The sequence below is a fragment of the Acinetobacter sp. NEB149 genome, assembly GCF_012516415.1.
Classification (GTDB): Bacteria; Pseudomonadota; Gammaproteobacteria; order Pseudomonadales; family Moraxellaceae; genus Acinetobacter; species Acinetobacter lwoffii_V.
The window spans coordinates 1-57,671 of sequence record NZ_CP051210.1; the positions used below are offsets into that span (position 1 = coordinate 1).

The 57,671-nt window shown below is 36.8% G+C and carries 54 protein-coding genes and 4 pseudogenes (1 of these 58 running past the window's edge); 38 read left to right on the forward strand and 20 right to left on the reverse strand.

All coding sequences use genetic code 11. The annotated features are described in order from the left end of the window. Positions 1 to 93: 93 nt before the first annotated feature. A complete protein-coding gene (locus tag HGD77_RS16365) occupies positions 94 to 588 on the reverse strand; it encodes a hypothetical protein (protein WP_168731022.1) in 495 nt (164 codons plus the stop codon). Positions 589 to 913: 325 nt separating this feature from the next. Here HGD77_RS16365 and HGD77_RS16370 point away from each other — a divergent pair, with 325 nt between their 5' ends. From HGD77_RS16370 to HGD77_RS16470, 21 genes and pseudogenes are all read left to right on the forward strand, one after another. Then, the gene (locus HGD77_RS16370; protein WP_168731023.1) at positions 914 to 1,180 is read left to right on the forward strand and encodes a hypothetical protein; all 267 of its coding nucleotides are present in this window, start codon (positions 914 to 916) and stop codon (positions 1,178 to 1,180) included. Between the two features lie 2 nt (positions 1,181 to 1,182). After that, positions 1,183 to 2,133: a P-type conjugative transfer ATPase TrbB gene (trbB, locus tag HGD77_RS16375; RefSeq protein WP_168731024.1), complete on the forward strand. Its 951-nt coding sequence runs from the start codon at positions 1,183 to 1,185 to the stop codon at positions 2,131 to 2,133. A 115-nt stretch (positions 2,134 to 2,248) separates the two neighbouring features. Further along, on the forward strand, positions 2,249 to 2,524 hold the full coding sequence (locus HGD77_RS16380; protein ID WP_228761485.1) for a TrbC/VirB2 family protein: 276 nt from the start codon (positions 2,249 to 2,251) through the stop codon (positions 2,522 to 2,524). A gap of 52 nt (positions 2,525 to 2,576) precedes the next feature. After that, positions 2,577 to 2,864 carry a conjugal transfer protein TrbD gene (trbD, locus tag HGD77_RS16385; RefSeq protein ID WP_168731025.1) on the forward strand — a complete coding sequence of 96 codons (288 nt, stop codon included), beginning with the start codon at positions 2,577 to 2,579 and terminating at the stop codon, positions 2,862 to 2,864. A gap of 14 nt (positions 2,865 to 2,878) precedes the next feature. Further along, entirely contained in the window at positions 2,879 to 5,368 is a 2,490-nt protein-coding gene (locus tag HGD77_RS16390) for a hypothetical protein (protein WP_168731026.1), read from the forward strand. Further along, positions 5,340 to 5,738 (forward strand): hypothetical protein, encoded by a 399-nt coding sequence (locus tag HGD77_RS16395; protein WP_168731027.1) that lies wholly within the window; start codon positions 5,340 to 5,342, stop codon positions 5,736 to 5,738. The genes HGD77_RS16390 and HGD77_RS16395 overlap by 29 nt, the downstream gene beginning before the upstream one ends. A 39-nt stretch (positions 5,739 to 5,777) precedes the next feature. Next, the gene (locus HGD77_RS16400; protein WP_168731028.1) at positions 5,778 to 6,557 is read left to right on the forward strand and encodes a type IV secretion system protein; all 780 of its coding nucleotides are present in this window, start codon (positions 5,778 to 5,780) and stop codon (positions 6,555 to 6,557) included. Continuing rightward, positions 6,557 to 6,721, forward strand: a complete 165-nt coding sequence (locus HGD77_RS16405) for a hypothetical protein (protein WP_168731021.1) — start codon at positions 6,557 to 6,559, stop codon at positions 6,719 to 6,721. The genes HGD77_RS16400 and HGD77_RS16405 overlap by 1 nt, the downstream gene beginning before the upstream one ends. 1 nt (position 6,722) lies before the next feature. Next, a complete protein-coding gene (gene trbL, locus HGD77_RS16410; RefSeq protein WP_228761486.1) occupies positions 6,723 to 8,000 on the forward strand; it encodes a P-type conjugative transfer protein TrbL in 1,278 nt (425 codons plus the stop codon). Positions 8,001 to 8,055: 55 nt separating this feature from the next. Continuing rightward, positions 8,056 to 8,760 (forward strand): VirB8/TrbF family protein, encoded by a 705-nt coding sequence (locus tag HGD77_RS16415; protein WP_168731030.1) that lies wholly within the window; start codon positions 8,056 to 8,058, stop codon positions 8,758 to 8,760. A 28-nt stretch (positions 8,761 to 8,788) separates the two neighbouring features. Next, positions 8,789 to 9,814: a P-type conjugative transfer protein TrbG gene (gene trbG / locus HGD77_RS16420; protein WP_168731031.1), complete on the forward strand. Its 1,026-nt coding sequence runs from the start codon at positions 8,789 to 8,791 to the stop codon at positions 9,812 to 9,814. A 9-nt stretch (positions 9,815 to 9,823) separates the two neighbouring features. Further along, positions 9,824 to 10,111: a hypothetical protein gene (locus HGD77_RS16425; RefSeq protein ID WP_168731032.1), complete on the forward strand. Its 288-nt coding sequence runs from the start codon at positions 9,824 to 9,826 to the stop codon at positions 10,109 to 10,111. After that, positions 10,108 to 10,272 carry a hypothetical protein gene (locus HGD77_RS16430; RefSeq protein ID WP_168731033.1) on the forward strand — a complete coding sequence of 55 codons (165 nt, stop codon included), beginning with the start codon at positions 10,108 to 10,110 and terminating at the stop codon, positions 10,270 to 10,272. Before HGD77_RS16425 ends, HGD77_RS16430 begins: the two co-directional genes overlap by 4 nt. Before the next feature lie 2 nt (positions 10,273 to 10,274). Beyond that, complete coding sequence (locus HGD77_RS16435; RefSeq protein ID WP_168731034.1) at positions 10,275 to 11,741, forward strand: TrbI/VirB10 family protein; 1,467 nt, start codon at positions 10,275 to 10,277, stop codon at positions 11,739 to 11,741. Positions 11,742 to 12,018: 277 nt separating this feature from the next. Beyond that, positions 12,019 to 13,980, forward strand: coding sequence for a DNA topoisomerase (locus tag HGD77_RS16440; protein ID WP_228761487.1), 1,962 nt, complete (start codon positions 12,019 to 12,021; stop codon positions 13,978 to 13,980). Positions 13,981 to 14,361: 381 nt separating this feature from the next. Further along, positions 14,362 to 14,523, forward strand: a pseudogene (locus HGD77_RS17110) (hypothetical protein); the annotation flags it as partial. A gap of 315 nt (positions 14,524 to 14,838) precedes the next feature. Next, on the forward strand, positions 14,839 to 15,027 hold the full coding sequence (locus tag HGD77_RS16450; protein ID WP_168731035.1) for a hypothetical protein: 189 nt from the start codon (positions 14,839 to 14,841) through the stop codon (positions 15,025 to 15,027). A gap of 469 nt (positions 15,028 to 15,496) precedes the next feature. After that, on the forward strand, positions 15,497 to 15,781 hold the full coding sequence (locus HGD77_RS16455; RefSeq protein ID WP_168731036.1) for a type II toxin-antitoxin system Phd/YefM family antitoxin: 285 nt from the start codon (positions 15,497 to 15,499) through the stop codon (positions 15,779 to 15,781). Next, a complete protein-coding gene (locus HGD77_RS16460; protein ID WP_086384323.1) occupies positions 15,735 to 16,001 on the forward strand; it encodes a type II toxin-antitoxin system RelE family toxin in 267 nt (88 codons plus the stop codon). The genes HGD77_RS16455 and HGD77_RS16460 overlap by 47 nt, the downstream gene beginning before the upstream one ends. Before the next feature lie 174 nt (positions 16,002 to 16,175). Further along, positions 16,176 to 16,535, forward strand: coding sequence for a DUF2513 domain-containing protein (locus HGD77_RS16465; protein ID WP_168731037.1), 360 nt, complete (start codon positions 16,176 to 16,178; stop codon positions 16,533 to 16,535). Between the two features lie 3 nt (positions 16,536 to 16,538). After that, on the forward strand, positions 16,539 to 17,522 hold the full coding sequence (locus HGD77_RS16470; protein WP_168731038.1) for a hypothetical protein: 984 nt from the start codon (positions 16,539 to 16,541) through the stop codon (positions 17,520 to 17,522). A gap of 61 nt (positions 17,523 to 17,583) precedes the next feature. Here the strand turns inward: HGD77_RS16470 and HGD77_RS16475 are convergent. Both HGD77_RS16475 and HGD77_RS16480 read right to left on the reverse strand, forming a co-directional pair. Next, positions 17,584 to 17,760 (reverse strand): annotated as a pseudogene (locus HGD77_RS16475) (IS256 family transposase); the annotation flags it as partial. A 107-nt stretch (positions 17,761 to 17,867) separates the two neighbouring features. Next, positions 17,868 to 18,677, reverse strand: a complete 810-nt coding sequence (locus HGD77_RS16480) for a hypothetical protein (RefSeq protein ID WP_168731039.1) — start codon at positions 18,675 to 18,677, stop codon at positions 17,868 to 17,870. Positions 18,678 to 20,199: 1,522 nt separating this feature from the next. Between HGD77_RS16480 and HGD77_RS16485 the strand changes: the two genes are divergently transcribed. Genes HGD77_RS16485 through HGD77_RS16495 form a run of 3 tightly spaced genes read left to right on the forward strand, consistent with a single transcriptional unit; the run spans position 20,200 to position 25,785 of the window. Continuing rightward, positions 20,200 to 23,475 (forward strand): helicase-related protein, encoded by a 3,276-nt coding sequence (locus tag HGD77_RS16485; protein ID WP_168731040.1) that lies wholly within the window; start codon positions 20,200 to 20,202, stop codon positions 23,473 to 23,475. A 2-nt stretch (positions 23,476 to 23,477) separates the two neighbouring features. Next, positions 23,478 to 24,155 (forward strand): DUF4391 domain-containing protein, encoded by a 678-nt coding sequence (locus HGD77_RS16490; RefSeq protein WP_168731041.1) that lies wholly within the window; start codon positions 23,478 to 23,480, stop codon positions 24,153 to 24,155. A 16-nt stretch (positions 24,156 to 24,171) separates the two neighbouring features. Then, on the forward strand, positions 24,172 to 25,785 hold the full coding sequence (locus HGD77_RS16495; RefSeq protein WP_168731042.1) for a site-specific DNA-methyltransferase: 1,614 nt from the start codon (positions 24,172 to 24,174) through the stop codon (positions 25,783 to 25,785). Between the two features lie 2 nt (positions 25,786 to 25,787). Here HGD77_RS16495 and HGD77_RS16500 read toward each other — a convergent pair whose 3' ends face one another. Beyond that, a complete protein-coding gene (locus tag HGD77_RS16500) occupies positions 25,788 to 26,489 on the reverse strand; it encodes an IS1-like element ISPa14 family transposase (RefSeq protein ID WP_001223318.1) in 702 nt (233 codons plus the stop codon). A 59-nt stretch (positions 26,490 to 26,548) separates the two neighbouring features. Here HGD77_RS16500 and HGD77_RS16505 point away from each other — a divergent pair. Next, positions 26,549 to 26,986: pseudogene (locus HGD77_RS16505) on the forward strand (site-specific DNA-methyltransferase); the annotation flags it as partial. A 12-nt stretch (positions 26,987 to 26,998) separates the two neighbouring features. Beyond that, positions 26,999 to 30,169, forward strand: coding sequence for a type III restriction-modification system endonuclease (locus tag HGD77_RS16510; protein ID WP_168731043.1), 3,171 nt, complete (start codon positions 26,999 to 27,001; stop codon positions 30,167 to 30,169). A gap of 99 nt (positions 30,170 to 30,268) precedes the next feature. Here HGD77_RS16510 and HGD77_RS16515 read toward each other — a convergent pair whose 3' ends face one another. Both HGD77_RS16515 and HGD77_RS16520 read right to left on the reverse strand, forming a co-directional pair. After that, on the reverse strand, positions 30,269 to 31,615 hold the full coding sequence (locus HGD77_RS16515; protein WP_168731044.1) for a DNA-primase RepB domain-containing protein: 1,347 nt from the start codon (positions 31,613 to 31,615) through the stop codon (positions 30,269 to 30,271). A 281-nt stretch (positions 31,616 to 31,896) separates the two neighbouring features. Further along, the gene (locus HGD77_RS16520; RefSeq protein ID WP_168731045.1) at positions 31,897 to 32,415 is read right to left on the reverse strand and encodes a hypothetical protein; all 519 of its coding nucleotides are present in this window, start codon (positions 32,413 to 32,415) and stop codon (positions 31,897 to 31,899) included. Between the two features lie 325 nt (positions 32,416 to 32,740). Here HGD77_RS16520 and HGD77_RS16525 point away from each other — a divergent pair, with 325 nt between their 5' ends. From HGD77_RS16525 to HGD77_RS16565, 9 genes and pseudogenes are all read left to right on the forward strand, one after another. Further along, a complete protein-coding gene (locus tag HGD77_RS16525) occupies positions 32,741 to 33,190 on the forward strand; it encodes a hypothetical protein (protein ID WP_000224643.1) in 450 nt (149 codons plus the stop codon). A 45-nt stretch (positions 33,191 to 33,235) separates the two neighbouring features. Then, positions 33,236 to 34,434, forward strand: a pseudogene (locus HGD77_RS16530) (TolC family protein). A gap of 11 nt (positions 34,435 to 34,445) precedes the next feature. Next, positions 34,446 to 35,924, forward strand: coding sequence for an efflux RND transporter periplasmic adaptor subunit (locus tag HGD77_RS16535; RefSeq protein ID WP_168731046.1), 1,479 nt, complete (start codon positions 34,446 to 34,448; stop codon positions 35,922 to 35,924). Between the two features lie 12 nt (positions 35,925 to 35,936). Further along, on the forward strand, positions 35,937 to 39,068 hold the full coding sequence (locus HGD77_RS16540) for an efflux RND transporter permease subunit (RefSeq protein WP_000460235.1): 3,132 nt from the start codon (positions 35,937 to 35,939) through the stop codon (positions 39,066 to 39,068). 11 nt (positions 39,069 to 39,079) lie between these two features. Further along, positions 39,080 to 39,442 (forward strand): hypothetical protein, encoded by a 363-nt coding sequence (locus tag HGD77_RS16545; protein WP_000971913.1) that lies wholly within the window; start codon positions 39,080 to 39,082, stop codon positions 39,440 to 39,442. 18 nt (positions 39,443 to 39,460) lie between these two features. Beyond that, positions 39,461 to 40,174, forward strand: coding sequence for a HupE/UreJ family protein (locus HGD77_RS16550; protein WP_001159646.1), 714 nt, complete (start codon positions 39,461 to 39,463; stop codon positions 40,172 to 40,174). A 12-nt stretch (positions 40,175 to 40,186) separates the two neighbouring features. Then, a complete protein-coding gene (locus tag HGD77_RS16555; protein ID WP_000282885.1) occupies positions 40,187 to 40,834 on the forward strand; it encodes a hypothetical protein in 648 nt (215 codons plus the stop codon). A gap of 80 nt (positions 40,835 to 40,914) precedes the next feature. Beyond that, positions 40,915 to 42,222, forward strand: a complete 1,308-nt coding sequence (locus HGD77_RS16560; protein ID WP_168731047.1) for an MFS transporter — start codon at positions 40,915 to 40,917, stop codon at positions 42,220 to 42,222. Beyond that, positions 42,223 to 42,630 (forward strand): YqaA family protein, encoded by a 408-nt coding sequence (locus HGD77_RS16565; protein ID WP_168731071.1) that lies wholly within the window; start codon positions 42,223 to 42,225, stop codon positions 42,628 to 42,630. It abuts the gene before it with no gap. An 86-nt stretch (positions 42,631 to 42,716) separates the two neighbouring features. Here HGD77_RS16565 and HGD77_RS16570 read toward each other — a convergent pair whose 3' ends face one another. Further along, positions 42,717 to 43,196 (reverse strand): hypothetical protein, encoded by a 480-nt coding sequence (locus tag HGD77_RS16570; RefSeq protein ID WP_168731048.1) that lies wholly within the window; start codon positions 43,194 to 43,196, stop codon positions 42,717 to 42,719. Between the two features lie 252 nt (positions 43,197 to 43,448). Between HGD77_RS16570 and HGD77_RS16575 the strand changes: the two genes are divergently transcribed. Then, complete coding sequence (locus tag HGD77_RS16575) at positions 43,449 to 43,895, forward strand: recombinase family protein (RefSeq protein ID WP_168731049.1); 447 nt, start codon at positions 43,449 to 43,451, stop codon at positions 43,893 to 43,895. Positions 43,896 to 43,935: 40 nt separating this feature from the next. Beyond that, positions 43,936 to 44,073, forward strand: a complete 138-nt coding sequence (locus HGD77_RS16580; protein WP_168731050.1) for a hypothetical protein — start codon at positions 43,936 to 43,938, stop codon at positions 44,071 to 44,073. A 128-nt stretch (positions 44,074 to 44,201) separates the two neighbouring features. Here the strand turns inward: HGD77_RS16580 and HGD77_RS16585 are convergent, their stop codons facing one another. The 13 genes from HGD77_RS16585 to HGD77_RS16645 form a co-directional block, all read right to left on the reverse strand. After that, positions 44,202 to 45,125 carry a TIR domain-containing protein gene (locus tag HGD77_RS16585; RefSeq protein ID WP_168731051.1) on the reverse strand — a complete coding sequence of 308 codons (924 nt, stop codon included), beginning with the start codon at positions 45,123 to 45,125 and terminating at the stop codon, positions 44,202 to 44,204. A 17-nt stretch (positions 45,126 to 45,142) separates the two neighbouring features. Further along, complete coding sequence (locus tag HGD77_RS16590) at positions 45,143 to 45,541, reverse strand: E2 domain-associated cysteine-rich protein (RefSeq protein ID WP_168731052.1); 399 nt, start codon at positions 45,539 to 45,541, stop codon at positions 45,143 to 45,145. Continuing rightward, on the reverse strand, positions 45,505 to 45,900 hold the full coding sequence (locus HGD77_RS16595) for an E2 domain-containing protein (protein ID WP_168731053.1): 396 nt from the start codon (positions 45,898 to 45,900) through the stop codon (positions 45,505 to 45,507). The genes HGD77_RS16590 and HGD77_RS16595 overlap by 37 nt, the downstream gene beginning before the upstream one ends. Further along, positions 45,884 to 47,413, reverse strand: coding sequence for an adenylate/guanylate cyclase domain-containing protein (locus tag HGD77_RS16600; RefSeq protein WP_168731054.1), 1,530 nt, complete (start codon positions 47,411 to 47,413; stop codon positions 45,884 to 45,886). The genes HGD77_RS16595 and HGD77_RS16600 overlap by 17 nt, the downstream gene beginning before the upstream one ends. 174 nt (positions 47,414 to 47,587) lie before the next feature. Next, positions 47,588 to 49,816, reverse strand: a complete 2,229-nt coding sequence (locus tag HGD77_RS16605; protein WP_168731055.1) for a DUF5710 domain-containing protein — start codon at positions 49,814 to 49,816, stop codon at positions 47,588 to 47,590. 149 nt (positions 49,817 to 49,965) lie between these two features. Then, positions 49,966 to 51,363, reverse strand: a complete 1,398-nt coding sequence (locus tag HGD77_RS17310) for a zincin-like metallopeptidase domain-containing protein (RefSeq protein ID WP_168731056.1) — start codon at positions 51,361 to 51,363, stop codon at positions 49,966 to 49,968. Positions 51,364 to 51,365: 2 nt separating this feature from the next. Continuing rightward, positions 51,366 to 51,560 (reverse strand): hypothetical protein, encoded by a 195-nt coding sequence (locus HGD77_RS16615; protein WP_168731057.1) that lies wholly within the window; start codon positions 51,558 to 51,560, stop codon positions 51,366 to 51,368. Positions 51,561 to 51,575: 15 nt separating this feature from the next. Continuing rightward, on the reverse strand, positions 51,576 to 52,241 hold the full coding sequence (locus HGD77_RS16620) for a lytic transglycosylase domain-containing protein (protein ID WP_168731058.1): 666 nt from the start codon (positions 52,239 to 52,241) through the stop codon (positions 51,576 to 51,578). A 7-nt stretch (positions 52,242 to 52,248) separates the two neighbouring features. After that, positions 52,249 to 52,836 carry a signal peptidase I gene (lepB, locus tag HGD77_RS16625; protein WP_168731059.1) on the reverse strand — a complete coding sequence of 196 codons (588 nt, stop codon included), beginning with the start codon at positions 52,834 to 52,836 and terminating at the stop codon, positions 52,249 to 52,251. Continuing rightward, positions 52,836 to 53,066, reverse strand: a complete 231-nt coding sequence (locus tag HGD77_RS16630) for a hypothetical protein (RefSeq protein ID WP_168731060.1) — start codon at positions 53,064 to 53,066, stop codon at positions 52,836 to 52,838. Before HGD77_RS16630 ends, lepB begins: the two co-directional genes overlap by 1 nt. Beyond that, complete coding sequence (locus HGD77_RS16635; protein WP_168731061.1) at positions 53,051 to 54,835, reverse strand: type IV secretory system conjugative DNA transfer family protein; 1,785 nt, start codon at positions 54,833 to 54,835, stop codon at positions 53,051 to 53,053. The genes HGD77_RS16630 and HGD77_RS16635 overlap by 16 nt, the downstream gene beginning before the upstream one ends. Positions 54,836 to 54,841: 6 nt before the next feature. After that, positions 54,842 to 56,749 (reverse strand): TraI/MobA(P) family conjugative relaxase, encoded by a 1,908-nt coding sequence (gene traI / locus HGD77_RS16640; RefSeq protein WP_168731062.1) that lies wholly within the window; start codon positions 56,747 to 56,749, stop codon positions 54,842 to 54,844. Between the two features lie 9 nt (positions 56,750 to 56,758). Beyond that, positions 56,759 to 57,142 carry a plasmid mobilization protein gene (locus tag HGD77_RS16645; RefSeq protein ID WP_228761484.1) on the reverse strand — a complete coding sequence of 128 codons (384 nt, stop codon included), beginning with the start codon at positions 57,140 to 57,142 and terminating at the stop codon, positions 56,759 to 56,761. Between the two features lie 338 nt (positions 57,143 to 57,480). Here HGD77_RS16645 and HGD77_RS16650 point away from each other — a divergent pair, with 338 nt between their 5' ends. After that, a protein-coding gene (locus HGD77_RS16650; RefSeq protein ID WP_168731063.1) for a hypothetical protein crosses the window boundary here: on the forward strand, positions 57,481 to 57,671 show its 5' portion. 172 nt of this gene lie beyond the right edge of the window; 191 of the gene's 363 nt are visible here — the first part of the coding sequence; it begins with the start codon at positions 57,481 to 57,483; its stop codon lies beyond the right edge, outside the window.

Consider the following 57,671-nt stretch of genomic DNA (forward strand, 5'->3'; position numbering starts at 1 on the left):
AGCATCAAAGTATTACAATAGAGTGTTACATTGTGTTTTTGTAAAATTATGTAGGCTATTTTTTCATAGCCTACATTTTGTGGATTTTTTTCGTTAACGAAAATTTTTAAAAATTTTCTGTGCATCTTTGTAAGCCTGCTTTGGCATATTTCTCTTATGCCCTATCCATGATAAGACACTGTTTTTATTTATTTTCATAACCTTGGCAATTTCAGCAGAGGATAAATTAGCTTCTTCCTTAAAAGCAGAAAAATGGTTGGCAATAAAGATATATTCAGCTTCTTCGTTATACCCTTCAATTACGTGATAGAGATCAGCAGCAGTAAACTGGCCAGATAAGTACATCTCTTTGCATTTTTTGAGATCTGCTTGCCAAAATTTGTTTTTAGACACAACAGTCTTGATTCTACGCAATCTTCGCTCATCACTGGGAAGCACAATATTGCTAGTCAGGATCAGTTCAAAAGCATGTTGATAGACACTCCAAAAAAGAGAAACATCTAGAATTTCTTTTTTGGCGTTATTCAACCAAACAGCATCATCTAGGATGGCTAATATTCTTCCAATCTCTTTTAATGTGGTAATCATAACAACTGTTCCCAAAAATTTTACACAGCATATCACCATCAAAAAATTTATGTAAAATATCAACTTAAGTTAAATAATTATTGGTAAATCGGATATTAAAAACAGTAATTTGCTGTTTGTAATAAAGTGTAAACATATCTTTTAATCGAACAATTAAATGTTTATATTTCAACCAAACAAAATATTCTTTTTGTTCAAATATATTCTCAAAAACATTTCGCTATTAATTTAATTTCATCATGAGATTACTTTTAATACGAACAAAGGAAATGATATTTCTAACTTTTAAGTTAGTAAATTTTTATAAATATCAAAGGTTTATTTGATGCTTTTATTAACTGACACAACGATAAATGAGTCTATGCTTGTCGAAAGTCTTGAAAACAATGCTATTACTCATATCAGGATTGTACCCATAGGGAAAAAGTTCTCCGTTTACATTTCATTAACTTGGAAAGATGGAGAATCCTTGTTAGTAACTGCAAAAAAACAACCTCGATTTTGGAGTAGTTTGGATCGACTTTTCAGGTTCATTACAGAAAATTCAACAAACTCACAAGAGCTTGAAATTAGCATTACATCAAAAGGGTAAAAATGACTATAACCGATGCTAATACTCAACGAGTATTAGATAAACTTAAACGTGAAATGGGTTCATCCATACTCGACCTTTTAAATCAAGATGATGTGGTAGAGATAATGCTTAACCCTGATGGTCGTTTATGGTGCGAAAGAATTGGTAAAGAAATGGAAGTTATTGGAGAAATGTCATCGCCTAACGCCATTTCAATGATGAATACGATTGCTAAATTACTAGACACAACCATTACAACAGAAAATCCAGTTTTAGAATGCGAGTTACCAATTGATGGAAGCCGTTTTGAGGGAGTTATCCCTCCAATAGTTGCAAAGCCAACTTTTGCACTTCGTAAAAAGGCAAAGAAAATCTTCACCTTGGAAGATTATGTTCATGATGGAATTATGGACAATGCTCAAAAAGAATTGATCATTCAAGCTGTAGACTCAAGACAGAATATTTTAGTTGTTGGTGGTACGGGAACAGGTAAAACCACTTTAACTAATGCAATTATTGATGCTGTTGCCAATAGGCATCCAGGACATCGACTCGTCATTATTGAGGATACCAACGAAATTCAATGTAAGAGCGAAAACTCTGTGGTTATGCGTTCAAACATTAACGTCAGTATGCTCACCCTATTAAAAGTTACGATGCGTATGCGCCCTGATCGCATATTAGTTGGTGAAGTCCGTGGAGGAGGAGAGACATTAGCATTATTAAAAGCTTGGAATACAGGCCACCCTGGGGGAATCGCTACGGTTCATGCCAATGACTCACGGGCTGGTTTGATCCGTATGGAACAATTAATCGCTGAGGTTTCAGCAAATCCAATGCAGCAACTTATTGCTGAAGCCGTTAACGTAGTGGTCTGTATTGAGAAAACTCCAACGGGTCGAAAAATCAAAGAAATTATCACTGTTGATGGTTTCAAAAATGGCGAATACACATTTTCAATTTATCAATGAATGAGAGATACAAAATGATCGAAAACCCTCAAATAACATTTTTCCAAACACAAAAAAATCTAAAAAAAGTTCTCGGTATGACACTGATGCTGTTTGCCGTAGTAACTATGCTTTTTTGCCTGATTTAGCTCATGCGGCTAGTGCTGGTGGTGGTGGTATGCCGTGGGAATCACCACTTCAAAAGTTAGTTGATTCACTTACAGGGCCAGTAGCAATTGGCATTTCCATTCTCTGTATTTTGGGAGCTGGTCTAGCTCTGGCTTTTGGTGGTGAAATTACTGGTTTTGTACGTACCATGATTGTAATTGTACTTGTTGTTGCTGTGATCGTCTTTGCAGCTGGCTTCTTAACACAATTAACTGGTAAATCTGCTCTATTACCAGGACTTTAACAACGTGTGGCTAGTTGAGCTTTCTCAACTAGCCAAATTTAGGGTGGTAAACATGAGTGAACTACGAAAGACAACCATTAATCGAAGTTTACACAGACCAAATCTTATGGCTGGTGGTGAACGTATCCCAGTTCTATTAGTTGGGCTTATTACATTCGCTTTAATTGCAGCTATTAAAACCTTACCGAGTATTCTTATTGGTATCGCATTGTGGTTTGTCGCTATGTATTTTTTAAGAAGAATGGCCAAGTTTGATCCCTATGCTTCTGAGATCTATAGACGACAACTCAAACAACAAAAAATTTATCAACCTAAGTCACGCCCTTTCCGTACTGAATAACAATAGGATTGACTATGTTTAAACTGAATACATATCGAGATAAAGCTAAGGGATTACCAGATTTACTTAACTTTGCTTCAGTGATTAACCCTGGTGTAGTCATCGGCAAAGATGGCTCTTTAATTGCTGGCTATTATTATCGTGCGGATGACATCAGCTCATCATCTTACGCTGAACGGAACTATATTACCGCTCGTATCAATGCTGCTTTATCACGCTTAGGTGATGGCTGGGTAACTTGGCATGATGCGGCCCGATTAACTGACAATTACTATCCAACGGATGCAGAAAATCATTTCCCTGAACCATTAAGCCGTTTGATTGATCAGCAAAGACGCTTAAAGTTTCAAAAAGAAGGGCAACACTTCGTCACAGAATACGTTTTAATTATTTCTTATCTTCCTCCTAACAGAACATCAAACAAGTTATCAAACTTAGTATGGGAAGATAGCCAAGAATCTGAAAAGAAAAACTCTGAAGAATTACTCCTCGATTACTTTGAAAAACAGTTATTAATTTTTGAAGATCTAATAGCTAATGCCATTCAACTTCAGCGTATGACTTCATACACCTATACAGATAATTTAGGTAGGAATCACACTAGGGATCAATTAGTAAATTATTTGGAGTTCTGTATCACAGGTGATTTTTTAGAGAAAAATATACCTCCTCATGGTGCTTACTTAGATACTTTTATTGGAAATCATCTTTTGGTAACAGGCGATACTCCAAAAATAGATGATCGTTATATGTGCTTGGTAACTATTGAGGGTTATCCACCTGAATCTTATCCAAATATCTTGGCTGTCTTAGAAACTTTACCAATGGTTTACCGATGGTCTAACCGAATGATTTACTTAGACAACCAAACTGCTATTAAAGAGCTTCGTAGCGTTGAAAAAAAGTGGCGACAAAAAGTACGTGGTTTTGTTTCTCAGACTTTGAAAACTGAGGGAAAAATTAACCAAGATGCCTTAGATATGGCCGAGGGTGCGAATGCAGCAGTACGTGATGCTGAAAGTGGATTAGTTTCTTATGGCTATTTCACAAGTACGGTTGTGATTTTTGGTAAAGTTTTAAAAGATCTTCATGAGGATGCTCGTACTGTAGTACGGGAGATCCAACGTTTAGGCTTTACTTGTCGAATTGAAAATATCAACTCACTTGAAAGCTGGATTGGAACAATTCCAGGCCATGCTGATGCAAATATTAGACGACCTCTCATTCATACTTTAAACCAATCAGACTTGATTCCTTTAAGTTCTGTTTGGGCTGGTCGCCCTGAAAATCCTTGTCCGTACTTCGCACCTCATTCCCCACCTTTACTTTTTGGAGCTACAAGTGGAGCAACGCCTTTTAGATTGAATCTTCATGTTGATGATGTAGGCCACACTCTAATTATTGGCCCAACAGGTTCCGGTAAATCAGTTTTACTCAACACTATCGCTGTACAGTTTCTTCGGTATCAAAATGCACGTATCTTTGCTTTTGATAAGGGCAATTCCATGTGGGCTGTATCTCAAGCTTGTGGTGGTGTTCATTACGATATTGGTGGTGATACTGGCACTGCCACAGATCTTCGCTTTGCACCACTTCAGTATATTGATACTGACTCAGATTTTTCCTGGGCTTTAGATTGGCTTTCAACCTGCTTTGAATTACAAGCAAAAAAACCGCTGACTCCGACACAACGCCAGGCACTTACAAAAGCCCTGGCTTCTTTCCGTGATTCAACCTCAATTGGTGAACGTGGTTTAGTCGAATTTATCTCTGAGATACAAGATATTGAGATCCGAAACGCTATTGATCCATATTCCACGACAGCAGCAGGGGGGATTCTTTCGGGGATTGAAGATAATCTCAATGTAAATGCTGGTTGGTGGACTGTTTTTGAAATTGAAAATCTTATGGAAATGGGTGAGGTGAATTTACTTCCAGTTCTATTGTATCTTTTCAGACGTATTGAAAAATCACTCGATGGTCGTCCAACAATTTTATCACTTGATGAAGCTTGGCTAATGCTTAGTCATCCAACATTTCGCGAAAAAATTCGTGAATGGTTAAAAGTATTACGTAAAGCTAATTGCTCTGTTGTGATGGCAACTCAATCTTTAACTGATGCTTTAAATTCTGGAATTTTCGATGTTCTAGTTGAAAACTGTTTAACGAAAATTCTTCTTCCGAATGCTGAGGCAGATAAAGAGGGTACTGATAAAGTTCCTGGCCCTCTTGATCTTTATAAAGCAATCGGCCTAAATGACGTTGAAATTGAAATCATTAAAAATGCCACACGAAAGCGAGATTACTACTATCTAAGCTCTGAGGGTAAACGCCTTTTCACTTTAAGCCTAGATGATATTGCTCTAGCTTTTGTTGCTGCCAACTATAAAGACAATCACAAAGAAATTAGAGGGTTAATAGAGATTTACGGTAACAAATGGCCATTTGAATGGCTAAAACAAAAAGGAATCACACATGACTTTATTCAAGAAGCTGTTGCTTAGTTCTGTGCTAATTGGTGGAGCCTCGCTTTCATCTATTGCTATGGCAGATGATTTTGGATGTAAAGCAGTTTTATGCTTCGCTGGTGGGCAAGGATTAGCTGAATGTGCATCAACAATTGCTGAAGTAAAAAAACGCCTAGCAAAAGGTAAAGGCTTTCCACATTGCTCTTTTATTGGGCCAAATGGCAATCAAAATCAGATTACCCAACAATCTCAGCCATTTTTTAAACGAGTTAACAGTCCAGTTTGCCCCGATGGCCAAACACATTCCAAAGCTATTTTTAATAGCCGCTATTGCAACGGCATCAAAGTGACTTTCAAGGGGATTAACCCAGATGGAGGTGACTTAACTAAAGAGATCAATTGGTAAATCAGGTAAAAATTTTCGTTAACGAAAAAGAGGTAAGAAATGAAACAGCATTTCAAAAATAAAACCTTAGCTTTGGTGGTAAGCTTAACGACTACTTTTGGCGTTCTTGCACCAACTCTAGTAATTTCAACAACTGCTAATTCCGCTGGTATTCCTGTCTTTGATGGTAGTAATTTTGCCAACATGATTATCAGTGCATCTAATCAAGCTACACAAATTAGCCAACAAGTTAATCAAATTAACCAGGCTATTCGTGGAAACGGATTATCTGAGCAAATGCTACGCCAACTCGGTGTAAGTAATTATTCAGGCATTCTCTCCCAAATGAGCCAACAGGCGTCCGACTTGAATAAAGTTATTCAAGCATCTAACAGCCTAAAACAGTCTGTAGGCCAAGTTCAGGCTGAATTTAAGGCTTTATATCCTAATGCTCAAAGTTATAAAAATAAGACTCCTGAACAAATGTTGCGAGATTTCAGTAAGTGGTCTGATCAGCTCCAAAATGCGAATGCGACAGCCATGCAAGCCCAGGCGAGCGTTAACTCAATTGCTGATCGAAACATCAAAATCGGTAATTTATTAAGTGAGTCGGCTGGATCTGCTGGTGCTTCTACAGTGTCACAAATTCAAGGCACTAATCAGCTATTAGGTGTGCTAGGTCAACAAATGAATGATCTCCATTCAGTTTTGGCTACAAGCCAACGTGCAACAATGGAAGCTCAAGCTCAAGCTCAGGCAATTAAAGATAGTCAACGCCAAGCATGGCGTGAATCAACTACCTTTAAGAATGATTACAGTTTGAAAGGGAAGTCTTGGTAATGAAAAAATATTTAGTGATTGTAACTTTTACGTTCTTAACTTTAGTCGGTTGCAGTAAGTCTGAAAATAAAGACATTGGCGATAAGCCGTATGATCAAAAAGCAACAGCTACTGAGAACTCTGAAAGTAACAAAAACTACAACTACAAGGGTAAGGAGTTCTAAAATGCTAACGCTAGTAGCCAGAAAACAGGCAGGTTATTTGATTATGCTAATGTTGTGCATATTTGCGTTTGTTTATACTCAATCAGCACACGCACTTTCGCCAACAGTAGTAGACGATATGATTGGAAAATTTCAATCTAGTTCAACTGCTTGGCGTGGGCCACTTCTAAGCATTGCAACAAGTTTATTTTGGCTACTAGCAACTATTCAGTTTGCCTGGTCTATGATTGGTTTAGCATTTAGAACAACTGACTTTAATACATGGATCTCCACGATTGTCACCCAAATTATGTTTATTGGGTTCATGTATTGGTTATTACTCAATGCAGCTACCTTTGCTGAAGCAATTGTAAATAGTTTTAGACAGGCAGCTGGGCAGGCTAGCGGCTATAGCTTTTTCACACCATCCGACTTCTTCATTCAAGCATGGGCTTTGGTTAAAAACATTTATGACCAAACAAGTTTATTGGAGCCTGCAAACTCACTCGGTTTGATCATTGCTGGCATCATCATTATGATTTGTTTTGCTCTAATCTGCGCCTTTTTAGTCCTGGCACTCGTTGAAATGTATATCGTAATCTCAGCTAGTGTTCTTTTAATGGGTTTTGGCGGTACTCAATGGACAAAAGACTATGCAATTAGAGCATTGCAATATGCCGTTTCGGTGGGAGCAAAGTTATTTATACTTCAATTAATTGCTGGGCTTGGCTTAGAGTTAATGAACAGCTGGATGAGCAATACCGATCCAAAAAGTTTTGAAGACATTTTGGGTATTATTGGTTGCTCAGTCATTCTTTTGGCGTTAACCAAAGTAATTCCTGAAATTGTTCAGGGCATCATTAATGGAACATCAATTGCAAGCGGTGGTGCTTTAACAAGTGCGGTAGCGGCTGTAAGTGGTGCTGCGGCTGGTGCAGCTGTAGCAACAGCGGGGCAAAATTCAGCTGTATCATCATCATTCAAATTAGCAAGTGAACAACTTAAATCATCTAATGCAGATGGTGGATCTCCTACTGTTGGCGGTCAGAGGGGATCAATGCTCGGCTTAATCAGCCAAGCTGGTAAAAACTATGCAGGAGGGCTGGCTAATGATCTTGGAGGGCGTTTAACTGGTCAGACATCAAGTAAACAAACAAGTGGAACATCTTTAGGTGGCCGAATGGCATCAACAATGAATACCCAACGGGATAACCTGAAAGCTCGTAGAGAGTCATCACAACCTAAAGAAAATCCAACGTCAAAAAATAATGACGGCAACAACGACAACACTATTTCTTAATTCACTTTGAATTGATGGCTAGTTCATAGCCATCACCTAAATATTAGGTAAAACCATGTTTATAAAATCTAAAAAAGGCACTGAAGAGCCTAAAAAAACTTCTAACTCTGCACAAGCAAGTAACCCTTATTTGAATGGCCGTAGGGAATGGATGGAGCGTTATGGGTCTTATATTAAAGAGCGTAATCGCTGGCGTGTTATTGCAGTCATTAATAGCTGTATCGCTTTAATCTCTGTACTTGGTGTGATTTACATTGGTTCTCAAAGCAAGTTTATCCCTTATGTCGTCCAGGTAGATCGTTTGGGGGCCAATGTTGCAGTTCAACGTGCAGACATTGCGATGAAGCCCGATAGCCGTATTGTGAAGGCACAAATTGCATCTTTCATCCAAGGTAGTCGAAGTGTCTATACTGATTTTGAAGCTCAAAAGGGCATGGTTAACAATGTCTACGCAATGCTGAAAAATGGAAGCCCAGCACATACGAAAATGACAGCTTTCTATAAAGCTAATGTACCTTTTAAACGCGCTGAGTCAGAAACAGTCAACGTTCAAATTCATAATGTATTGCCAATTTCAGAAAACTCTTGGCGTGTTGAATGGCTAGAACAAAAACATAGCCGTGATGGTGTTCCGCTGTCTTCAGTAGAAATGTCGGCAATTATTACTGTGCAATTAGCTCCGCCAAACGATGAAGCAAATATCTTACGTAATCCTATGGGTGTATTCGTCCAAGACTTCAACTGGTCAACAAAATTCTAAGAAATCTCTGATATAGGTATATTTACAAATGAAAAAGACTCTTTCTATTGCTATTGCATTAATCGCTACAAACTCAGCATTCGCCAATACCATTGGCCCAGCTCAAGCTTCCGAGATCTTAGCCCAGCAAGCCGAACAACTAAACAATGGTGTGAATGCTCAGACAATCAATCAACTATTGCAAACAGCTAATCAAGCTCAACAACAATTAAGTCAAAACCCTATTGGTAATGGGGTAGCCAGTGGAACAAACAATACTATCCCAGTGAATTACTTTAACGGTATTCAACCTAAACTATCGCCAAAAGAAATTAAAGGCGTGGCTACTGCAAACTCATGGATCAAGCGTAACGACATGCCTACTCATGGAAATGATGGAGCTGTGGTTTTTGCTTATGGTGCGAGTTTACCGACTATTGTTTGTGCACCTTTATATGCTTGTACTTTAAAACTTCAGCCTGGTGAAGTAATACAACAAATTGATATTGCGGATAATGTTCGATGGAATGTTGCACCATCAGTTATAGGATCAGGTGAAACTCAAACTTCAGTCATCATCATTAAGCCTAAAGACAGCAACCTAGAAACGAATATGACTATCTCAACTGATCGCAGATTGTATGTTGTAAAACTTTTAAGCCGACTAAAAGACTGGATGCCACTTGCAGCATTTAGCTACCCTGAAGATACTCAAGCGGCTTGGGAAAAATACCAACAGCAAGTTAAAGCCTATAATGCTAATAACATTATGTCGAATGGCCAAAATATTTCTAACCTGGACTTTAATTTTAAGATTAGTGGAAGTAATACACCGTGGAAGCCTTTGCGTGTTTATACGGATGGATCTAAAACGTATATCCAATTCAGTGAAAATGTGACCCGGAAGAATGAAAATCTACCAGTGTTACTTGCAGTAGGATCTGACAAAAAAGAACAACTTATTAATTACCGTTTAGTAGGTGATCGCTTTGTGGTGGATAACGTAATTAATCACGCCATGCTGATTAGTGGAGTAGGCCGCCAACAAGCCCGTGTTGATATTAAGCGCAAGTAAGGAGGTATTATGATGAAAAAGCTCTCAAAAGCCGTAACACTTTCACTTGTATCACTCTTCAGTTTGAATTTAGTAGGCTGTGCCACAACTCCAAAAGGCTCTATCGTTTATGGCGTAGACCAATCTAATTCTGTTGCAGTAGCAGAAGTAGTTTCAAATTACGTTGTGTTGCATAGTCCTGCGGCCAATACAAATCTTCTAATTGTACCTGATCAAAAAAATCTTCTGTTTATGAAACAGTTAAAACGAATTTACAGAAAAAGGGGTATGCAATTGCTGAAGCTCCTGTACCCGTGAATACTACAGTTACCGTTTTAAAGTATCGTGTTTCACCTATTGCAGAAAATTCGGTATCGGTAGTGATCAACTTAGCTGGTATAGAAGCTGTCGGCATGGCCTTAAAACCTAAAAATCAGCCGTGGCAGCCATTCTTTGGCTATACAGTCAAGGAGAACTAAATATGTCTGATTTAGATAAAAAAGATCAACAATTAAATAATGAAAACCTCCGCGATGATCACTCCCCAGATATTCAACAAGGTGAATCACAAGCTTTAAGTGGTGGTCGTAGACTTACAAAGTTTCCAATTATTGTTATTGCGTGTGTAGTTGGCTTAGTCTTGTTTCTTACCGCTTTAGCTATGCTGAAAGCTGGTAATACAGAAGATGTTCAAAAAGAAGATGAACAGGCTCAAAACACAACTGAAACAGCCAATCCTGAAGATCTCTTTACCAATACAGGTTCGGGATCAATTCCTGAAAATACACTGCCTACACCTGGTTGTTTAGAGCCAGTTTTAGATCTTCAAGGACAACCCATAATGAATCCTGATGGCACACCACAGCAGCAACCTTGTGGTGGAGCTACAGCTCAAAATCAACAGCCCGTTGCTGTTGGCGTGGTTGAGGGTTCTCCTGAAGATATAGCCAACAAAAGACGCTTAATGCTTCTTGAAGCAGAAAGACGTAACCTTGATATAAAATTGCAAGCTAAACAGGCTGAACAACAAGCAGTTTTCCAAGCAAAAATGAATCGCCTACAAAGCATAGAACAGCAAAGAGCAAATGCTCAAAATGATTTAGGTACAGTCTTAGGCGCACCTACATCAACGGGTAATAACACTGCTGGGTTACGTCAAATCGGTGGATCACAGCAACCTAGTACTTTAAGCGGATTACTCGGTGGAGGAAATTCTGGAAAAGATGGATTTATGCCAAATAGTCGTCAAGGTCAAAGTGAAAATGATATGTATGCGATTAACCGCCAAGGTGAAAAAGAACAATGGACTCAACGCCAATCAAATGACAACTTCTATTTAGCCAAAGCATTAATTGATCCAATGAGTGATTATGAAGTCAAATCAGGTACGGTGATCCCTGCAACCTTGGTTACTGGAATGAACAGTGACTTACCAGGCCAAATTATTGGCCAAGTACGTCAAAATGTATATGACTCTACAACTGGACGATTCTTACTTATTCCTCAAGGTTCAAAGCTGATTGGTACTTATGACAATGGCATCACAATGGGGCAAAAACGAGGCCTAGTTGCTTGGCAACGTATTATCTTCCCGAACGGGTCTTCTATGTCATTAGGCAATATGCAAGGTACAGATAAAGCTGGGTATGCTGGATTTAAAGATAAAATTGACAATCATTATGGGCGTATTTTTGGCCAAGCGACTCTTATTTCCATGTTCTCTGCATTAGGTCAAATTGCTGTCGGTGACGATGATAGTAATAACCAATCTACCTCGCAAAATAATCGTGAAACACTGGCTGAAGAGTTAGGCCGCCAGTGGTCTCAAACAGGACAAGAGTTAATCAGACGAAATTTGAATATTGCACCCACTATTCGTATTCGTCCTGGTTATCAGTTTAACGTAATGGTAAATAAAGATATGATTCTCAAACCCTACGGAAAATAACGCTAAAGCCTATAGGGGGATATTCTTCCCTATAGGCTTATTTGTTAATAAATCTAATAAATAAGGTAAGTCTATGAGCAGATTATTTATTGCAGAAAAACCTGAATTAGCAAAAGCTATTGCAGCACAAGTTTCATCAAGTTTTACTAGAAATGATGGTTTTTTGAATGTAGTAATGGAGATAAAGTGACTTGGTGCTTTGGCCACATGCTAAAACTTTCAGATCCTGAAGATTATGATCAAAATATGCAAAGTGGAGTATGGCTGATCTTCCTTTTTGTCATGTTCCCTGGACAAAAAAGTTAGTGAAGATAAAAAAAAGCAAGTAAACATTATTAAGAATCTTATAAAGAATGCTCAAGCAGTCGTTAATGCTGGTGATCCTGACGATGAGGGCCAGCTATTAGTTGATGAACTTCTTGAATACTTTGGAAACAATAAGCCTGTTTATCGTGTTTTAGTCAATGACTATACCCCAGCCATTGTAAAACGTGCTTTAGATGCTATTGAAAGCAACAAAAAATATGAGCATTTAGGCTTACAGGCTGAAGCTAGAAGTGTTGCCGATCAATTGTTTGGCTATAACTTAACTCGCGGTTACACATTACAAGCTGGCTCAGATGGGGTGTTATCAGTTGGTCGAGTACAAACACCAATTTTAGGCTTAGTTGTAAGAAGATATAGGGAGTTCAATGCTCATAAAAAAAGCTTTTATTACACAATCAAGGGGAATTTTGATTTTGGCGTTAACTATATTGGCAACTATATTCCAAAAGAGAATGATCCAGTTGATGACAAAAAACGAATTCTTGATAGAGATTTTGCAGAATCAGTAAAGAATAACATTCATGGAAAACCATCTATTATTCTTCGTGCTACAACTGAAAGTAAGAAAACTCCACCACCACTCCCTTATAACCTTTTAACTTTACAATCTGATGCTTCACGAAAGTTTGGATACAAGCCTGACCAGGTAAAGTCGATTACTCAAGAATTACGGGAAAAATACCAGTTAATTACTTACAACAGATCCGATTGTGAATACCTAAATGAAGAGATGCACGATGATGCACCAGCAGTTTTAAGCGCAATTAGTCAAAACTCGAATCTATTTAAGAATGTTGTGCTAAATGCAAATCCAAGTATAAAAAGCCGTGCGTTCAATAGTGATAAAGTTTCGGCTCACCATGCGATTATTCCAACGCAATCAACGTATGATGTAAACATGCTAAAAGAAGAGCTGAAGAATGTTTATTTTCTAATTGCTCGTGCATATATCGCACAGTTTTATCCTAAGTATGAATATGAAGAAACAACGATCATTACTGAATGTTCAGGGCATCAATTCAAAACTATTTCAAACGTTCCTAAAACATGGGGATGGAAAACACTATATAAAAATGATGTTGGCAATGACGAAATTGCCGATAATCCTGAAGCTCAAAACTTAGATTTAAGATCACTTCAGAATAATAACCAGGGGGTTTGTGTTGAAGGTATTTGTGAGCAAAAGGAAACAAAGCCTGCACCACTTTATACTATTGCAACCTTGTTAAAAGATCTGACTCGTGCGGCAAAATATATTAAAGATCCAAAGCTCAAACAAATTTTAGTAGAAAAGGATAAAGATAAAGCATCAGATCATGGATCTATTGGTACTCCAGCCACAAGAGATAGTATTATTGCCACCTTATTCAATCGTGGATTTCTAGTTGAAAAAGGCAAAAATATCATTCCTACAGCAACGGGGGAAAAGCTCTATGATGCTCTGCCGGATACCATTAAATATCCTGATATGACAGCTATTTGGCATGAACAAATTAAAGAAATACGCCAAAAAGATGAAGTGCAAAAATTCATATCACAGCTAATGGTTTTCATTAGTGATGAAATTGATCAGGTAAAACAAAAAAAACTAAATGTAGTAGATAAAACTCATAAATGCCCTAAATGTAGTGGTTATCTAAAAAAAATCACTCGTGGTAAAAAACCGTTTTGGGGATGCTCAAACTATCCGACTTGTGACCATACTCAACCCGATTCAAAAGGAAAGCCAGGTGTAATAGCCGCTAAGCCAAAACTTTCAGAATTTGAATGTAAAGTGTGTAATGCAAAACTTATCCTTAGACAAGGTAAGAGCGCAAAAACCAAAAAAGATTACAAATTTTGGTCATGTTCCGCATATCCAACCTGTACTACAACTTATTTAGATAGTAAGGGTTCTCCCAAATATGAATAATGCAGAATTTTTCTTATTAACTAAATCACTCTGCATCTCTTCAATTGAAGAGATGCATAATTAGGCGTTATAACTACTTTACCACCCATATATTGTGAATACACATAGGGTTATCCACAATATATTGTGTTTTAATTTATTGACAACTACTAAATAGCGCATTTATGATGCAAATATAAATAAGTTATATAAAAGGAGTATGTTTAAAACATTTTTTCACTATGACGTTATAAGGAGTTTCAAATGGAGTCAGATATACCTAAAAAAATGCCAGGTTTATTCAAAGCCTTTAAGTCTTACGCGGCAAAGACAAAGCGACCAAAAAATCAATTAAGCGATCATAATGATTGTGAAGCTTCTACTACTAGAAGTCTTCAAGTTATCAAGCGTACTGGTGATATTGAAGCTTTCGATGCAAAAAAAATTAGTATTGCGATTGGAAGAGCATTCTTAGCTATAGAAGGTCAAAACAATATGGATTCGAGTCGTATCCATGACCGTATTGCACAGCTAACTGAAATGGTCTTGAATACCTTTAACCGTTCTCATAATTATAACTTATATTCCTATGAATTTAATGCAATAAAACAGGTTGAACCGATTTCTTCTAATCTAGTAGATTCTTTAGAATCTAACATAGAACCGTCCATTTCTTCCTTATTTAAAAAATTTAAAAAGATTACTTCAACCATCCTATTTATAACTACTCGTAACTTCTCAATTCAAAAGAACCTTTCTATCTCTGCTTAAAAGGCAACTCTTAATGACCCAACTTGCTAACTTTGCACGTTTGGGAATCATTACTGTTATCTCTCATTCGTGCAGCCACGCATTAACTCTTATTATTGGAGTATTCTCATGGCGCATCGAAAAAAGAAGCGAAAGCCAAAAAACAGTAATGTAAAGAATTTGAAAAAACCTACAATAATTACTCCTAATTCAGTTGAACGAGACATTGAAAAATTTAAATTTTATTCAGTTGTTGTTCAGACTTTAGGAACTTTGATTATTAACTTCAAAGATCAAATTCTGAAGTGGTTCAGTTAAGTTACGATAACATTCTGTTTTAAATCCATTAAAAGGGATAGTCGGAGCATAGTGAAATTGCTCCATCTGTCCCTTGAACTGTACTTACAAATCATAAGTTGCTTCTGCTTTTCCAGGCAATAGGATCTCTCATTCGTAGGGCATTGCTCTAACTGTGCCATATCGCATCAGTATGTTCTTGATTGTGATACCCAACTTATAGAAAAGCTCTTCATTAGCCCAACATCTGATCAGGTAAAAGATTAGTTGAACGCCATTAAGTACGGCTTGACCTAAGAAGGACTGTCGTTTGCATCCTTTAATTTTCATTTTGTTATGATCCTTATAACGACCTGTTAATAGGTCTTGCATCAGGTTTCTAATTTGGTTATATTGTATTTGGTTTTGTAGCATCTCTTTAATTACCGAGGAGCAGTTCTAGTCAATTAGCTACAAATTGATGTAGGACACATCTACCGAGAAAACTGACATGAATAACATTATCCACAGTCGATTTGTGGCTAGTGTTTCTGAACTTAAAAAGAATCCTATGGAAGTCGTAAATAATGGATTCGGTGAAGCTGTAGCTATTCTGAATAGGAATAACCCTGCGTTTTACTGTGTTCCTGCTGATATGTACGAAAGACTGATGGATTTAGTTGAAGATCGGGAACTTCTAAAACTAGCTGAACAAGTCGATACTGAAGAAACAGTAAAGGTATCTATTAATGACCTACGAGCTAGAGTTCGCAAAGGCAGCTCTGAAGAAGTTTGATAAATTAAATCCTCAAATAGCTGAACAATTTATTCGTAAATTGGAAGCAATCTTAGAGAATCCAAAGATACCTAAAAACAAGCTGAGAGGATCTACTGATCTTTATAAGGTCAAACTTAGATCAGCAGGATATAGATTGGTATACCAGGTTATTGACGATAGGATTGTTGTATTAGTACTAGACGTTGATAGGCGCGATACCATCTATAAAAATATGTAAGCTAAATTAGCCCTCAATCTTTGATTGTTGGGCTTGTTTAAATTTTGACTAACGCAAGAGATCTAATTTAAAGTTGGTAGTACTACATTTGATGTAACACTTACTTGCTTGTCAAAAGGGTTGATTGAAGCAAATTTAGCAGAAAAAATTAAAGATAATTTAAAGTAGATACATATGAAAAGAGACTGGGAAATTATTAGACAGGTTCTTATCTCTGTTGAAGAAGATAAATTTGATGAATTTGTAAAAGAGACAGCTCAAGTAGATGTTGTAATTCAAAACTCTGTATTACTTCTTGAGGCTGGATTTTTAAAAGGGTCATATGAATATCTATTTGCTGATGATAGAGATAAGACTTTGGATATTGATGGACTAACTTGGAAAGGTCATGAGCTTTTAGACACAATAAGAAGTAAACCTGTGTGGGATAAGATTAAGAGTACAGCTTTAGATAAAGGATTAGAGCTAACTTTTGATGCAGTTAAATTATTAGGTGCAAAGGCTTTAGCATTAGTCGTAGGAAATTTGGGGTGATTTATGACATTAGTTGTAGCAGGTTATGAAGGTGACGAGATCTTTTTTATAGGTGATTCTGCAATTACTTCAGATAATGTGACATTACTTTCTGGTTTTAAAAAAATATACGCTGTTCCTATCGTAGTACATGCACCATATTTCTTAAGAACATTTAAAAATTATGTGCCTTTTAGAGGTTATGAAGGTGAATGTGTAATAGCTTTAGCTGGGAGCACATTGATAGCACAGCATGTGATAAATAGTGTTGTTGGGCATTTAGATAAGATAAGGGTAAAACATGATTACGATGAAAATGGTATTAAATATTCATTAATCCGACATTGTAATACACGAGATAACCAATTATATGGACCTGCATATACAGAATATGATGATGATGTATATTTAGATAGGGATATTTTTAATTCTATAACTATTGATAATATTAAGCAGATTATTGAATATTCAATAAAAGAAGCTCTTAGTTCAGCATCTAAACATGTTTTAGGTCATGACAGTTGGAAAAGAGTAATTAATAATGAGTATCTATTTGCTTTATCTTGCCCGCATACAAGAGAAAATTTTCTTTATCAGGTTAAATTAACTGAAGAGCAGACGGATACGGGTATCAAGGCAGTACCTATAATTACTCAGATTCCTAAGGGGAGCATTGGAGTAATTGGTATGAAAGCTTATACGAATGAGTTAAATGCGGAGTATCAAAAACTTCTTGGTACACCATCTAAAATTTCATTAGGGATGTTAAATTGTATAGAAGCTATTATTGAAAAGTGTAATTCTGAGGGTGATAAAGGTGTAGCAAAACCAATTATTTATAAAAGATTTAATGGTAAGCTGGTTAAGGGCTTAACTGTTAGTGAAAATGGTAGTTGGTGGAAACTTGATGTTGATGAAACACCTATAAGGGTTTTAGATAAAGAGAAAGAGCAATCTTTACACGATTTCCCTAAGTTTAAATTTGGAGAAATAGATTTTAAGTTCTAGTATCTTCAACTAGCTTTCTTTGAGAGCCTGTAAATAATTTTGTGTAATTGCTTTTCATAAATTAAAGGTGATTGCTTAAGCGGTCACCGAATTCAATAATAAAGCGACTCATGGCTAAACGCCAGTCGCGAATCGACATATTCCACTTTTTAGATGCTGCATCAATTGCCAGGTAAATCACTTTACGTACAGAATCATCCGTTTGAAAGACTTTACGTTTTTTTATAGCTTGGCGTACGAATCAACCAAAAACAACTTTATAGAATTTTGAGAAAACTACTGGATGTGTCATTTCCTGTTTGATTCATTTTATTGAAATTACATAGATTTTTGAACACTACCTTTTTAAACTTTTTTATTTAGGCTATTTAAGTAAGTTTCGTCTTTATATATTGAGCTAACTATCGAATCAATCCAAATAAATAGGATTAGACATCTTTCTACAGTGAAATTGTCAATATTTGAACCGTGTAATATCTCATTCCTTTCATTATGAAATTTAATATTTGAATTATTATCAAATTCGAACATTTCTAAGCGTGAAAAACTTTCGTTTATATCTTTTGCTAATTCAAGTTTTCTTTTTAGACCTGTTGTAGTTTCTTCTTTAGGTTTATCAGAAATAACTATAAAAACAGTTTTTCCACTTTTAATGTCTTTACGAAGAATTTTTTTAAAGATTAAATAATCAGTAATAATTCCTTCTACTTGTGAATGTAGAAGGCATAAACATCCTGAATAAAATTTTAATTCATAGAGTTTAAATGCTTCTTCAATAGTATTTTTTCTTCTTTTAAAGTGATTACCTATTTCAATTTCATCGAAGCATTTTAGAAGAGGATCACGGAAATAACTCTGATTTATCAAATCGAAAAGACTAGTATTTTCAATATCTTCACTATCACTTAATAATTTAAAAATTTGTTTATAAGTAAATGTATTCTCTGCCTCTGATAAATTAGAATTAATTTCCATTTCTGTCAGGATTTTCTCCATAGAAGGAGAAATTCTGTCATGGTTGCTAACCCAGTATCCTATATTTTGCAACAATCTAATTGTTTCAGGATCTTTTTGTAGTTTGTTTAGCGTATTAGCAATAGGCTGAATAAATTCACCTATGGCTAATAATATATTTTGAAGATTATTTGTACTCATTAAAGCTTTCTTTATCATTTTATATTGATAAATTATAACTTAAATGATTTCTTCTTATTTAAATTTTCTTGTCGTAAGTCTTTCCAAATTGACTATTTTTCATCATTTTGGTCAATTTCATCAATTTTAAGAAGTACGGCAAGTAATTCAATTAGATCTAGGTTAGAAATTTAAAATAGTCCTGTAGGCCGACAATAAATTGTCATCCTAGAACGTTGTAATTAAATTTAGGGTGACAATTTATTTTCTCATTTTCAAAAATCTGCATGATTCTATAGTTTGACGTATTAACTCTGGTTCTATTCAAATAGAGTAAAGCCGTAGATCTCAAGAGACCTATGCCCCACATGATCTTCAGCTATACCAGGTGCAGCAAGCCGCTGGCTAACGCCACTATACAAGGCATCACACCTATACACTTTTTTTTAAATGGGCTGTTTGACTACGAATCTGAAGCTTGTACGTGCATGATTCTATAGTTTGGCGTATTAACTCTGGTTCTATTCAAATAGAGTAAAGCCGTAGATCTCAAGAGACCTATGCCCCACATGATCTTCAGCTATACCAGGTGCAGCAAGCCGCTGGCTAACGCCACTATACAAGGCATCACACCTATACACTTTTTTTTAAATGGGCTGTTTGACTACGAATCTGAAGCTTGTACGTGCATGATTCTATAGTTTGGCGTATTAACTCTGGTTCTATTCAAATAGAGTAAAGCCGTAGATCTCAAGAGACCTATGCCCCACATGATCTTCAGCTATACCAGGTGCAGCAAGCCGCTGGCTAACGCCACTATACAAGGCATCACACCTATACACTTTTTTTTAAATGGGCTGTTTGACTACGAATCTGAAGCTTGTACGTGCATGATTCTATAGTTTGGCGTATTAACTCTGGTTCTATTCAAATAGAGTAAAGCCGTAGATCTCAAGAGACCTATGCCCCACATGATCTTCAGCTATACCAGGTGCAGCAAGCCGCTGGCTAACGCCACTATACAAGGCATCACACCTATACACTTTTTTTTAAATGGGCTGTTTGACTACGAATCTGAAGCTTGTACGTGCATGATTCTATAGTTTGGCGTATTAACTCTGGTTCTATTCAAATAGAGTAAAGCCGTAGATCTCAAGAGACCTATGCCCCACATGATCTTCAGCTATACCAGGTGCAGCAAGCCGCTGGCTAACGCCACTATACAAGGCATCACACCTATACACTTTTTTTTAAATGGGCTGTTTGACTACGAATCTGAAGCTTGTACGTGCATGATTCTATAGTTTGGCGTATTAACTCTGGTTCTATTCAAATAGAGTAAAGCCGTAGATCTAAAGAGACCTATGCCCCATGATCTTCAGCTATACCAGGTGCAGCAAGCCGCTGGCTAACGCCACTATACAAGGCATCACACCTATACACTTTTTTTTAAATGGGCTGTTTGACTACGAATCTGAAGCATGTATAGGGTTGTCATCCTGTTATAATTTCTCATCTTTTTCTCTTTTACCCCTAATCTCTTATGAAACTCATTGATAACATCAACAGCACATTAGGTTCAGATATTGGAGAAAATCTCAGTAGTAAGTCCAGATTGAAGATCGCTGCTTCCTATTTCTCCATCTATGCTTACGCTGCTTTAAAAAAAGAATTAGAAAAGATCGAAGAACTGCAATTTGTTTTTACTTCCCCAACCTTTGTTGCGGATAACGTGACAGATAAGCTAAAAAAGGAAAAACGTGAATTTGTCATTCCTAAACAAGACCGTGAAAGCAGTCTTTATGGCACAGAGTTTGAAATTCATCTGAAAAACCAGCTATCGCAAAAGGCAATTGCTAAAGAATGTGCAGATTGGATACGACGAAAAGCAACATTTAAATCGAATAACAGCAATGCACCGATGCAGGAATTCATCAGTATTCAAAAATCTGAGCAGTCCTTAACCTATATGCCTATTCAGGGGTTTACCCCGATGGGACTGGGCTTTGAAAAAGGTAATGCTATTTCCAATATGGTGAACTGCTTTGATGAGCAGCCGATGGTGCAAACCTATATTCAGCTATTCAATCAAATTTGGAATGATCCCTCAAAAGTTGAAGATGTCACCAGTGAAATTATTCGACACATTGAGTCTGTATATCAGGAAAATCCACCTGAACGTATTTACTTCTTAATGCTTTACAACATCTTCAAAGACTTCTTGGAAGATATCAATGCAGATGTAATGCCGAATGATCTCACAGGATATCAGGATACCTTGGTATGGAATAAGCTGTTCAATTTCCAAAAAGATGCAGCCGTAGGCATTATCAATAAACTTGAAACCTACAATGGCTGTATCTTGGCGGATAGTGTTGGTTTGGGTAAGACATTTACTGCCTTGGCCGTAATCAAATACTACGAATTACGAAACAAAAGTGTTCTAGTTTTATGCCCTAAAAAATTGGGAGCGAACTGGACGAATTATAACGCCAATCTAGTCACGAACATTTTTGCCAAAGACCGTTTTAGCTACGATGTGCTGTATCACACCGACCTTTCTCGTAAAGGTGGTGAAACCCTGGGTATAGATTTGGCGAAAATCAATTGGGGCAACTATGACTTAGTTGTGATTGATGAGTCGCATAATTTCCGTAACCGTGGCACGTTTAAGGATCGTGAAACACGTTATGACCGCTTAATGAATCAAGTGATTCGTCAGGGCGTGAAAACCAAAGTGTTAATGTTATCTGCTACGCCAGTAAATAATCACTTTACTGACCTTAAGAATCAACTCGCCCTTGCTTATGAAGGCAATGCAGCTTTATTGGAAAATAAGCTCGATACTGAACGTGATATAGAAACCATATTCCGTAGAGCACAGGCCAGCTTTAATGCCTGGGCAAAACTAGATCCTGCCCAACGGACAACTCAAGCAATTCTTAACCTTCTAGATTTCGATTTCTTTAAGCTTTTGGATAGCGTGACAATTGCTCGTTCAAGAAAACACATACAAACTTTCTATGACACCAAAGATATTGGACAGTTCCCTCAACGACTCAAGCCGATTTCATTCCGTTGTGCATTATCAACCGATCAGGATAGTGTTTCTCTGAATCAAATTTATGCGGATCTGTCTTTAATCAAGATGTCAGTCTATGCACCAGTCAGCTATATCTTTCCAAGTGCCTTAAGAAAATATGAAGAGATTTTTGATACTCGTGTAGAAGGCAAAGGTAAATTAAGACAGGTAGACCGTGAAAAAAGTTTACAGGCTTTGATGACAGTCAACTTGCTGAAACGCCTAGAAAGTTCTGTCCATGCGTTTAGGTTAACGCTAAATGTCATCAAGAAAAATATTGAAAACATACTCGCTAAAATTGCTGACTTTGAAGCTCGTCAGGCGGATGATGAGGTCAGTATTTCACCCGACTTTGGCTACGATGAAGATGAGAATGGCGAATTGCTCAATACTGAAGACCTTATTGGCAATAAGCTAAAAATTCATTTGGCTGATATGGATCTGTTGAGCTGGAAAACGGATCTAGACGGTGATTACCACATTATTCTCGGTTTACTGCGAATGATTCAGCCGATTAACGCTGAAAAGGATGCCAAACTACAACATCTTAAAGCGCATGTTGTCGAGAAAATTCAGAACCCAATTAATGCTAATAACCGTAAAGTCATCATATTTACTGCCTTTGCGGATACAGCGAATTATATCTATGAGCATATTGCTCCTATCCTGCTGGAAACCTATGGTCTGCACAGTGCGAAAGTGATCGGCAGTGATAATACTTCAACGATCAAGACCAGAGTGGGAAGCCGTCAAAGTTATGATATGCAGGGCTTACTCACTCTATTCTCTCCACAATCAAAGCAAAAAGCAGACATATTCCCTGAAGAGTCCAGAGAAATTGATGTGCTCATTGCAACGGACTGTATTTCTGAAGGACAAAACTTACAGGACTGTGATTATTTGATTAATTTCGATATTCACTGGAATCCTGTACGCATCATTCAACGCTTTGGGCGTGTGGATCGTATTGGCTCATCAAATAGCGTCATTCAGCTCGTTAATTACTGGCCTGATATCAGTCTGGATGAATATATTAACTTGCGAGAACGGGTCGAGAATCGCATGGTGATCGTTGATATGACCAGTACGGGAGATGATAACGTCCTCAGTGCCCAAGCTAATGATATTGCCTATCGTCGTGAACAATTACAGAAGCTACAAACTGAAGTACTAGATTTGGAAGATGCCAATACAGGGGTTTCGATTACTGATTTAGGTCTAAATGACTTCCGTATGGATTTGCTTGGTTATATGGAAGAACATCCTGAATTGGAGCGATTACCGAATGGGCTGCATACTGTTGTGCCTGCACAGCCAGAACTCGGTTTGAATGCAGGGGTGATTTTTACCCTAAGAGCACGACATCCTGAGTCGCCTAACAGCCAAAGCAACCGCCTATATCCATATTACTTAGTCTATATTAATCAATGTGGTGATGTCATTTATGACTATACCCAAGCCAAATATCTATTGGATGTAGCACGTAAAGCATGTAGAGGAAAGGATCAACCAGTTCCTGAAGCATATGAAAAGTTTAATGAGAAAACCAATGATGGACAAGATATGAGCCAGTATTCAGAATTGTTGGATATTGTGATTCATACCATTCAGGACGTAAAAGCTGAGAAGGATATTGATAGCCTGTTTTCAGGCTTGACTACATCAGCGTTGGTAGATGAGGTTTCTGGATTAAATGACTTTGAGCTCATTAGTTTTATTGTGATTGAAGAATCTTGATCATGAAGTCATATAAATTTCCACCCCAGGCTAAAGTGGATCGGTTAATTCCGAAAAATAAGTTTTATGAGCAAGGAAAAGCCAATAGCAAGATCGAACAACTATTTGTTGATCAAGTGGAAAATATACGGTGGGCTTATAAGTTGTCTTCATCTACAATCCACCTCCAAGATCAGGAAGACTTGAAGGAAATTCAAATCTTTCGAGTGAAAAGTCGGGTTGAAGATTTAGATGTGTCAATTCTATCTTTCATTGATAAGCTCATTCTCACTCCAATTATTTTTGAAGTTGTTTATCAAGATAAAGTGAAAGTTGTTGCAACCTATAAACGTTTGAATCAAGCAGACAAAACTAAAGCGGTGCTAGGTCAATATTATGCTTCTGAGTGGCTAGAAGATCATGATCGTATTGAATTGCCCCTTTACTTAAAACTGGCTGATCTATATGAACATTTTATCGCCCAAATATTGCCGATTGCATCAAGTAAAGATCAAGAAAACGATGATGAATCCGTTTCTATTGAACTTCAATTGCAAAAAGCTCAACAGCTTGAAACCTTGCAAAAGCAGCTTGATAAGCTGAAATCCAAGTTGAGAACTGAAAAACAGTTTAATCGTAAGGTTGAACTCAATAAGCATATTCATGCACTTGAATCTGATTTAAACAAATTAGTGAATTAAATATAAAGGTATATTGATGGACAAGTTAAAAATGCACTCACCCAATCTTGTGGATGCAAACATTGAAAAGATTTCAGTACTATTCCCAAACTGCATTACCGAAACCAAAGATGAAAATGGTGAACTGAAAAAAGCCGTTGATTTTGACTTGCTTAAACAAGAACTTTCACAAGTTTTGGTTGAAGGTGAACAGGAACGCTATCGTCTTGATTGGGTGGGGAAAAAAGAAGCCATTTTAACGGCTAATGCACCAATTGCGAAAACCTTGCGCCCATGTCGTGAAGAAAGCGTTAATTTTGATAAGACAGAAAACTTGTTTATCGAAGGTGATAACCTCGAAGCACTAAAACTTCTGCAAGAGAATTATTTGGGTAAGGTCAAAATGATCTACATTGACCCACCATACAACACGGGTAATGACTTTATTTATGAAGATGATTTTGCTGAAAGTACAAATGTTTTTTTTGAGCGTTCTAATCAAATTGATGAAGAAGGAAATAAATTAGTTGCTTGGAAAGAAACCGAAGGTCGATTTCATTCAGCTTGGTTAAGTATGATGTATAGCCGTTTGAAATTGGCTAAAAATTTATTAACAGAAGATGGTGTAATTTTAGTTTCAATTGGAAATGAAGAATTAAAAAATTTAATAGCACTGCTAGGAGATGTATTTGGAGAATCAAATAAGGTAGCTGTACTTACTTGGGAAAAAGGTAGGAAAAATGATTCTACATTCTTTTCAGATAGTGCTGAGTATATGATTCTATTTGCTAAAAATAAGAACTTATTAGCTGAACAAGGTAAATGGAGAGAGCGTAAAGAAGGCCTTGATATAATTTTAGAAAAATACAATGAGTTAGTTGCTGATAACAATAATCAACATGATCAAATTGAACATGCGATGCGTAAGTTCTATGCGGAGTTAGATGAGAATGATCCGATAAAAAAACTTGCTCATTTTTATCGATCAGATGATCGTGGATTATTTTTTGGTGCGGATATCTCCTCTGCTAGTACGAGTATTCCAGATTATGAAATTTATCATCCTTTAACAGGTAAACCAGTAAAAAAACCATCAAGAGGATGGGGGGCTACTGAACCTGTTATGTTGGAAAGAATAAAAAATAATGAAGTTTTATTTGGAGTGGATGAATCAACCATACCTTTGAAAAAAAGTTATTTAATAGAGGTAGATTCTATTGTTAAGACACCTGTAATTTATAAGGATGGGCGTGCAGCCTCAAGCTTATTAAAAACATTATTTGGTGAAGTTGTCTTTAATAATCCTAAAGATCATGAAGTTCTTGCAGATATTATATCCTACTGTTTGCAACGTGATAAGGACGCTTTAATACTTGATTTTTTTGCAGGGTCTAGTTCAACAGCCCATGCAATTATGGAGTTAAATTCTAAAGATAATGGTAAACGTAAGTTTATTGTTGTGCAAATTCCTGAAATTCTGGATCTTTCAGTAGCTACACCTACAACAAGAGTAACAATACAAAAAGCTATAAAATTGTTGAATCAAATTAATAAACCATTAACTATTGCAGAGATCTCAAAAGAACGTATCCGTCGCGCAGGTAGAAAAATAGTTGCTGAAAATTCGGTGGTGTTTCAAAAAGTATGCTGACATTAAATGAAGCCATTATTGATGTAAAAAAAGGTTAAGTCGAAAGCTTTAAAATGGTTTTCAATCTTTTTTGAAAAATTACAACTCCTTCTAAAACCGCGCCTAATTCGATGCCTTATTTTGCAATTATTACCTTCAATACCTACAGTAAAAAATTTACCAATACTTTGCTTGCAGTTTTTAAAAGCAGTTATGAAACTGTCCCAATGATCACTTGCAATTCGGGTGTAGTGAATACCTAATTGTTTAAGCTTTGTCTTCAATCGTTGAACTGTAGCTAAGTCTCTTTTACCCCAAACATAAGCAACAATCTCACCTGTTTCTCGATGGTAGGCGTAAATAAGCCATTGTTTATTATTTTTATTTCCCACAAAAGTCCAAAACTCATCAACTTCAAGAGACTCATAATGACTTTGTTTAGGCTGAATTTGGTAGGTCGATTCGGTTAAAGTACGTAAAACTTTACCGATACTGATTCGCTCAACTTCAGCGATATCTCGTATACCACTACCTCTGACCATCAACTGTAATATTTTTCGAGTAATGCCTGAATTACATCCTAGATAGCTCAGAGCATGGTCACCAATAAACTGACGTTTGCAGTCTTTGCACTGATAGTTTTGTTTCCCATCTACTTTGATGCCATTTTTCTTTATACTGTCACTGAGGCAGGTTGGACATTTGATTTCTAGAGTTATTCGCATTTCTCTATTTTATCAAAATTCAACCTGCTTTGTTTCAGCATACTTTTTGAAACACCACCGAAAATTCAGATAAAGAAGGTATCGAACATTTAGATATTGGTTTCCGATCCCTAAAAATAGACTCAACCAATATGAAGGATGTGTATTACACACCAGATGCTGTAAAACAAGTTGATATGCTGGATTTAGCTTCAAATATTAAAGAAGACCGTACATCTGAAGATCTCCTATTCCAAGTGATGTTGGATTGGGGGCTTGAACTTTCATTGCCAATTAAATGTAAAACCGTTGCTGGAAAAGAAGTGTTTTATGTTGCAGGTAATAGCCTTGTTGCCTGCTTTGATGAGTTAACTTTTGATGTGGTCGATGAGGTTGCCAAAGATCATCCTTTACGCTTTGTATCAGCAGAAAAAGCCATTCATCTTGACCATGATAAAACCAATATCAAAGAACGCTTTAAACAGCTCTCTCCTGATACCGAAGTGAAGTTTCTTTAAGAGGGTTAGATAATGGAAATCCGTTTTAAAACCCTTGGTTATCAGAAAGATTCTGTACAAGCGATTGTGGATTGCTTTAAAGGACAACCACGTTCTGAAGGTCATCGTTATATGATTGACCAAGGTGCAGCCAAAGCAAAAAAAGCAACGGCACAGGTTGATATGCTTGAAGAAACCTTGGACTTACAAGGTGGCAAGGCTAAAAAAGTTATTGCAGATGTTGGTTTTGAGAATGCCCATATTTTTGATCTTCAATCTGTCCTGAAAAATATTCAGGATGTACAAGCAGCAAGTGGATTACAAAGATCATCTCAACTCATTACGGATGATAATGGCAAAGGCAAGAACCTGACCAAAAGCCAATTAAACCTTGATATTGAAATGGAAACAGGTACAGGTAAGACCTATTGTTATATCCGTACCATGTTTGAACTGCATAAGCAGTATGGCTGGTCGAAATTTATTGTGGTCGTACCAAGCATTGCCATTCGTGAGGGCGTTTACAAAAGCCTGAATATGATGGCTGATCACTTTCAAGAGCAATACGGCAAAAAGGCCCGTTTCTTTATCTATGATTCCAAAGCATTACACCATTTGGAAAGCTTTAGCTCGAATGGTGGGATCAACGTCATGGTGATTAACGTTCAAGCGTTTAATGCGACAGGTAAAGATAACCGTCGTATCTATGATGAACTGGATGAATTCCAATCGCGTCGTCCAATTGATGTGATTAGTCGTAACCGTCCAATTTTGATCCTGGATGAACCGCAAAAGATGGGTGCAGATAAAACTCTAGAGTCTTTATCTAACTTTAATCCATTGTTTATTTTACGGTATTCAGCAACACATAAGCGCAACTATAACCTTGTGTATAGATTGGATGCTTTGGATGCCTATAACCAAAAACTGGTGAAAAAAATCACTGTAAAAGGTGTGGAAGTACAAGGCTTAACAGGTACACATGGGTATTTATACTTACAAGACATCATTGTATCTAAATCTGCTCCAGTTGCCCGTTTGGAAATTGAGATTGAAACCAAGAATGGTTTTAAACGTGAGGTAAGAAAGGTGAGTAAAGGAGATAACCTTTACGATATTTCCAATAAAGCAGAACAATACAATGACCGTTACGTAGTTTCAGACATTGATGCACGAGATAACTCGGTTACTTTCTTAAATGGCACCAAAATTCATGTTGGTGAAGCATTGGGGCATGTTGATGAAAAGATCATGCGAACCATTCAGATCCGTGAAACGATTCGTGCACATATTCAAAAAGAACGTCAGTTATACAATCAGGGTATTAAAGTCCTGAGTCTTTTCTTCATTGATGAAGTGGCAAAATATCGTCAATATGATGAGGATAATAATCCTGTAGATGGTGAATACGTTCAAATTTTCAAGGAACAGTATCAGCAGGTACTCAATGAAATTGAGGATCTAAACTTAGAAAATGACCCATATTTTGACTATCTGAAAGCAATTGAGGTAGACCGTACTCACAACGGTTATTTCTCAATTGATAAGAAATCAAAACGTCTTGCCAATCCAGCAATTGATAAGAAAGCTGAAGAAGCTCAGGTATCCAATGATACAGACGCTTATGACCTGATTTTAAAAGATAAAGAACGCCTACTTTCCTTTGAAGAGCCAACTCGTTTTATTTTCTCTCACTCAGCGTTACGGGAAGGTTGGGATAACCCGAACGTGTTTGTGATCTGTACTTTAAAGCATTCAGATAATGTAATTTCTCGTCGCCAAGAAGTTGGCCGTGGTATGCGCCTTGCAGTGAATAAATTTGGCGAACGTATGGATGCCAACCATTTCCAAGGGGCCTTAGGAGAAATTCATAAACTGAATAATCTCACAGTTGTGACCAATGAAAGTTACAAAGAGTTTGTGTCGAATCTACAATCAGAAATTCTGAATACGATTCAGAATCGCCCGACACAAGCTACCCCTGATTACTTTAAAGGGAAAATCTTTAAGTTATCTGATGGCTCTACGCTTGAAGTCACTGAATTGATGGCCAAGCAGATTAATAAACATCTGTCTAAGCACGATTATATTGATGATAATGATCAGTTAACGCCAAAGTATCACGAAGCGAAAGAGCAAGGTTCGCTTGCTGAATTGCCTGAAAGTTTAGTGGCTTATACTGAGCAAATTCACAAGCTGATTGATGGGCTGTTTGATCCAAAAGCTTTGGAAGGTATGACAGATGATGGCAATAAGAAGCTGACCAATACGATCAACCAAACCAATTTAGAACGAAAAGAATTCCAGGCTTTATGGTCTCGTATTAACCGTAAAGCAGTTTATCAAATTCATCTAGATTCTGAAAAACTCATTGAGCAAAGCATTAGTGCTGTTGAACGTACTGCTGTTGAGCGAAACAACAAGTTTGTGGAAACGCTGAGTTATAAACTTGCTGAAGCGACGATGAATGATGAATCCACCTATGAGCAACTCAAAGCCAAAGAAATGTTTGGGAAGGTGACTTCAAAAACTGAAGTGGCGAATATTTCTATTCAGTCTCAAGTGACCTATGACCTGATTGGTAATATTGCTGATGATACGAATCTCACTCGTAAAACGGTTGCTCGTATCTTACAGGGAATTAACGCTGCGGTATTTGCGCAGTTTAAGTCGAATCCAGAAGCTTTCATTCGTGAAATGAGTCGCATCATCAACGAACAGCAAGCCAAAATGGTCATTCAAGGACTGAAATATAATCCTTTAGATAGCACTTATCCTGACAATGAAATCTTTGTGAGTAATGAGAATATTCCACTACAGTCGTACAAGGCAGAACGTCATATCTGGGATTATGTAGTCACTGATTCTGATAATGAGCGTAAATTTGTTGAGGAATTGGATGGTGCAGATGAGGTGGTCGTCTACGCTAAACTCCCTGATCGTTTCCAGATCCCTACGCCTTTTGGTAGCTATAACCCTGACTGGGCAATTGCTTTCAATAAGGATAAAGTACGCCAAATCTATTTCGTTGCAGAAACTAAAGGCTCAATGCTAGACAGTGACCTAAGGGAAAAAGAGAACCGTAAAATTGACAGTGCTAAAAAGTTCTTCGCTACTTTAAATCAAGAAAATCAATCATTGGAGGATGTAGTTCATTATTCGGTGATTGATAGTTTTGGTAGTCTGATGGAATTAGTTAAGTAAATATTAACTGTAAACAGATGGTGAAACTTATATGAGTTTCACCATCTTATGAAGACCTGTACCAAGCAGAACAAAAGGCTGCCCCCACTATACAAGACATCATACCAATACACCTTTCCTGAAATACCCTTTAATAGTATCAATGGATAGATTTAGTTCTAATGCAATTTCCTTATATTTTAAACCTTGGGCTTTTAATTCAATCGCTTTAGATTTATTGGTCTGAAGACTTTCACGATAGATGGCCCGTTCAGCTATCCCTTTTTCTCGTCTTGATTCCAAGGTTCTTTCCAACTTCCTTTCTCTTGCCAATTCATTTGGAATAATAGCCCTTAAGCGTGGTAATACTTCTTCAGGAATAAGATCCTCTAACTCACGATAAATCGTTTCTCGTCTGTAGCGATAACGGTGTTCTTTACCTTCAATTTGGGTCTTTTTAGCTCGGTTGATTACACTTGAACAATAAGAAAGAGCTTCTTGATGTGACAAGCTTGGAGTAAATTTCCTCGCACATTCAGCAACCTCATTCTCTAAAGCATCAGAAATGGTGAACCAGCTGAGAGCATTCGCTAAATGATAAAGCAATAGATCACGCATTCCGCTTGGTAAACCTGGGCCTTTTTTATTGAGATTTATTTGATATTCAATAATGATTAAAAGATCTTGATATACAAGATACCAACGAGCATAAATACTACCTGTGTTTTTAGAATTTCTAACAGGTTTTAGCCCTTTGTTAGCTCTCAACACATTAATATCACGTATTTTTTCTTTATGTTCTTGCCTTGTCAGCGGCATGACTTGATCGTGTAACCAATCAAAATCAAATATCTTTTTATGACGTTCTTCTGCTTTAACCGTGAAATTATTAACTTTACTATTGGTACTTCCAACTAAACGTAAAACACGGGTTGCATCTGCACTTTGTTTATCAGCCCCACATACATCTACTAAACGTCTTTGACATGCTTGCCAGCGAGGAAGTGCATTTGGGTGTGTCGGACTAATTAACCAATAAAGATGAACGCCACGGCCCGAATAAACAATGCAATTCGGCTCAGGAATCTGCGCCCGTACTAAGCGATCTAAACGATCTTCTACCAAAGCAGGGATCTGCAACAGACTTTCTTCTAATGAAAAATCTAAATGATGTAGATCTATATCAACAAATAAAGCTTGTAGAGTGTGAAGGTTTTTAATTGTTCTCCAACCATAAAAAGCATTTGGAGTCACATATACATCGGCTTGTTTTACAAAAGTTGGGATAAATTTTGGTGCATCATCATAAGTAAATGTTTGCCATTTTTTACTTTGATTTTTTGGAGTCCAGGCAATAATTGTTCCTGGTTTTTTTTCTGCTAATTTTTTATTATGCAAAAAATTTATGTGATCTTCAGGTGCATCAAATAACCCATATTGATCAAATTTTACGGCTACGTTTCCCATTTTTCTCTCTCGTTATACACGAGAAACTTCAGAGTTCTTTGCAAATCAATCGTATAAAATTTTTTCGTTTTTTCTATACAAAATATGATTCTCTATTGCAATTGCCGCCATAAGCTGTAATATTGTCTACAGATTACAACGGCCAGCCCTCCAAGCTCCCATGTGATCCAGTTATTACAAAGCCCTGTCGAATTTACCGCCAAGTAAGAGTTCGATGGGGCTTTTCATTTTCTGAAATATTTATACTACAAGTTGCAGAACAAAAACAGAGCAACTACAAATTAAATGTCATTTAATTCAAACTTCTTTAAACAATCTCCGCAAATTAGATTTAACTTTGGCTTACCCCAGACATTGTTATCGCATCCAGGACAAGTATATTTTTTCTTGTTTTTATCACCATTATTTCCAGCTGGTTTCATCTGGATAATTTCAATTTTTGACAGCGCATTAATAATTAACTCTTTTTCCTTTAACTTGCTTTCATTACCTCCATCTATTTGTATTTGCTTAATTTCTTCTTCCAATTTAGCTTTTATCGGCTCAGCTAAATTGGAAGATAAAATAATTCGATCATACCAAGTGACAATACAATTTTCGGCAACCAGTTGATTATACGATTGTTCAAAAAAACTGCCTGATATAACGTAATCAGACATATTTTGTCCCGTTTTTTTCCCTCCTGGTTTTCCATTATGAGATGGCATCAAGCCAATAGACTGCATTTTTTTAGACCATTCTTCATTATGGTAGCCTGCCCTACTAGGTGTACCAAACTCAAATTGCCATTGATGTGCCATTTCACTTATAAGTTATAAAAAATGGACATAGATATATGAATGACTTGCAGGCGTGATTCATTATCTGTAGTCCATCGGTTTTTATAAAAAAATGGACAGTAAATTTTTAGCATGAAAAATATTTTGTTACAACTAAGTCCATTGAAGTGAAATTTACTCAATCGATCATCTTATTTAATAGTTCATGTTATGTGTATTTTCATTAAAAAAGTAAAAACATTAGACTTACAGTTTCTATTGGATAATTTTTTCTTTTTGCTTAATTAGTTTACATTTGAAACCTGATTCATTATCCTTTAACCACTCACTGAGTGATTCTATTTTTATGGCAACCAATAAGTTCACACAACTTATGCTCGTATTTGTCCTGTTTTTGTTTGCTATAACAACTACGGGGATTTATACGTGGGCGCCTGTAATAGCAAAAAATCTAGATCATTATCATGAATTAAGTATTTCTGTAGAAACAGAAGATTCTAGCCAATGGTCATTAGTTCATCATGATGAAGTTCTGAATACAGCAGATCAAGATAAAAAAAATCATAACTGGACAAGTTATGATGAACCCGCATTTCATCATTCAGTAAAACCAATTCAAGCTGATGATCATTTCTCAATTGATCCAGTCTTTTTCCTTAGTTTTGCTTTACCTTTAATCCTCTTATTTTTAGGTTTATTTGAACGCCCAATTCGTTCTTTTAAGCTTAGGAAAAGGATTCCCTTTCTTTGTAATACCTACGCATTTACCAAAACTCTCATTGTTCTAAGGAATTGATTTAACTATACAAAAATATTTTTCATTTTTTGTATAGGTATAGTCATGTCTAAAAAAAGTCAGGTAATTTTCGCCTGTGGCTTAGTCATCATTGCTCCTCAGTTATTAGCAGGAACAAATTATGCACAGTTACAGCAGCAAGCTATTGCAAATGATTCAGTTCTAAAAAGTTTGCAGCAATCTCAGCAAGCTTATGATGTAAATCAAAAATATGCTGGTCGGATGAACAATCCAACTTTCAATGTCGAATTGGATAATTTGGGTAATTCTAAGCTGAAAGATTTGGATGGCCCAACTGCATTCATGGGTTTGTCCCAAGAAATTCCGTTGAATAATAAACTCGCTTTGCGTAAGCAATTGGCAGGTTTGCAAGGAAATAATAACCAATTTGAGATTACTCAACGACAAGCAGAGTTAAAAGCTGATTTTCGAATCTGTATGTCTAATTGGTATGCAGCTTCTCAGCGAGCAGAAATTTATGCTGCAGAGAGCAAGCTGAGTGCAAGACAAGCAACAGTTCTAAATGAAAAGCTAAAGTATGGACGTGTGATTCCATCTGATGTTCAGCTTAATTCAGCTTTATCTGCTGAGTCCAAGTTACGTTATCAAAATGAGCTGAAAAAGGTTCAGTTTCAGAAAAATCTCTGTTCAAAATTTGCTTTTGATTTGCCAGCCAATGCTATAGATGTTCCTTTAACGATTAACTTCACTGACAAGGTTAGCTTATCTGAAAAGCAGGCTTTACTAAAAAGCAGCAGGCAAAAACTCAATTTGAATTAGCAAGAAAAGAAGCGGTTCCTGATATCACGCTTGGCGTTGGTGTACGTAATTATCAAGAAACAGATGACAAAGTTTTTTTGGTTTCCACTTCTATTCCGCTTTCGATATTCAATCGCAACAGTGGAAATATTGCACTCGCTCAAGCACAGCAAACCAATGCTGAAACTCGTTCAGAATTAATCAATCGAAATTCAAAGATTGAATTGGATAACAAATCTATTGAGGTATCCAGTTTGATTGATGCAATCAAGCAATATGACCAATCTGTTTTACCTGCAACAAAAGAAAGTTTACGCATTGCAGAAATGGGTTATCAGGCAGGAAAAATTTCATTATTGGAATTTAATAGCATTAAACAAGTTTGGTTAGACAAACATCTCGCTCGATTTGATCTGTGGTTGGCTTTGCAAAATCAGATTGCAGAAGTTGAACGAAATTATGTAACGAATTTAGATCAAGAATAAGGGCAGAGAATATGAATAAACCAAAGAATACAGTAATTGCTACAGGCGTTATAGCTTTACTTGTCATGTTGTGTGCTCTGGCTTGGTACAAAACAGGAAACAAATCACAGACGTCTTCAGCACATGGTGAAGCTGTCGAAGAAAAAGCTGCTGTCGCAGGCGATGAAAAAGGTCCACATGGTGGACGCTTATATCGTGATGGAGACTTTTCGGCAGAGGTAAAAATTTTTGAAGAAGGTGTAGAGCCTCATTTAAGGGTCTACGGATACTACAAGGATCAGCCTTTAAAGCCGAGCGAGATTAACGCTAATATTTTTATTAAGCGATTAGATGCTGAGCAAACCATTCGATTCAAGCCTGAAAGTGATTACTTGATTGGCGATGAAATTGTGTATGAACCTCATTCGTTCTTGATGGTGATTAATGTTGATTATCAAGGCAAGAAACACAGCTGGAAATGGGATACCAAAGAAGGCCGTGTAACCATGTTGGATAGCAGTATCAAAAGCAGTGGTTTAGAACTTCTTAAAGTTGAACCTATGACGTTTGAGAATGCGCTTGAGCTTAAAGGCGAGCTTAAATTCCCAGACAATTTTGAAAGTTTCATTACACCTAAAGCAAGCGGAACACTCATCAAAACCTATCGCACTATTGGTGATAAAGTTAGTCAAGGTGATCTGTTAGCGACTGTTCAAAGCCAAGATCTGATTCGTTTAAATGCTGAGCGATCTATTGCTTTAAATAATTTGCAGTTTTCACGTAAAAAAATGGACCAGGAACGCGCATTATTTCAAAAACGTGTATCGCCTGAAATTGATTATATCAATGCAAAGCGTGAATATGATGATGCACAGACTCGTGCTAATGAGCTGAATAGCTTAATCAGCTCTTACGGTGGTTCAGGTAATGGAACGATTGAGGTAAGAGCAGCAATGTCGGGCACAGTTTTACAAGTGCTTGCTGCGGTGGGCTCAAATGTAACACCAGCTTCACCACTCTTTAAAATTGCCAATACCTCTCAATTATTGGCAGTGGTGAATGTTCCAGCGGATAAGCTGAATGCAATTAATCCAAATGCAAAAGTAACAGTTAAACCTCAAGTACAGGAAAGTACTGAGGAAGCACTAGGTAAGATTAAATACATTAGTGATGTGATTGATCCTAAAACACGTACTGCTCAAGTCTTTATTGAGATTGCGAACCAATTCAAATGGCGTTCTGGTCAGCTTGTTACCGCACAAATATTTGAAAATCAAAGCACGAAAGCCATGGTTGTTCGTGAAGATGCATTGCAAAACTTCCGTGATTGGGATGTGGTATTTATCCGTGTAGGGAATGACTTTGAAGCACGTCCTTTAGAACTAGGCGATAAATATAACGGTTTTGTTGAGGTGAAATCTGGTCTTAAAGCAGGTCAGGTGTATGCAGCAGGCAATTCCTACTTATTAAAAGCAGAGCTGGGTAAATCTGGCGCTACTCATGATCACTAAGGGGTAGCGACTATGTTTGATCAAATTGTTAAGCTCTCGATCAAGAATCGATGGCTTGTACTGATTGTCTTTCTGTTTATTGGCGCATTTGGTGTTTATAACTATTTTAAACTGCCGATTGATGCTGTACCTGACATTACCAATGTACAAGTCCAAATCAATAGTGAAGCGCAAGGCTTATCTCCAACGGAGATGGAGTCACAAGTGACCTATCCAATTGAAACGGCTTTGGCTGGTATTCCTAATCTTGAATATACACGTTCTGTGTCGAGATATGGGCTATCGCAGGTTACGGCCATTTTCAAGGAAGGCACGGACATCTATTTTGCTCGTCAACTTGTGAATGAAAAGTTGCAAGGGGTCACACCAACACTTCCGAGTGGTATATCGACTTCAATGGGGCCTGTTTCAACAGGGCTTGGCGAAATCTTTATGTACACCGTTGAGAACGCAAAAGATAATCCGAACCCATTATCACCCACTGAATTAAGAACCTTGCAAGATTGGGTGATTAAACCGCAGCTTCGAAATGTTGAAGGTGTGAATGAAATCAATACGATTGGCGGTTATTTAAAACAATTCGTGGTACAGCCTGATTATGCGTATTTACGCAGCATTGGCTTAGATCAGCAGGATATATTGGATGCTATTTCTAAAAATAGCATGAACAAAGGGTCAGGCTATATTGAGAAGAATGGTGAGCAGTATTTGATTCGCTCGGATTCTCAAATTAACTCAATTGAGCAAATTCAAAATATCCCGATTACGACAAGTAGCGGTTACATTCTTCGATTGAAGGATGTGGCAAAAATATCAATTGGTCACGAGCTACGTACAGGTGCAGCAACTAAAGATGGGCAAGAAATTGTCCTAGGTACTGCATTTATGCTGATTGGTGAAAACTCGCGAAATGTTGCTCACGCAGTAGATCAAAAGTTACAAAAAGTCCAAGAGTCATTGCCAGACGGTGTTGAGGCGAAAGCCGTTTATAACCGTACAACTTTGGTTGATGCAACGATAGACACAGTAAAGAAAAACCTTCTTGAAGGTGCAATCCTTGTTATTGTTGTTCTCTTCTTATTCCTTGGACATTTCCGTGCAGCGCTCATTACTGCGATGGTGATTCCTTTATCTATGCTCATGACCATTACTGGCATGGTGAATCAACGAATAAGTGCAAACTTAATGAGTTTAGGGGCGCTAGATTTCGGGATCATTGTCGATGGTGCTGTCGTTATTGTTGAAGCTTCACTTGCAAAATTAGCGATGAAGCAAAAAGAGTTGGGTCGGATTCTGACGCGTAAAGAACGTTTTATTACCGTATTTGAAGCCACAAAAGAAACTCGTAAAGCGATTATTTACGGGCAGTTAATCATTATCTTGGTGTATTTACCTGTCATGACCTTAACTGGTGTGGAAGGCAAGATGTTCACGCCTATGGCGGCTACAGTCGTTATGGCTCTCGTGGCTGCAATGATTCTTTCGATTACTTTTGTTCCTGCAATGGTGGCTTTGGTCACGACAGGTGAAATTAAGGAAGAGGAATCTAAGATTGTTCATTTCATTAAGAAAGTGTATAGCCCAATTTTAGATTGGTCTTTAAGTCACCGTTATAAGCTAATCGCCTTCGTCGCTATTTTCTTTGTATTCAGTGCGAGCCTTTCAACTCGTTTAGGTTCTGAGTTTATTCCCTCATTAGATGAAGGTGATGTGGCACTACATGCGCTTCGAATTCCTGGCACCTCTTTAACTCAAGCTGTTGAAATGCAGTATGCACTTGAAAAAGAAATCGTCAAAATTCCTGAAGTAAAAACCATGTTTGCTAAAGTAGGTACAGCTGAAATTGCGACTGACCCAGTTCCACCAAACGTTGCAGATAATTTTGTGATATTGAAGCCACGTAGCGAATGGCCGAATCCTGATAAAGAAAAATCAGCGGTTGTTGCTGATATTGAACGTGTGGCAAAAGGCGTTTATGGGAACAACTATGAGTTCACTCAGCCGATTCAAATGCGTTTTAATGAGCTGATTTCAGGTGTCCGTACAGATGTTGCAGTGAAGATTTATGGTGATGATTTAGATCAGTTACTTGAATCTGCAAATGCAGCAGCGAAAATTTTAGAAGCTGTGAATGGCACAGCTGACTTAAAAGTTGAGCAGATGACTGGTCTGCCAATGGTCTCTGTTGAACTGAAAAAGGACATGATCGCCAACTACGGTCTTGATGCTGAAGATGTGCAAAAGCAAGTATCGAGTCTGATTACGGGGCAAACAGCAGGTAAGGTTTTTGAGGGAGATCGTAAGTTCGATATTGTTGTTCGAATGGATCAAAACTCTGTTACGGACTTAGAAAAGCTATATCAAGTTCCTGTGAATTTGCCTGATGGTTCAAGTGTACTTTTGTCTGAACTGATCGAATTGAAGAATGTTCAGGGTCCAAACCAAATTTCACGTGAAAACGGTAAACGCCGAATTGTAATTACTGCCAATGTTCGTGGTACGGATATCGGAAGTTATATCGCAGAAGCCCAATCTAAACTCAATGCTGACTTTAAATTACCTGAAGGCTATTGGCTGACATGGGGCGGTACATTTGAACAAATGGAATCAGCTTCAAATCGTCTAATGATTGTTGTCCCTCTGGCTTTGATCTTAATTTTTGCCATGATCTATATGGCATTAGGAAATGTCAGAAATAGCGTGCTGGTATTTACAGGTGTCCCATTTGCATTAACCGGAGGTGTGATTGCATTAGCTCTGCGTGATATTCCATTCTCTATTTCAGCAGCAGTTGGTTTTATTGCACTTTCAGGTGTTGCTGTGTTGAATGGTTTAGTCTTAGTTTCTGCTATTCAGCGATTGAGAGATCAAGGTGAGGGATTACTTGAGGCTGTTAAACAAGGTGCTTTAGGGAGACTTCGTCCAGTACTAATTACCGCTTTAGTGGCATCTTTAGGCTTTATCCCAATGGCACTAAATGTGGGAATTGGATCTGAAGTACAGCGACCAATAGCGACTGTTGTGATCGGTGGAATTATCTCGTCAACTTTATTGACGTTGATTATTTTGCCTACTCTTTACGTTTGGTTTAACCAAGGACGCAAAAAGCAATCAGATGATTTTTCTGAGCAGCAAGATGCCTAGGTGAAATTGAAATGATGGGTATGGTGCGAGATAGAAAATATCGAAATATGGTGATGTGGCTTGTCTGCATCATCAGTCTTGCACTATGCCTGCATTTTAATCAGCACAATACAGATACAGCATTCCAAGAACATACAGTTTATGAATTTGAAAGCGTACATTTTCATGATGTACAGCAACATAAACAGAATCATATTCATCATGATAATTTTCATGAGCATTTTGGTGAACATCAGTCTAGTCAGCAGACCAAATTGTTATTCACTTTATCTTTTATATCCATCATTGATAGCGTAAAAAATTATCTCTATCTCATGATCAGCCGTATTTTCAAACCTCCAAAAACAGCCCTAAAAACTTTTCTTTTTAGTTAACTTTGGAGTTTGATTTACATGCAATTTATTTTTTCACAATGGGTGAGACTCAAGGCATTTTTAAAGTTGTTGATTACTTTAAGTGCTGTTTTGATGAGTCCTGCACTTTTGGCACATGGCGTGGCAGAAGGTGACAAAGGCTATATTCAAGAAATTTATGGGGTTCACATCATTCCCTTTATTTACCTCGGGGCAAAGCACATGGTTACAGGTTATGACCATTTGCTGTTCCTCGTCGGGATTATCTTTTTCTTATATCGCATGAAAGACATTGGCTTATATGTCAGCCTTTTTGCGATAGGTCACTCAGTGACGATGCTGATTGGGGTGTATTACAACATTTCCATGAATGCATACATTATTGATGCAATTATTGGTTTTTCTATTGTATATAAAGCCTTGGATAACTTAGGTGCATATCAGCGCTGGTTTGGTTTCCAGCCAAATACAAAAGTAGCTACGCTTATTTTTGGTTTGATTCATGGTTTTGGTTTAGCCGTCAAAATTCAAGAATATGAAGTGCCTGATGATGGGTTGCTGGCTAATTTAATCGCTTTCAATGTAGGAGTTGAATTAGGACAGTTCATGGCTTTAGCAATGATTTTGCTGTTAATGACAATTTGGCGAAAAACCCCTTATTTCTTCAAAACAGCTTATCAAAGTAACGTCTTTTTAATGTTCCTCGGCTTTTTACTTGTCGGCTTTCAGCTTACTGGCTTTGTCACTCAATAAGGATTTTCAAATATGTACAACACTCAAATTCCACAAGATGTTGAATTACCATCTACTAAGAAACTTGTTAAATCGACCATTATCGCTGCAGTGAGTGCTGCAGTTGTCTTAGTTACAGTTGTTATGCCAGCTGAATACAACATTGATCCTACTGGGGTTGGTAAAGTTCTAGGCTTAACCACGATGGGAGAAATTAAGCAATCTTTGGCTCAAGAATCTGAAAATGGTATGGGAATGGCTGCTTCAAACACGATATCGAGTGAAGCTGAAAGTGACCCTAATATCCAATCATCTATGCCAATAGGTGAGACAGAAAAAATGACTATGCCTGCAATTCAAAAGCAGCAGATGACAATTGAATTGAAGCCTGGACAGGCGACTGAGATCAAGTTGGCGATGCCACAGAGTGCCAGCGTTAACTTTAAATGGACGACATCCGGTGGCGGCCTAAATTATGACACGCATGGTGACCCTGTAAATGCACCTAAAGACTTTTATCATGGTTATGGAAAAGGCCGTAATGAAACACAACAGTCTGGGACAATAAAAGCAGCATTTGATGGACAACATGGCTGGTTCTGGCGCAATCGAACTGAAAGTCCAGTTTCCGTGACGCTGGAAGTTGAAGGTCAATTCAGTGATATGAAGAAGGTCTTTTAAGCTTCAGGTAATCTCCTTGGAATAAATTCCAAGGAGATTTTATTTGGCATAAATATTAGGTTCTAAAAGGAGTCCCTAAAATGCTAGAGGTTTTGAAAAATACAACATATAGGCATTTGTTCTTAGCCCAAGTTATCGCATTAATCGGTACAGGACTGATTACAATTGCTTTGGCTTTACAGACGTATGATCTTGCTAAAGGACAAGCGGCTCAAGTGCTTGGGATCGCTTTAGCCATTAAAATGATTGCTTATATTGGTGTTGCACCCATTGCTTCTGCATTTGCTGAAAGGCTACCGCGTAAAAAAGTTTTAGTGGCTTTAGACATTATTCGTGCCTTGACTGCTTTATGTTTGCCTTTCGTGACTCAGATTTGGCAAATCTATATTCTAATTTTTATTCTGCAATCTGCATCAGCTGCATTCACACCTACTTTTCAGGCGATGATACCTGATGTGTTGCCTGAAGAAAAAGATTATACCAATGCCTTGTCTCTTTCTCGATTGGCTTATGATTTAGAAAATATTATTAGCCCAATGTTGGCAGGATTTTTACTCGGATTCATAAGTTATCACAATCTATTTTTAGGAACGGTGATTGGCTTTATTGGTTCAGCACTTTTTGTTGTCAGTGCAAAATTGCCTGCAGCTAAAGTACCTGAATTTAAAGGGGTGTATTACAGAATAAAGCAGGGGACAAAAATTTATTTTAATACCCCGCGTTTAAAGGCACTCCTAGCGTTAAACCTTGCGATAGCTTCAGCTAGTGCTGTAGTGATTGTAAATACGGTTGTACTTGTTCAATCAACCTTTAAGCTAAATGAACATGCAACAACGTGGGCATTTGGGCTATTTGGTTTGGGGTCAATGCTTTCAGCATTTATATTGCCCAAAGTTCTTGATAAGTTTAATGATCGTTCAGTGATGTTAAGTGGTACAGCAATATTAGTTGTTGGATTGTTTAGTGGATATTTTATTTCATCGTACAACTGGCTACTAGCGTTATGGTTTGTACTAGGAATAGGCTATTCGGTATCTCAAACGCCAACAGGACGTTTAATCCGTAAATCAGCATCTAGTGAAAATAGAACTTCATTATTTGCAGCTCAGTTTGCATTTTCTCATGCATGTTGGTTAATTGCTTACCCTTTAGTTGGTTGGCTGAGTACCAATTTTGGAACGCTTTTTACATTTGTTCCTATGGCATTTATTGCTTTAGTGGCAATGAGTCTGGCTTTTGTCATTTGGCCAAAACAAGATGACTCAGTATTACCACATTCACATGCAGATTTGCCTGCTGATCATGAACATTTATTAACTCACAATCATGATGGGAAGCATGCACATGACTATGTGATAGATGAATATCACCAAAGATGGCCGAAATAAATAATGGCCTATGTTTTATTATTTTTAAGTGCATTTGGTGCAGCAACATTATTACCCCTGCAATCAGAGACAGTATTGGCAGGCTTATTTCTGTTAGGTAAGTATTCTGAGCTGTTGCTCATACTTGTAGCAACAGTTGGGAATGTACTTGGTTCTTGTGTGAACTGGTGGTTGGGTATCAAGCTTGAAGCCTATAAAGACAAGCGCTGGTTTCCAGTATCAGAAAAGCAATTATTGAAAGCGCAAACTCTATACTCAAAGTATGGTTCACCCATTTTATTGCTCAGTTGGGTGCCAGTGATTGGTGATCCACTTACCTTGGTAAGTGGAGTTTTAAAGGAAAAATTTATTACATTTATAATTTTGGTTTTCACATCGGCTTTGTTGCATAAATATGTAAGCATCTGATTTAAATAAATTTAATTTTGGATCAAAAAATAATCAAAACTTTTAAAATCATATAGTTATGAAATCTTTGTGCAACAAAGCCCCTTTTAGATAATAATTAATGCGACTATAGAGAATACCAGCATGGATATACCAAGCATAATTAACACTCTGGTTGCCAGCTTTTCAAATTTATCTGAAGATGTAATTTCTAATTTCTTACTCGTCAACCATAGCAAAAGAGCATTAGGAAGTAAGATAACCAGAAATTTAAAATTATTTAGAAAAATCAGAAAAGCAAATGCAATTAAGACAAGGAGAGCAGCACTAACTTTCAGAATTTTAACTAATTGAAGTTGTGATTCAGCAGGCATAAAAAACCTAACCAGTCTTACTGCCATAGGTTCATTTTGGTAAGTAGCAATTAATACTTTCTCACCCCTAACTAATCTTTCATATTCTTTAGAATGCTCTTCAACTCCAAATCTATTTAAGTAGAATAACAAAGATTCTTCATTGTAAATATCAGGCTCAAGAATAGGCTGCCTTTTGCCTTGTGTCACCTCAACATTGTATAAAATTTCCATTAACACCTCATCGACATACTTTCATCCTGATTTTGTATTTTGATTAACACAAGATATAACCGCATTTCCATTCCATTTATTTTAGAAATGTTGAAATTGCTGCAATCTTGGAAGTAGTTTTGATTTCATTTGATTATAACTTAATGAAACGCAGATTTCGTTGTTTTTTACATTTCATATAAGTTGAAATTTGCTATATGAAATAAATTTCGATAGCATCATTTCATATAGAGTCGTATTGGTTTGAATGTGATGGTAGGAAAGAAAATCGGTTATAAGCGTGTCTCAACTGCACAGCAAAAACATGATAGACAATTAGATGGCATCGCTTTGGATAAAGAATATGTAGAAATTGCTTCAGGATCTAAAACCGATAGACCTAAGCTAAATGAGATGCTGGACTATGTAAGAGAGGGGGATATCGTCTATGTGCATTCACTGGATCGTCTTGGTCGGGATGCGTTACATACTATCAATACCATTGAAGCCATTTTAAAGAAGGAAGCAAGCTTAGTTTTCGTTAACGAAAATTTAACTTTAGATCCCAATGCAAATGACCCAATGAAAAAAATGCTCTTGGCTGTTTTTTCTTATTTCGCAGAGTTTGAGAAAAAATTATCGCTGAACGTAGGGATGAGGGTATTTCGATTGCCAAAAGAAAAGGATTATATAAAGGGAAACAACCTAGACACAAATTAGAGCAGCGGCTAGAAATTGCCAAAAATTCGAAAACAGAGATATGAGCAAATTTGATAAAAAATCTTTCTTGAAAGAGCATAATATTTCTGCAACTTTACTTTGGCGTTACCGTAAAGAATATGAGCAGAAACAAGAGCAAGAGCTTCTTAAAATCATGGGTACAATAATTCATCCATGAGAGCAATAAAGAAGTACTTAGTGAATATATAATCAAATCTATTAAACGGATGAGGTTAGAAAAATAGTTTTTGATTATATATCACTATACAACCACTATTATTGTGGTTTCTTTATTAGGAGAAACACTTAACGCTGCTCTAACTTATCTCTGATCCCTAAACGGTTGATAGTATTTCTTAACCCATGCACCAAGTTGCTAACATCATGATTTTTATTAATATCTGTCTTATATTCAAAGGGTGTAAGACCTGCTAGATCAGATGCTAACTTTTGCATCACTCCCCGTGGCAATGCAATAAAGGTTCTTTTTCGTGTTAGCAAACCCATAAATAAACCAAGCTCAAAAATAACGTTATCCCTAGGGCCTCTTTGTTCTGTATCTCTAGAAACAATAATGTCATCATCTTGTAGAATAGCGATTCCAAAGTCTGACTCTTTGACAACTCGCTCTAATGCTTCAAGGGTATAATCGCCACCATTAAAGACACTTGTTTCATTCCAAATCGTCACATCTACATCATCATAGTCAAGTTGAGCTTTGATATCTCTTGCAATGTTTAATGCCTCCACTGTACTAATAATGAATAATTTTGGTTTTTCATTTTGCTTTTCAATCAACTCATTTCTTTGAACTAATCGTTGTGCCAAATCAACAGCTAATAATCGATGTATTTTGGGATATTTGTCTGCCAAATCATTAAAAGCTGTAGCAGTCAATTTTAATGTAACAGTATCAGTTAGTGCTTTAACTGTGGCAGATCTTGGCTGAGTAGGATCCAGAGCAGACATTTCGCCAATACTTATTCCTTCCTCTCTTGTATAAGGAAATTGATTACCTTTCACCAATAAACTTACTTCACCTGCAATGATAAAAAATACATCCTGATCATATCCCCCTTGATCAATGATGGTATCACCTGGAGCGAATTGTACTAATTCACCCTGTTCTGCTAAATACTCAGCCATTTCTAAGTCATGTTCGACTAATTTTTGTGACATTAAAGCCCTAGCAAGAACTTTTTTTTCCTTAAAGCGATCTTTAAGTTCCATATTCATTACACCTTCTTTTATTTAAAATTACATTTCTTCATTGTGTTACAACAGTTTCTTTTGCCAAAACTGTCCCAAAATTCTTTTTCAGCTTTATTTAATAAGTAGTCATTAATGGCTACCATAAAAACTACTTGTGAACACTTGTTAGAGCATTTCCCAATACTTTTATGTTTCTTCTGGCCATGCTTATCACAGATGCAAGTATGACGTTTATTAAAAACCTTTTCCTCATTACCAACTAAAATTAGTTCTCCATTAGCATAAACATGATAGATTTTTCCCTTATCAAGACCTGAATATTTGGATTCAACAACATTTAATTGCTCTAAAGTTAAACCTAAGCGGTTTTTCTTAAATTGATCAAAATATTGCTCAACTATTTTTGGTAAGTTGCACCATCCCCATGCGCCCATTCCTTAAAATCATCGCGTGGCCATACACCATTAATTTCGCATTTATACTGTGCTTCTAAAAAAAGTTGTACTGTCCTTACCCATTCATTTATCGATAAATTGTCCAGATCTTCCTTTAAACCTAAACAAAAAAATCCCCCAAAATTTATATGTCTATTGGGGCATAAGTTAGGATAACGCTCATTGGCTGCTTTTACCTGAAGCACATCATTTACAGCATGTACTTCAAGTTTTTCTGTACGGACATCACCAGCATCAGTGTAAAATTTCAAATCAAAACTAACCGTGTTTTCATCTATGTTTTGAACAGAAATTTTCCTTTTATCCAAATAGGCAATTAAATCATTTAAATTTGGCATGTGCTTTGAAGTCAGTATTTACATGAGGCGCTGATTCATACAAGCTACTTTTTTTGACTGTATCATCTTTTCCGTTTTCAACCGCTTGATCAGCAGACTTAATTGAATCATACGTTAAATCAACAGCGATTTGACTTGAAAATAAACCCTTGTATTTATCACTCAAATTTTCATAAGCAACTGTACCAATTTTAGTTGCATTACCTTTGCAAACTTTTTGAGCATCCTCTGATTCAATTGTAGATATTCCAATTGCATAACGTGAGGTGTCATTTCGTTTACCAACTCGTGTTAACGATACATCACCTATCTCATATCCGATTGCTAGTCCTAAATCCTTAATACCATCTATTGCAAAATTATCATGCAACTTATTCAAGGACATATTGAAACTACTTCTGACACCAGCAACGGCCTCTGTAGCAACATCTACCGACTTATTTTCATCAGTCTGAATATGTGATCCTTCACAAATCAATCCATGTAAACAATCTCCAATAAAACGGACACGACGCCCTTTATAATCATTGCTTAGTGTCGCATCCATTTCAGATCGTAAAACGTGTAGAGCTCTAACAATATTTTTTTTACCATCATCTGAACAAATATTCGCACTTACAAATTTTGTAAATCCATCAATATCAGCATAAATTGATACTATTTCCTGACGCTTGGCTGATTTATAGTACAAATCATCAAAATCCAAATCTTTTAAAGGTGGGGTAGTTCGGCTAAAACTAAAATCATTTAACTTTTTATCATTATTTTTCAACTCATTCATGACATCTTCACATGTCAAATCTAAATCTGCTGCGGTCTTAGAAGTTTCGATTTCATCAGACTTCAATTTTACTTTTTTAGTATCTTTAGTCTTATCTAAGCTTAAGCCAATAACATCTCGAGCATTATTAGTTAAATATATACCAAGATCATTTCCAAATGCATGTTTTGCAGCATGATTGGCTGGGTCACCTAGAAATAAAGGTTCACGGTTACTTCTACGACCATTATTAACGGCAAGGGCTAAACCTGTATCAATTCCAATACGAATATCCGCTGCTTCAATTGCCTCATCTCCATCTACTTCACGCTTCTGTTTCACAGATTCTATGATTAAATCTGCTATTGCTATCGCCTTATTAACGCGATCCTTTTCAGATTCGTCACCATATGGTTTAGCAATTACAGCATGTAATCTTTGATTATGAAAATCAACAAAAATGCTATCTGTTCGGTCTAATATATATTTTATAGCACGCACATGCGAATCAAAGAAACGTATAGCCCGTTTATGTGTTGTGGGTGATTCAGTTCCATTTTCTGTCGTCAAGATACGCTCTAAATTAAGGATATCTACATACAGATGTACTGCATTCATTGAGTACGCTTCGTTAACTTTTATACTCGATAAATTTTTATCACGGGTATATTCTTTAATTGTAACTTCTTCAACAGCATCACACAGACTATCAATATGATCTTCTGCCCGTGATTTATTCCATTTGTAATACATAGTAATTTTTCTCGAAATTTTGGTTATTAGTTGTTATGAGGACTATAGCTATTATTTCAAGTGAAAAATTATATAAATTAATTATTTAAAACACATCAAAATTCATTATATGTTCTTTTCATTTTGTATCTTGGCTTTTAAAATAGAAAATCCCTCCAAATCGGAGGGATTTTTTTAACGCTTCAATTTAAAGGACTCTCTTTGTTCCAGTTTCCGCTCAAACACCTTCTGATCTTCTATCCTTTTGGTGATTTCATTCTGGTGTGCCAGCTTACTTTCGACAACTTTAGCACTTTGTTCTAAAGCTTTCGCTTTAGATAATTCAGATCTCATTTGCTCATGAAACTCTTCCTTACCCTGATTTTTAAATAAATCGTTCCAATCGGTTCCAGGATCATCTTTTGCAAATTTCGGAGTGAGTACAAAACCTTGTATCTCATTAGCAGCTTGTAAGGCATATTCTACACCAGGGTTTAATATGCCATTTTTACCCATTTCACGATTTTTAGCTTCAACAGTATGATCGTTATCCGAAGCGAAATAGATCCTACTTTCTTGATATTTTTCCCGTAATTCTCTTGCCACATTTAAAAGATTTCCACTATCAAAAGCTGCAATTACTGGTTGTTTAGTCTGCTCATACAATGTGACAGCAGTTGCGACCCCCTCTGCAATTAGGAAAGGTTTTCCATTTTGGATCTCGCCAAAAATAGCAAAACTCCCACTCTTTTTAGCGTCTTTAATATACCCCTTAAACCCATTACCGTTAATGGTTTGAAGCATCATTAGCTTTCCATCAGCATTGTATCCTGGTACTAAAAGATCTCCTTTAGTAAGAATGGTTTCATTAATTCCTTTTTGCTTATTTTCATCACGCCACTGTTTAGCTTCTTGCCAGGTTTTAGCAATTTTAATTTCACAACCATGCGGTAGGACTTCAGGATCAGGTACAATTTTAATAACTTGATTACTATTAATACCTTTTTTTTCTAAATATGGATGCTGTTCTGCAACTTCAGCAACTTCATAAACCATCTGAGCTTGCTCGGCTGTTCGTTCATAAAGCAGCTCTAGCCTTTTCTCATTATTGGCGCGATTTTGTGCCGCTTCTGCTCGCATTCTTGCGGTATCAACAACATTAAATGAGACACTATTAGATTTCCATTTTTCTTCTAAGCCCGTTTTAAAATTTCGGATATAACCTGCTGGGCGACCATCAACAAAACCTTTATAAGCCCCACTGATCTGCCCTTTCCTATCGCCTTCAACGGGAACACGGTGCATTTTCCCATCCATAATAGGATCACCCTGCACCATTAAGCCAGCTTGCATTAGAGCTGCTTTGAATTCATCTTCAGGGCGAATACTTTTTGATGTATCAGGTAAATCGACATGATTTTGATTGTGTGGAAGCCACTTTTCAAATGGTTCTATATTCACGTTGATAGGCACATACCAAGACTTAGCATCAGCATCAAACTTAGCTCCAAGCTGTTTAGCTTCTTCCTTTTCTGAAAAAGGAATAGCAAGATAAGTTTTCTCGGTCTTCTCTATAATTTCCTCTTGTTGTTCCATATCTTTGAGATGGTCTTTCATTCCTGGAACAACGTTATCTAAATCAATCTGAGCTGGAATTGGCGATTGTTGAACTTCTTGCTCCATCCATTTCTCAAAAGGTTTGCTGTCTATTCCAGCAGGAATATACCAAGACTTTTGAACACGATCCCATTTTGCTCCAAGTTGTTTAGCTTCGTCTTTTTCTTCTATTGGAACATTGATAAAATTTCGTTTACTGATAGTGTTAGTTTGGTCTTTTTGCTGCTCTTCTGGATTGATAACTTTCCATTTTTCAAAAGGTTTCATATCCATTCCAGCAGGCACGTACCAAGCCTTTACTTTGCTGTCCCATCTGGCTCCCAACTGTTTAGCTTCTTCCTTGTCACCAAAGCCAACATCAATATACGTTTTTTCTGTATGGGTACTTTTAATATTCATTCTTAACTCCGAATCAACAAGAGTTAGTAAGTTTTTTGCTTGAGTCATGGGATCGCTAGTCACTTGTATTGCTTCGTACTCTTCATTTTTTTGAAGAGTTACCGCCTTACCATTGGCAAAAACTAGCGTATTGACATCCATATTAATTTGCTCTTGATCAGCATAATTAATAATAAATTTTGGTTGCTGCTCTCGTTCTTCATCACTTAAATTTTGTGGAAGTATGTTATCTGATATACGAGCAAACAACCCATTCTCTTGAGCTACCTTTTTTAGATGCTCCCAGGTTGTTTGAGGTGAATCACCTAAAGCATTAGCTTTATATGCTTTCACTCGTGACATTACTTCATGATCAGCTATCATCGACAAATCATTGTAAGCCAAGCTAGCTTGAGTAATATCAGCCAAATGCTTATCAACTGCCCCCGTATTTGAACTAGGTACATTAACCCCATTATAAGCAATACTTAAAAAACCCTTTTCATTAAGGCTACTTGAATAATGGTGTAATTCATTGTTTTTACCAACATAAGATACCCGTAAGCTTTCTTGATCACCTATTTTTTCAGCTCAATTAGTGCTGAGATGCTACTTTCAGAAAATTGTTGATTAAGTTGATTTTTCAAATAAGTGAAATTTGTAGAGAAACTATTATCTTGTAGCTTTTCTTCCATATTCTGAACTTTTTCAATAAACTTTTTAGCATCATCCGTAATAGTAATTGCGTCACGAAATGGATTAATCGCACTCGTTACAGCTAGTATAGCTTCAGATCTACTCAACATAACCATTGATGAAGAAATGCCACCAACGAGTCCAATTCCACCATCTTTGTGAACATGGACATGCGGTTGAATCATCCCACTATTTTTTACAAAGCATACTTTTAAGCTTTCTTCACTTGGTTGTAACGCCAAAGAAAAACCAGATTTTTTACCAATTTTATTTAACGCTTTCACTGACTGATCTAATTCTTGATTTTGTTGGCGCATTAAAAAGATTTGTTTGATTTCCTCAGTATCTTGATCAGTGGTTTGCGTATTATCAATTTTTTGTTCTTGGGATAGATCCAGAAGATAGGAACTAATTAAATCAGCGTCCCTGGCTGCCCTAAATATTTCTTTTGGATCATCTTCCAAAACCTTCACCCAGCTTTTCAGGTAGGCAATATGCTGACCTGGATCATGGCCTATTTGCAATTCCTGGCCTATAAACAATGAAGCCATTTCAGCTCTTAGTTCTTCTTTTGCGTAATTTTCACTTCCAAATCCTCCACTAAGATCTCGATTTAATCTCGTTGGATGACCTGTAGCATGACCAAGCTCATGCAAGGCTGTTGCATAGTAATTATCTGCTGTCGGGAATTGTTCTTTAAGCGGTAAAGTAATTTCATCTGTGCTTGGTCTGTAAAATGCAGCATCACCAGCTTTATGTCTAAGTTTTACGCCTGAAGCTTCTAGGATCTCTTCAGCTCTTTTATGCCGCTCCCATTCCTCTAACGGCCTAATTGTCTGTTCTTTTGGCGGTAAACCATCTATCTGTTCAGCATTAAATACATTCGCAAAGAAAACTCGTGGTTTATCCAATTTCACATGAACGGTTACTTGCTTGCCCTCTTTATCTAAAACTGGGTTTCCATCTTCATCTTTCAAAGCAACTTCTTCGGTGAATTTCCAGTAGTGTACCGATGTAGATTTTTCACCTTTCCTAACTTGTGCACCTAACTTTTCAGCACCTTTATAAGTGATCCAACGATTATCTGAGAATCCTTTTGCTTCAGCTACAGACATTAAATTAACTAAATTCATCCCTCTATAAGGCTTTCCAGTATTCAAGTTGATTGGAAGAACCTCACTTGTTTTCCCTCCCTGCCAAGGTTTTTGCCAGGGTGCAGTATTTGACTTAATTTGTTCGATTAATCGTTCTGCAATATCTTGAACATATTCCTTTTTCATCCTTAATCTCCCTCTTTGAACATGATTTCAAGTTCATCATCAGGCGTATATGAGGCCCCTAAAGACTCAGCTGTTTCAGGATCAACTTCAACCATCACGCCAGGTACACCAAGCAATGACAGATCATCAGTTACTACCTCGACTTTCACATCATTCAGATTCTCGATCTTGTTTTCATCTTTTGGTCTATTTTGCATTTCTCATTCTCCTGGTTAGTAATTACGAACAAAAATAGTGGTCGTATTATTCAGTGAGCTATACAACTGTTGTTGTGTATCACTCATTTTTGGCATCGGGTTCTGTTGCACGACATTATTAACTTGATAGTTATAACTTGCTGGCTGATAGCCATGTTCAGAAGATCCTCGCCCTAAAAATCCATTACTCAAAGACAAATATCGACTAGAAACATAACGCACATAATTTTGAGTTTCACGATAAGGAGGGATACCGTTATATTTCAGAACAGCCCCATGCCCTGCGTTATATCCAGCTAATATTTTTGCAATATCACCATTAAACATTTTGCTTAAATACGCTAAATATTTCGTACCAGCGATGATGTTTTGCTCAGGATCATAAAGACTATTAGGATTAACTCCCATGAACCTAGCTGTGCTTGGAATCACTTGCATTAGACCTTGGGCATTTTTTGATGATCGAGCATTAGGCTTAAAACCACTTTCCCTAGTAATGACGGCAATTGTTAAATTAGGATCAATACCGTTGGCTAAAGAATGCTTATGAATTAAATCTTCATACGGTACAGCATAACTACCAACTGAAAAAACTCCTACAATCGCGGTAAAGATAGGGATCTTTAAAAAATGGAATGCACTCTTTTTCCCAGCATTAAACTTACTGCGGTTTTTAACCATAGTTCACCTATAAGCATTTATATTGTTGGCTATTCCAACAAAATTTTTTAGATTTATTGACTAGCAGCGGCTCAAGAGAATATTTAATCTTCTCTGCTTTTACTGCACCAAAATAACGGCTATCGAAACTGGACTTGCTATAAGTTGAGATTAACCAATATTCCCCCTTGGCAACAGTATAGACACCAGGTTTCACAGATTCTATTGGTTTGCCGTAACCATCTTTTTCTAAACGAGATACTAAAAATTTTTCGTTAACGAAAATTTTATTGTCCTTAATTTCAACCTTATCACCTGGAACAGCTACAATTGGCTTCATCATCATTTGCACATTTTCATCACAAATACGCACAAATCCATTTTCACTAGCTTCCAGCAAGTATTCTTTTTTCAACTGATCAGGCAACGTAGGACAAAAACCAACAACTCCTCCACGTTCTATATTCAGTACTGTTCGATTCCAAAGACCAAATGGCAAGCTTTCCGTTAAATTAAAAATCAAGATGCGGCTCATAAAAAGTGCCATCGCAGCAATAAGAAAAAATGTTGCTCCAATAAGAATGTTTCTTTGAAATTTGCTTTTCGTTAATTTCATTAGAATTGCAAGCCTTGTTCTGTTTTTTGGCGCGTCAACTTATTGCCTAAAGAAAAATCTTTAACATACGATTGCTCACCTCTAATTTCTGAATCAATGATTAGACGCTTTCTAACAGTTTGCGTTTCTTCGGGTGCTTTTACTTTTGAACGATCAACAAAAACTTTATCCATAAAAAATAAGCTTTGCTCACCGTAAACTGGATTATTACCAGCTACGAAAACCAGCATATCTCCTGACTCCACAATCTTCTTACCATCAGTACTTTTTTAGGTGCTTTAAGTCGTAAAGCTTCATCAGGTGTTAGAAGTGGTCTGGCAAAGGCATGTATGGATTTATTAACATGACCTGTGACAGCCCCAAAACGTGCGCCACTTGTTGAAATTTGCTCTTCATGGCCAGTCTTTGTCCCTGATAATTTAGAGATCCACTCAGCTGTTTCGATTTTATTGGGTGCGTAAACAACACGTACATGGCAGTTTGCTGAAATAGTCTCTTCTCTTCCATAAGCATCACTCGCCCTTAATTGTTCAATATCTTGAGCGATTAAATAAGCTTTTATTCCATATCCAGCAATATAAGGTAGAGTATCTTCAAATACTTTTAAGCGACCAAAGCCTGGAAACTCATCCAGCATCATTAATAAACGGTGTTTATGTGCGGCTTTAGCAGAACCACTCTCATCCAACTCCATCCCATCTTTAACCAAGACACGCAAGATCAAAGTAAGCATCAAACGTATTAAGGGTTTTAAACGATCTTTGTCTCCTGGACGAACAACCAAATATAAAGATACAGGCTTTTCATAATCCATCAAATCACTCACAGTAAAATCTGTTTCACTCGTGTTCATTTCTACAATAGGATCACGATATAGCGTTAAGAATGAACGTGCGGTAGAAATTGTCGATCCTCGTTCATCTTCAGGCGTATTCTGCATATCCTTGGCTACTGCGGCTATGACAGGATGTGTACAAGGTTCATTATTCCGATCCCTACCGTATTTTTGTAACAGCATAGCATTCCAAAGATCATCAAGTGGTTGGTCTGGGTTTGAAAGAGTGTGTGCTACATCCCCTAAACTAGCGACTCGATACTTCTCAACGTTATTTTCAACAACCAAAGTTTTTTCTCTAATATAGTGCAAAGTATATAAAACCATTGCAGTTAATAAAGAATGTGCGGTTTTAGACCAGTGATCCTCTAAACCTTTGCCCTCTGGATCAACCAAGATTGTGACAAGGTTTTGGGTATCACTAATTTCATATTTAGTGCCTAAGCGGATCTCACCTAATGGATTAAAAGATGCACTCCCCTCTGTGGCAGCAGGGTCAAATTTAATACAAACGTTATTTGCATATTTACTACGCCACCCTGAAGTCATCAGCCATAATTCGCCTTTCATATCACTAATAATTGCTGAGTGCTTCCATGATAATAAAGTAGGAACAACCAAGCCCACCCCTTTACCGCTTCGTGTTGGAGCGATCCCGATCACATGCTCAGGCCCATCATGTTTAAGATATTGCAATTGACCATTTTTATTTCTAAATCCACCAACAATTACACCCTCACCTTTTTTACCTTTTGGCGGTGCAAGCCCCATCTGCTGTAATTCTGACTCTTCAGCCCATTTAGCAGAACCATGAATATTCTCATTTCTTCTTCGTGAATTAGTAATAAAACCACATGAAATAACAACGACAAGGAATGCAAGCCCTTCCAGTAGCAGCACCTTAATTACAACTTTATCTAATAAAGGTCTAAGACCCTGACCTGTAGGCACTTGATACTGCATATACCATTGCAAAAATTTGAAAGGGTTATAAAAACGACCAAATAACGGATCGCCTAACTGCCTGTGATAGCCAAAAATTTTTGCCATTTCTTGAGTGGCCCATGAAGATAATGCAACTAACAATAAAATTAAAATTGTGAAGCCAATAGTAAAAACAGCCCATCTAGGCATTCTTTTATTGACTGCATCATAGTCTTTCACTTTAAGTTACCTCTTATTAGTTTTCGTATTTTGTGCATCGTCTTTAGCGGAAATTACTTCAGGTTTACGGTTTATTAATTGGCTGCTTAACTGCTTATCACTCAAAGAAACATTCAGACCGTTTTCATTGATAACTTTAACCACCAATTTTTTAAATTCTTCAGATCCATTGATAGTTAAGGGCCTATCATTAAATTTTTGTGTAGCAACCATTAGAGCTAATAAAACGCTTTTTTCATCCAGTAGCTCAACCTTTAAATCTTTAGCTCGATCTAATACAACTGGCCTATTTGATAAATTATAAGCAATTGTTCCATTCAACCGAACTTTAGAATCAAAGTTGTGAAGTATTGACTCTTTATTGGAAAACTCTAATTCCATTGCTGAAATCAGCTTTTTATTCTGACTCCTCAAAGTCTTTAGGGCCACTTCTGAATACTCATTATTAGCTAGTACACTCGATTTTAAATATTCATTCCAACTTGGCTTATTCGGTAGATCTGCACGTTCTTTAGCTTGCCTTGCGTAAAATTGCTCACGCATAGATTTAGCTTTCAAAGAAAGTGTTTGATACTTTATTTTTCGATCTTTAAAAGAACCTCCTTTCATCTTGATTGCTTTTTTTTCTGATTCAAGCCAATTCTTCATTGTAAACTTAAAACGCTGCTGCTCATTTTTATGCTGAATAGACAACTTTTTCCTTGAAGTATAGAAATGATGAATTTCCTTTTTATACTGAGCATAAAGAGTACTAGACTGAATAAAACGATCTTTATCGTACCCTTTTACTGATCCATCATTTGATAAGCCTTTTCTACCCCATCGCACTCTTTTAGGATCATTGCTGGCTCTTCGCTCGTGTACGTTTTCAACCTCATCAACTGGCAAAAGCACGTTAGATTTTTCGGTGTAACCATCCATAATGATGCTGGACAACTTTCGCAGATCGTTGATGGATTCGGTCTTGAAGAAGTCGGAAGATTCGCTATCGTAGGACTGATATAACCGCTTGAGCTGTTCAATAAAGACTCTACTTGTTGCTCCTGCGCCATTAGCTGAAGCATTTCCTCCTGAGTTATTTCTTCCTCTTCCTGGATCTCGTTCACTGTTATTTGATTCTCTTCGTTCATAGATTTTTTCTCCATCTTCAAAAGTTCCAAACTTCGATTCAAGTTTTTTTAGAGATAGCTCTCTAGCTATGGATGATGCCTTGACTGTAATACCTGAACCCATATCTTCAAATACAAGACCAGCACCACGTTTTTTCAACTTAACACCCAGAGCATTAGCTTCAATATGTAGTTTTTCCCAATTGTGTGAATTAGAAATAGTAGAAATTCTCTCTTTTAGGAAGTGAGTTAAACTTTCCTCATTTCTAAAAATCTCACTTTCAGTTAATTGGGCTTTCTTACTTGCTCTGTGATTGACCTTCTTCAAACCATGTTTTACTTCCATTTCATCACAAACTTTCATTAGATCTTTTTTGTCATAAAAAGGCTCTACATTGTTATTCGTAACCGGATGAATTTTATTGATCAAAACATGAAAGTGAAAATGATCTGTGTCGTTATGAGCGATAGATATTCTTTGATGCTCTCCCAATCCAATTCGTTCAACTAAGTTATTTTCAATGTCTTGCAATACTATCTCACTTGGTTTTTCTCCTACTGGAAAAGAGACAATTAAGTGATAATTTTTATCAGATTTAGATCTCGTATTTAATGCTTGTGTTTCCTCCATCTCCAAAAAAGCTTCATAAAGAGTAATAGAATTCAAATTGCTAAATCTTACGTTTTCTGCTTTTCCACCCGTTTTTGAATGTTCAAAATCTTGAGTGTTTTTTTGATCCGCAATATACATACAAGTCCTCTTAAGACTTCTATTCGCACTTTTTCTTGCACGTTTTGCAATCATAATGAAAACCTAAAATTTAATTTTCGATCTAATTTTAGAAATCAGAATATCTAATGAGTTTTGGTTTCTTGAGAAATCCAAAAGTAGTCCATTTACTTTAGATCTAACTTCTTTAGGATCTACTGCTTGGCCTGACATTAAAAATTTAAGTAGTCCACCAACTTTATTCATGTCAGATTTAATGCTTCTAATTTCCTGAATCACCATTACATCAACTAGACTTTTAGGTTTGTATCCCATTCCTAAATCTCTCAAATACTGCGAAGATGACAATTTTGCCAATTTTGCATTTTCTTCAATTAGTTTTTTCTCCTCTTCAGTAAGAACTACTTTTATGTATTTCTGCCTAATCCTCTTTTGAGATTTAGTTTTTTTATCTAATAACTCAATCAATTTTTCTGTTCCTTTTTTGACGTAACTCCAAAAATAAAAATTTGGCTATGCCAATTACTCCGTAGGACAAGATGCCACCGTTGAGCTGAATAGCGAATAAGAGGGGAGTAATGTTGGGCCAACCGTGCTTGCATGTTGGTCAACATTACACATCTTGCCTGATTTCACGTAACTTTGTTTCGCTCATAATCGCATAAAATCGCACTCAAATTTATGAAAAATTGTAAAAAAACAAGGTTTTTACTAAAGATCGCATATAATCGTTCTTAATCGCACAAAATCAAACTTAATCGCACAAAATCGTACTTAATCGCATTTATTTATATAATGGAGCTAATATGGTTGGCCGTTCGCAAGCCCGATTGTTTATTATTGAATCAGCCGAAGAAATTAAACAACTGCATAAAAAAGGATACACTCTTAAAGAAATACACAGATTGATCCCTAACTTAAAGGAAAATATTCACTACGCAACATTCCATAGAAACATTCCAACTTTAGGAATTATTGAAGTTAAAACTAGAAGCAA

Bases quoted from the DNA above. Each gene is read 5' to 3' on its own strand.
- trbG (WP_168731031.1), top strand. From the start codon at position 8,789: ATGAAAAAGACTCTTTCTATTGCTATTGCATTAATCGCTACAAACTCA.
- HGD77_RS16585 (WP_168731051.1), bottom strand. From the start codon at position 45,125: ATGGAACTTAAAGATCGCTTTAAGGAAAAAAAAGTTCTTGCTAGGGCT.
- HGD77_RS16535 (WP_168731046.1), top strand. From the start codon at position 34,446: ATGAATAAACCAAAGAATACAGTAATTGCTACAGGCGTTATAGCTTTA.
- HGD77_RS16400 (WP_168731028.1), top strand. From the start codon at position 5,778: ATGAAACAGCATTTCAAAAATAAAACCTTAGCTTTGGTGGTAAGCTTA.
- HGD77_RS16365 (WP_168731022.1), bottom strand. From the start codon at position 588: ATGATTACCACATTAAAAGAGATTGGAAGAATATTAGCCATCCTAGAT.
- HGD77_RS16395 (WP_168731027.1), top strand. From the start codon at position 5,340: ATGACTTTATTCAAGAAGCTGTTGCTTAGTTCTGTGCTAATTGGTGGA.
- HGD77_RS16435 (WP_168731034.1), top strand. From the start codon at position 10,275: ATGTCTGATTTAGATAAAAAAGATCAACAATTAAATAATGAAAACCTC.
- HGD77_RS16415 (WP_168731030.1), top strand. From the start codon at position 8,056: ATGTTTATAAAATCTAAAAAAGGCACTGAAGAGCCTAAAAAAACTTCT.
- lepB (WP_168731059.1), bottom strand. From the start codon at position 52,836: ATGAAATTAACGAAAAGCAAATTTCAAAGAAACATTCTTATTGGAGCA.
- HGD77_RS16550 (WP_001159646.1), top strand. From the start codon at position 39,461: ATGCAATTTATTTTTTCACAATGGGTGAGACTCAAGGCATTTTTAAAG.
- HGD77_RS16575 (WP_168731049.1), top strand. From the start codon at position 43,449: ATGGTAGGAAAGAAAATCGGTTATAAGCGTGTCTCAACTGCACAGCAA.
- HGD77_RS16405 (WP_168731021.1), top strand. From the start codon at position 6,557: ATGAAAAAATATTTAGTGATTGTAACTTTTACGTTCTTAACTTTAGTC.
- HGD77_RS16480 (WP_168731039.1), bottom strand. From the start codon at position 18,677: ATGAGTACAAATAATCTTCAAAATATATTATTAGCCATAGGTGAATTT.
- HGD77_RS16370 (WP_168731023.1), top strand. From the start codon at position 914: ATGCTTTTATTAACTGACACAACGATAAATGAGTCTATGCTTGTCGAA.
- HGD77_RS16455 (WP_168731036.1), top strand. From the start codon at position 15,497: ATGAATAACATTATCCACAGTCGATTTGTGGCTAGTGTTTCTGAACTT.
- trbD (WP_168731025.1), top strand. From the start codon at position 2,577: ATGAGTGAACTACGAAAGACAACCATTAATCGAAGTTTACACAGACCA.
- HGD77_RS16515 (WP_168731044.1), bottom strand. From the start codon at position 31,615: ATGGGAAACGTAGCCGTAAAATTTGATCAATATGGGTTATTTGATGCA.
- HGD77_RS16590 (WP_168731052.1), bottom strand. From the start codon at position 45,541: ATGGGCGCATGGGGATGGTGCAACTTACCAAAAATAGTTGAGCAATAT.
- HGD77_RS16460 (WP_086384323.1), top strand. From the start codon at position 15,735: ATGACCTACGAGCTAGAGTTCGCAAAGGCAGCTCTGAAGAAGTTTGAT.
- HGD77_RS16545 (WP_000971913.1), top strand. From the start codon at position 39,080: ATGATGGGTATGGTGCGAGATAGAAAATATCGAAATATGGTGATGTGG.
- trbB (WP_168731024.1), top strand. From the start codon at position 1,183: ATGACTATAACCGATGCTAATACTCAACGAGTATTAGATAAACTTAAA.
- HGD77_RS16450 (WP_168731035.1), top strand. From the start codon at position 14,839: ATGGCGCATCGAAAAAAGAAGCGAAAGCCAAAAAACAGTAATGTAAAG.
- HGD77_RS16595 (WP_168731053.1), bottom strand. From the start codon at position 45,900: ATGCCAAATTTAAATGATTTAATTGCCTATTTGGATAAAAGGAAAATT.
- HGD77_RS16570 (WP_168731048.1), bottom strand. From the start codon at position 43,196: ATGGAAATTTTATACAATGTTGAGGTGACACAAGGCAAAAGGCAGCCT.
- trbL (WP_228761486.1), top strand. From the start codon at position 6,723: ATGCTAACGCTAGTAGCCAGAAAACAGGCAGGTTATTTGATTATGCTA.
- HGD77_RS16510 (WP_168731043.1), top strand. From the start codon at position 26,999: ATGGAAATCCGTTTTAAAACCCTTGGTTATCAGAAAGATTCTGTACAA.
- HGD77_RS16390 (WP_168731026.1), top strand. From the start codon at position 2,879: ATGTTTAAACTGAATACATATCGAGATAAAGCTAAGGGATTACCAGAT.
- HGD77_RS16520 (WP_168731045.1), bottom strand. From the start codon at position 32,415: ATGGCACATCAATGGCAATTTGAGTTTGGTACACCTAGTAGGGCAGGC.
- HGD77_RS16555 (WP_000282885.1), top strand. From the start codon at position 40,187: ATGTACAACACTCAAATTCCACAAGATGTTGAATTACCATCTACTAAG.
- HGD77_RS16500 (WP_001223318.1), bottom strand. From the start codon at position 26,489: ATGCGAATAACTCTAGAAATCAAATGTCCAACCTGCCTCAGTGACAGT.
- HGD77_RS16560 (WP_168731047.1), top strand. From the start codon at position 40,915: ATGCTAGAGGTTTTGAAAAATACAACATATAGGCATTTGTTCTTAGCC.
- traI (WP_168731062.1), bottom strand. From the start codon at position 56,749: ATGATTGCAAAACGTGCAAGAAAAAGTGCGAATAGAAGTCTTAAGAGG.
- HGD77_RS16540 (WP_000460235.1), top strand. From the start codon at position 35,937: ATGTTTGATCAAATTGTTAAGCTCTCGATCAAGAATCGATGGCTTGTA.
- HGD77_RS16600 (WP_168731054.1), bottom strand. From the start codon at position 47,413: ATGTATTACAAATGGAATAAATCACGGGCAGAAGATCATATTGATAGT.
- HGD77_RS16630 (WP_168731060.1), bottom strand. From the start codon at position 53,066: ATGCTGGTTTTCGTAGCTGGTAATAATCCAGTTTACGGTGAGCAAAGC.
- HGD77_RS16465 (WP_168731037.1), top strand. From the start codon at position 16,176: ATGAAAAGAGACTGGGAAATTATTAGACAGGTTCTTATCTCTGTTGAA.
- HGD77_RS16615 (WP_168731057.1), bottom strand. From the start codon at position 51,560: ATGCAAAATAGACCAAAAGATGAAAACAAGATCGAGAATCTGAATGAT.
- HGD77_RS16620 (WP_168731058.1), bottom strand. From the start codon at position 52,241: ATGGTTAAAAACCGCAGTAAGTTTAATGCTGGGAAAAAGAGTGCATTC.
- HGD77_RS16490 (WP_168731041.1), top strand. From the start codon at position 23,478: ATGAAGTCATATAAATTTCCACCCCAGGCTAAAGTGGATCGGTTAATT.
- HGD77_RS16580 (WP_168731050.1), top strand. From the start codon at position 43,936: ATGAGCAAATTTGATAAAAAATCTTTCTTGAAAGAGCATAATATTTCT.
- HGD77_RS16485 (WP_168731040.1), top strand. From the start codon at position 20,200: ATGAAACTCATTGATAACATCAACAGCACATTAGGTTCAGATATTGGA.
- HGD77_RS16470 (WP_168731038.1), top strand. From the start codon at position 16,539: ATGACATTAGTTGTAGCAGGTTATGAAGGTGACGAGATCTTTTTTATA.
- HGD77_RS17310 (WP_168731056.1), bottom strand. From the start codon at position 51,363: ATGAAAAAGGAATATGTTCAAGATATTGCAGAACGATTAATCGAACAA.
- HGD77_RS16525 (WP_000224643.1), top strand. From the start codon at position 32,741: ATGGCAACCAATAAGTTCACACAACTTATGCTCGTATTTGTCCTGTTT.
- HGD77_RS16425 (WP_168731032.1), top strand. From the start codon at position 9,824: ATGATGAAAAAGCTCTCAAAAGCCGTAACACTTTCACTTGTATCACTC.
- HGD77_RS16495 (WP_168731042.1), top strand. From the start codon at position 24,172: ATGGACAAGTTAAAAATGCACTCACCCAATCTTGTGGATGCAAACATT.